The sequence below is a fragment of the Gilliamella sp. A7 genome (assembly GCF_002142015.1).
GTDB lineage: Bacteria > Pseudomonadota > Gammaproteobacteria > Enterobacterales > Orbaceae > Gilliamella > Gilliamella apis_A.
On the sequence record NZ_NASN01000009.1, the window covers coordinates 1 to 57,671 of the forward strand.

At 34.4% G+C, this 57,671-nt stretch carries 47 protein-coding genes, 1 tRNA gene and 1 pseudogene (1 of these 49 running past the window's edge); 16 read left to right on the top strand and 33 right to left on the bottom strand.

Annotated features, from left to right (window positions below):
- On the bottom strand, window positions 1-181 hold a 181-nt coding region (locus tag B6D18_RS12745), incomplete at its 3' end, for a hypothetical protein (RefSeq protein ID WP_216818835.1).
- A gap of 506 nt (window positions 182-687) precedes the next feature.
- Here B6D18_RS12745 and rsfS point away from each other — a divergent pair.
- From rsfS to B6D18_RS04040, 9 genes are all read left to right on the top strand, one after another.
- Window positions 688-1,005, top strand: a complete 318-nt coding sequence (rsfS, locus tag B6D18_RS04000) for a ribosome silencing factor (protein ID WP_034902136.1) — start codon at window positions 688-690, stop codon at window positions 1,003-1,005.
- A gap of 4 nt (window positions 1,006-1,009) precedes the next feature.
- Window positions 1,010-1,480, top strand: a complete 471-nt coding sequence (gene rlmH / locus B6D18_RS04005; protein ID WP_086363256.1) for a 23S rRNA (pseudouridine(1915)-N(3))-methyltransferase RlmH — start codon at window positions 1,010-1,012, stop codon at window positions 1,478-1,480.
- 13 nt (window positions 1,481-1,493) lie between these two features.
- Window positions 1,494-1,958, top strand: coding sequence for an rRNA maturation RNase YbeY (gene ybeY, locus B6D18_RS04010; RefSeq protein ID WP_086363257.1), 465 nt, complete (start codon window positions 1,494-1,496; stop codon window positions 1,956-1,958).
- Window positions 1,959-2,045: 87 nt separating this feature from the next.
- A complete protein-coding gene (gene corC, locus B6D18_RS04015) occupies window positions 2,046-2,918 on the top strand; it encodes a CNNM family magnesium/cobalt transport protein CorC (RefSeq protein ID WP_086363258.1) in 873 nt (290 codons plus the stop codon).
- A 10-nt stretch (window positions 2,919-2,928) separates the two neighbouring features.
- Window positions 2,929-4,449, top strand: coding sequence for an apolipoprotein N-acyltransferase (gene lnt, locus B6D18_RS04020; RefSeq protein ID WP_158092514.1), 1,521 nt, complete (start codon window positions 2,929-2,931; stop codon window positions 4,447-4,449).
- Window positions 4,450-4,675: 226 nt separating this feature from the next.
- The gene (locus B6D18_RS04025) at window positions 4,676-5,584 is read left to right on the top strand and encodes a glutamate/aspartate ABC transporter substrate-binding protein (RefSeq protein WP_086363260.1); all 909 of its coding nucleotides are present in this window, start codon (window positions 4,676-4,678) and stop codon (window positions 5,582-5,584) included.
- Window positions 5,585-5,660: 76 nt separating this feature from the next.
- Window positions 5,661-6,398 carry an amino acid ABC transporter permease gene (locus B6D18_RS04030; protein ID WP_086363261.1) on the top strand — a complete coding sequence of 246 codons (738 nt, stop codon included), beginning with the start codon at window positions 5,661-5,663 and terminating at the stop codon, window positions 6,396-6,398.
- A gap of 2 nt (window positions 6,399-6,400) precedes the next feature.
- Window positions 6,401-7,129, top strand: a complete 729-nt coding sequence (locus B6D18_RS04035) for an ABC transporter permease subunit (protein WP_086363262.1) — start codon at window positions 6,401-6,403, stop codon at window positions 7,127-7,129.
- 2 nt (window positions 7,130-7,131) lie between these two features.
- A complete protein-coding gene (locus B6D18_RS04040; protein WP_086363263.1) occupies window positions 7,132-7,857 on the top strand; it encodes an amino acid ABC transporter ATP-binding protein in 726 nt (241 codons plus the stop codon).
- A gap of 58 nt (window positions 7,858-7,915) precedes the next feature.
- Here the strand turns inward: B6D18_RS04040 and recD are convergent, their stop codons facing one another.
- Complete coding sequence (gene recD / locus B6D18_RS04045; RefSeq protein ID WP_086363264.1) at window positions 7,916-9,772, bottom strand: exodeoxyribonuclease V subunit alpha; 1,857 nt, start codon at window positions 9,770-9,772, stop codon at window positions 7,916-7,918.
- 511 nt (window positions 9,773-10,283) lie between these two features.
- Here recD and nadR point away from each other — a divergent pair.
- Both nadR and pnuC read left to right on the top strand, forming a co-directional pair.
- Window positions 10,284-11,516, top strand: a complete 1,233-nt coding sequence (gene nadR / locus B6D18_RS04050; RefSeq protein WP_065614557.1) for a multifunctional transcriptional regulator/nicotinamide-nucleotide adenylyltransferase/ribosylnicotinamide kinase NadR — start codon at window positions 10,284-10,286, stop codon at window positions 11,514-11,516.
- A gap of 5 nt (window positions 11,517-11,521) precedes the next feature.
- On the top strand, window positions 11,522-12,226 hold the full coding sequence (gene pnuC, locus B6D18_RS04055; protein WP_086363265.1) for a nicotinamide riboside transporter PnuC: 705 nt from the start codon (window positions 11,522-11,524) through the stop codon (window positions 12,224-12,226).
- Window positions 12,227-12,297: 71 nt separating this feature from the next.
- On the opposite strand, the gene B6D18_RS04060 is transcribed toward pnuC, so the two are convergent.
- Genes B6D18_RS04060 through B6D18_RS04085 form a run of 6 tightly spaced genes read right to left on the bottom strand, consistent with a single transcriptional unit; the run spans window position 12,298 to window position 15,801 of the window.
- A complete protein-coding gene (locus B6D18_RS04060) occupies window positions 12,298-12,924 on the bottom strand; it encodes a protein-L-isoaspartate(D-aspartate) O-methyltransferase (RefSeq protein ID WP_086363266.1) in 627 nt (208 codons plus the stop codon).
- A gap of 5 nt (window positions 12,925-12,929) precedes the next feature.
- The gene (truD, locus tag B6D18_RS04065; protein WP_086363267.1) at window positions 12,930-13,952 is read right to left on the bottom strand and encodes a tRNA pseudouridine(13) synthase TruD; all 1,023 of its coding nucleotides are present in this window, start codon (window positions 13,950-13,952) and stop codon (window positions 12,930-12,932) included.
- Window positions 13,953-13,978: 26 nt separating this feature from the next.
- Complete coding sequence (gene ispF, locus B6D18_RS04070; RefSeq protein ID WP_086363268.1) at window positions 13,979-14,452, bottom strand: 2-C-methyl-D-erythritol 2,4-cyclodiphosphate synthase; 474 nt, start codon at window positions 14,450-14,452, stop codon at window positions 13,979-13,981.
- 12 nt (window positions 14,453-14,464) lie between these two features.
- The gene (gene ispD / locus B6D18_RS04075; protein ID WP_173795304.1) at window positions 14,465-15,160 is read right to left on the bottom strand and encodes a 2-C-methyl-D-erythritol 4-phosphate cytidylyltransferase; all 696 of its coding nucleotides are present in this window, start codon (window positions 15,158-15,160) and stop codon (window positions 14,465-14,467) included.
- An 8-nt stretch (window positions 15,161-15,168) separates the two neighbouring features.
- The gene (gene ftsB, locus B6D18_RS04080; protein ID WP_086363270.1) at window positions 15,169-15,462 is read right to left on the bottom strand and encodes a cell division protein FtsB; all 294 of its coding nucleotides are present in this window, start codon (window positions 15,460-15,462) and stop codon (window positions 15,169-15,171) included.
- 21 nt (window positions 15,463-15,483) lie between these two features.
- The gene (locus tag B6D18_RS04085) at window positions 15,484-15,801 is read right to left on the bottom strand and encodes a TusE/DsrC/DsvC family sulfur relay protein (RefSeq protein WP_086363271.1); all 318 of its coding nucleotides are present in this window, start codon (window positions 15,799-15,801) and stop codon (window positions 15,484-15,486) included.
- 193 nt (window positions 15,802-15,994) lie between these two features.
- Between B6D18_RS04085 and B6D18_RS04090 the strand changes: the two genes are divergently transcribed.
- Window positions 15,995-16,082 (top strand) — tRNA-Ser (locus B6D18_RS04090).
- A 613-nt stretch (window positions 16,083-16,695) separates the two neighbouring features.
- Here B6D18_RS04090 and B6D18_RS04095 read toward each other — a convergent pair.
- On the bottom strand, window positions 16,696-17,634 hold the full coding sequence (locus B6D18_RS04095; RefSeq protein WP_144063948.1) for an MBL fold metallo-hydrolase: 939 nt from the start codon (window positions 17,632-17,634) through the stop codon (window positions 16,696-16,698).
- A gap of 914 nt (window positions 17,635-18,548) precedes the next feature.
- On the opposite strand from B6D18_RS04095, the gene B6D18_RS04100 reads away from it, so the two are divergent.
- Both B6D18_RS04100 and B6D18_RS04105 read left to right on the top strand, forming a co-directional pair.
- Entirely contained in the window at window positions 18,549-19,724 is a 1,176-nt protein-coding gene (locus tag B6D18_RS04100) for an efflux RND transporter periplasmic adaptor subunit (RefSeq protein ID WP_086363273.1), read from the top strand.
- An 8-nt stretch (window positions 19,725-19,732) separates the two neighbouring features.
- The gene (locus tag B6D18_RS04105) at window positions 19,733-21,262 is read left to right on the top strand and encodes a DHA2 family efflux MFS transporter permease subunit (protein WP_086363274.1); all 1,530 of its coding nucleotides are present in this window, start codon (window positions 19,733-19,735) and stop codon (window positions 21,260-21,262) included.
- Between the two features lie 4 nt (window positions 21,263-21,266).
- Here the strand turns inward: B6D18_RS04105 and B6D18_RS04110 are convergent, their stop codons facing one another.
- Window positions 21,267-21,875: a 4'-phosphopantetheinyl transferase gene (locus B6D18_RS04110; RefSeq protein WP_086363275.1), complete on the bottom strand. Its 609-nt coding sequence runs from the start codon at window positions 21,873-21,875 to the stop codon at window positions 21,267-21,269.
- A gap of 224 nt (window positions 21,876-22,099) precedes the next feature.
- Between B6D18_RS04110 and B6D18_RS04115 the strand changes: the two genes are divergently transcribed.
- Window positions 22,100-22,918 (top strand): helix-turn-helix domain-containing protein, encoded by an 819-nt coding sequence (locus tag B6D18_RS04115; protein WP_086363276.1) that lies wholly within the window; start codon window positions 22,100-22,102, stop codon window positions 22,916-22,918.
- A gap of 28 nt (window positions 22,919-22,946) precedes the next feature.
- Here B6D18_RS04115 and B6D18_RS12980 read toward each other — a convergent pair.
- The 3 genes and pseudogenes from B6D18_RS12980 to malX form a co-directional block, all read right to left on the bottom strand.
- Window positions 22,947-23,754: pseudogene (locus B6D18_RS12980) on the bottom strand (KilA-N domain-containing protein).
- A gap of 539 nt (window positions 23,755-24,293) precedes the next feature.
- Entirely contained in the window at window positions 24,294-25,478 is a 1,185-nt protein-coding gene (locus B6D18_RS04125) for a MalY/PatB family protein (protein WP_086363277.1), read from the bottom strand.
- A 68-nt stretch (window positions 25,479-25,546) separates the two neighbouring features.
- On the bottom strand, window positions 25,547-27,127 hold the full coding sequence (gene malX / locus B6D18_RS04130; RefSeq protein WP_086363278.1) for a maltose/glucose-specific PTS transporter subunit IIBC: 1,581 nt from the start codon (window positions 27,125-27,127) through the stop codon (window positions 25,547-25,549).
- A 182-nt stretch (window positions 27,128-27,309) separates the two neighbouring features.
- Here malX and malI point away from each other — a divergent pair, with 182 nt between their 5' ends.
- Window positions 27,310-28,308, top strand: a complete 999-nt coding sequence (malI, locus tag B6D18_RS04135; RefSeq protein ID WP_086363279.1) for a Mal regulon transcriptional regulator MalI — start codon at window positions 27,310-27,312, stop codon at window positions 28,306-28,308.
- Window positions 28,309-29,111: 803 nt separating this feature from the next.
- Here malI and tssE read toward each other — a convergent pair.
- From tssE to B6D18_RS04235, 20 genes are all read right to left on the bottom strand, one after another.
- A complete protein-coding gene (tssE, locus tag B6D18_RS04140) occupies window positions 29,112-29,540 on the bottom strand; it encodes a type VI secretion system baseplate subunit TssE (RefSeq protein WP_086363280.1) in 429 nt (142 codons plus the stop codon).
- Entirely contained in the window at window positions 29,537-30,055 is a 519-nt protein-coding gene (gene tssJ, locus B6D18_RS04145) for a type VI secretion system lipoprotein TssJ (protein WP_086363281.1), read from the bottom strand. Before tssJ ends, tssE begins: the two co-directional genes overlap by 4 nt.
- Before the next feature lie 15 nt (window positions 30,056-30,070).
- Window positions 30,071-31,111, bottom strand: coding sequence for a type VI secretion system baseplate subunit TssG (gene tssG / locus B6D18_RS04150; protein WP_086363282.1), 1,041 nt, complete (start codon window positions 31,109-31,111; stop codon window positions 30,071-30,073).
- Window positions 31,075-32,838 (bottom strand): type VI secretion system baseplate subunit TssF, encoded by a 1,764-nt coding sequence (tssF, locus tag B6D18_RS04155; protein ID WP_086363283.1) that lies wholly within the window; start codon window positions 32,836-32,838, stop codon window positions 31,075-31,077. The genes tssG and tssF overlap by 37 nt, the downstream gene beginning before the upstream one ends.
- A gap of 55 nt (window positions 32,839-32,893) precedes the next feature.
- Window positions 32,894-34,501, bottom strand: coding sequence for a type VI secretion system protein TssA (gene tssA / locus B6D18_RS04160; RefSeq protein WP_086363284.1), 1,608 nt, complete (start codon window positions 34,499-34,501; stop codon window positions 32,894-32,896).
- A 33-nt stretch (window positions 34,502-34,534) separates the two neighbouring features.
- On the bottom strand, window positions 34,535-37,864 hold the full coding sequence (locus B6D18_RS04165) for an ImcF-related family protein (protein WP_086363285.1): 3,330 nt from the start codon (window positions 37,862-37,864) through the stop codon (window positions 34,535-34,537).
- The gene (locus B6D18_RS04170; protein WP_086363286.1) at window positions 37,865-38,998 is read right to left on the bottom strand and encodes a hypothetical protein; all 1,134 of its coding nucleotides are present in this window, start codon (window positions 38,996-38,998) and stop codon (window positions 37,865-37,867) included.
- A 4-nt stretch (window positions 38,999-39,002) separates the two neighbouring features.
- Window positions 39,003-39,269 carry a PAAR domain-containing protein gene (locus B6D18_RS04175; RefSeq protein ID WP_086363287.1) on the bottom strand — a complete coding sequence of 89 codons (267 nt, stop codon included), beginning with the start codon at window positions 39,267-39,269 and terminating at the stop codon, window positions 39,003-39,005.
- 97 nt (window positions 39,270-39,366) lie between these two features.
- The gene (locus B6D18_RS04180; RefSeq protein WP_086363288.1) at window positions 39,367-40,212 is read right to left on the bottom strand and encodes a hypothetical protein; all 846 of its coding nucleotides are present in this window, start codon (window positions 40,210-40,212) and stop codon (window positions 39,367-39,369) included.
- Window positions 40,205-40,507 carry a hypothetical protein gene (locus tag B6D18_RS04185; protein ID WP_086363289.1) on the bottom strand — a complete coding sequence of 101 codons (303 nt, stop codon included), beginning with the start codon at window positions 40,505-40,507 and terminating at the stop codon, window positions 40,205-40,207. The genes B6D18_RS04180 and B6D18_RS04185 overlap by 8 nt, the downstream gene beginning before the upstream one ends.
- A gap of 14 nt (window positions 40,508-40,521) precedes the next feature.
- Window positions 40,522-43,332 (bottom strand): type VI secretion system ATPase TssH, encoded by a 2,811-nt coding sequence (tssH, locus tag B6D18_RS04190; RefSeq protein WP_086363290.1) that lies wholly within the window; start codon window positions 43,330-43,332, stop codon window positions 40,522-40,524.
- A 77-nt stretch (window positions 43,333-43,409) separates the two neighbouring features.
- Window positions 43,410-43,898 (bottom strand): Hcp family type VI secretion system effector, encoded by a 489-nt coding sequence (locus B6D18_RS04195; RefSeq protein WP_086363291.1) that lies wholly within the window; start codon window positions 43,896-43,898, stop codon window positions 43,410-43,412.
- Window positions 43,899-43,924: 26 nt separating this feature from the next.
- Window positions 43,925-45,694, bottom strand: coding sequence for an OmpA family protein (locus B6D18_RS04200; protein WP_086363292.1), 1,770 nt, complete (start codon window positions 45,692-45,694; stop codon window positions 43,925-43,927).
- An 11-nt stretch (window positions 45,695-45,705) separates the two neighbouring features.
- Entirely contained in the window at window positions 45,706-46,371 is a 666-nt protein-coding gene (tssL, locus tag B6D18_RS04205) for a type VI secretion system protein TssL, short form (protein WP_158092515.1), read from the bottom strand.
- 10 nt (window positions 46,372-46,381) lie between these two features.
- Entirely contained in the window at window positions 46,382-47,734 is a 1,353-nt protein-coding gene (gene tssK / locus B6D18_RS04210; RefSeq protein ID WP_086363294.1) for a type VI secretion system baseplate subunit TssK, read from the bottom strand.
- A 35-nt stretch (window positions 47,735-47,769) separates the two neighbouring features.
- The gene (gene tssC / locus B6D18_RS04215) at window positions 47,770-49,302 is read right to left on the bottom strand and encodes a type VI secretion system contractile sheath large subunit (protein WP_086363295.1); all 1,533 of its coding nucleotides are present in this window, start codon (window positions 49,300-49,302) and stop codon (window positions 47,770-47,772) included.
- 73 nt (window positions 49,303-49,375) lie between these two features.
- Entirely contained in the window at window positions 49,376-49,876 is a 501-nt protein-coding gene (gene tssB, locus B6D18_RS04220; protein WP_086363296.1) for a type VI secretion system contractile sheath small subunit, read from the bottom strand.
- A gap of 966 nt (window positions 49,877-50,842) precedes the next feature.
- The gene (locus B6D18_RS04225; protein ID WP_086363297.1) at window positions 50,843-54,238 is read right to left on the bottom strand and encodes a hypothetical protein; all 3,396 of its coding nucleotides are present in this window, start codon (window positions 54,236-54,238) and stop codon (window positions 50,843-50,845) included.
- Window positions 54,228-55,583 carry an SWIM zinc finger family protein gene (locus B6D18_RS04230; protein WP_086363298.1) on the bottom strand — a complete coding sequence of 452 codons (1,356 nt, stop codon included), beginning with the start codon at window positions 55,581-55,583 and terminating at the stop codon, window positions 54,228-54,230. Before B6D18_RS04230 ends, B6D18_RS04225 begins: the two co-directional genes overlap by 11 nt.
- Window positions 55,584-56,000: 417 nt before the next feature.
- Window positions 56,001-57,671 carry the 3' portion of a TonB-dependent siderophore receptor gene (locus B6D18_RS04235; protein WP_086363299.1) on the bottom strand. Its footprint extends 366 nt past the window's final position, so only the last 1,671 of its 2,037 coding nucleotides appear in the window; its start codon lies off the right edge, out of view; it ends in the stop codon at window positions 56,001-56,003.

The window sequence follows — 57,671 nt, forward strand, 5'->3', positions numbered from 1 at the left end:
GACCATCCGGAAAATTCAAGCCTATTATTTGACGTAAATCAGTTAAAGGGTTAAAACCATCGCCCAATATAACATAGGGCGCATTACCATGAATGACATTGGTTGTATGCGCCGATAATGCATGACTGTTAAATGAAAATAATAAAACTAAAGTGACGGCGAAAACTCTAAAAAACGACAAAAATAAAAAAGACCGCAAAAATTGGCGAAAATATAAATTATCAGAAAAGACTAAACCTTGATTGCAATAATGAGATAAATTTAAATTATAAGTTAGGCAGGTTGGGTGTTGGGTGTTGGGTGTTGAATATTATAGTTCATGATGACGTTCCTGTCAATTAATTCCATGTTTTATTTAACTTTTTTAAGTCTGTTCGACTAAATCCCAGTCGATTATTGTACTTAAAATCTGCTAAAAGTATAGTGACTGAAAATAACCAATGCAACTGCTTTTTAGAAGTTAAATTGTTAACTTTTGTAAATATCATTAGTGAAATAAGCGTTTAAATAACATTTACCCCCTTTAAAAACCCCGCCCCTCAACTTTTTTGGATTAAAATAGCACTCAATAAAATTAATTTTGAGACTTTTTAGATTTAGAGCGTTATTGCAGAGAAACGCTATTTTCAAGGCGTTTTTTAAAAAATATGCTATACTAGTCCTTTATTTAAGAATAGTAGAGAGATTATTTTGCAACAATCATTACAAGATTTTATTATTGATAAAATTGATGACCTTAAAGGCAAGGATATTGTTACCCTTGATGTTCGTGGTAAATCAAGTATTACCGATTATATGATTATCTGTACAGGCACATCTAATCGTCATGTTGCCTCAATAGCAGGACACTTACTTGATGAAGCGAAGAAACAAGGCCATCTTGTATTAGGTAGTGAAGGCCAAAATGATGCTGATTGGGTAGTGGTTGATATGGATTCTGTCATTGTACATATCATGCAAGAACAGAGCCGACAACTTTACGAACTTGAGAAACTTTGGAGTTAGTGACGTGAAAATACAGCTAATTGCTGTTGGCAATAAAATGCCCAATTGGGTAACCACTGCTTTTAATGATTACCAATCCCGTTTCCCCAAAGATATGCCTATAGAACTTATTGAAATACCGGCTGGAAAACGGACTAAAAATGCCGACATTGTGCGGATATTAGATAAAGAAGGTGAATTAATGCTAGCCGCATGTGGAAAAGGTAACCGTATTGTCACACTAGACATTCCAGGTAATCCTTACACTACTCACGATTTAGCAAAACAACTTGAACGTTGGAAAACCGATGGTCGTGATGTCAGTTTGTTAATTGGCGGTCCTGAAGGTTTGTCGCCAGCATGTAAAGCGGCAGCTGAACAAAGTTGGTCATTATCGCCTTTAACATTGCCTCATCCATTAGTACGAGTCATTGTTTCTGAAAGCCTTTATCGTGCATGGAGTTTAACAGCTAATCATCCTTATCATCGTGAATAGATCGGATAATAAAATGAGTACTATTATTTTAGATTTGCAAATTGCCAGCGAGCATCATGAAAATCTTCCAACAGAACAACAAATTATGCAATGGCTAGAGGTGATCTTACCACAGTTTATGGATAATGCCGAACTCACTATACGTATTGTCGACGAAGAAGAGAGCCAACATCTTAATTACACTTATCGTAATAAAGATAAACCTACAAATGTCTTATCATTTCCATTTGAATCACCAATTGAAATTGATGTGCCATTACTCGGTGATTTAGTGATTTGTAAGCAAGTGGTTGAAATCGAAGCTAGCGAGCAACATAAATCACTATCATCACATTGGGCACATATGATTGTCCATGGATGTTTGCATTTATTAGGATATGATCATATCCTTGACGAAGAAGCAGAAGAAATGGAAAATATCGAAATCGACATCATGGCACAATTAGGTTTTGATAATCCTTACCAACTAATTGATTAAATCAATGTAACTAATAATCTATTTAGATATTAGAACAATAACAATTAATCCAACTATATTTGATTTTACAAAAAGGAAAAGAGCAAAATGAGTGATGATAATCACCGGAGACCCAAAAAAGGGTTTACATTATGGTTAAGTCAATTATTCAATTCAGAACCAAAAGATAAAGAAGAACTGATCGAAGTTATTCGTGAAGCTGAAGAAAACCAACTCATTGATCCAGATACCCTTGATATGATCGAAGGTGTAATGGATATAGCCGATCAACGCGTTCGTGATATCATGATACCCCGCTCTCAAATTGTAACAATCAAAGATAATTTCACCCTTGATGAATGTTTAGATATCATCTCTGAGCATGGTCATTCACGTTATCCGGTAATTAGTGAAGATAGGGACCATATTGAAGGGGTGCTATTAGCCAAAGATTTACTCATTTATATTCGACAAGGTGTCAATAATTTTGATTTAAAAAAAATCCTAAGACCAACAGTTGTCGTTCCTGAAAGTAAACGCGTTGACCATATGTTAAAAGAATTTCGCATGCAACGCTATCATATGGCGATGGCGATTGACGAGTTTGGTGGTGTTTCGGGTTTAGTCACTATTGAGGATATATTGGAACTTATTGTTGGAGATATCGAAGATGAATATGATGAAGTTGAAGATCGCGATATTCGCCGTTTATCGCCGTCAGTTTATTCCGTTCGTGCCCTTACACCTGTAGAAGAATTTAATGAAATTTTTGCTACCACGTTTAGTGATGACGAAATGGATACTATTGGCGGATTAGTTATGCAGCATTTTGGCCGTTTACCAATCCGTGGCGAAACGGTTACTATTAATGATTATCAATTTAAAGTAACTATTGCTGACCGAAGGCGTATTATTCAACTGCATGTCACGATCCCTGAAAATGCAACTATACCTAATTTAGATCAATCAGAAAATGCTTAAGCAGATTTTATTGAGCTTTATCTTTGGTGCAATTGCGGTATTTAGTTATGCACCCTTTCATATCTGGCCACTCGCTTTTTTAGCATTTGTCGGCCTTTTGTGGTTAATTGCTGATAAACAGAAAAAGAAAGCAATGATTATAGGTTTTAGCTGGGGAATTGGTTATTTTTTAGCTGGCACGCACTGGGTTTATATAAGCATTAAACAATATGGTGAAGTACCAACACCGATAGCGGTAATTATTTTAGGATTACTAATCACATACTTAGCATTTTATCCTATGTTATTTGCATTATTGTTAAGAGTATGTGACAGCTTTGCACCAAAATTCTCAATAAAACAACTAGTTTTTCTCGCCCCTATTTTGTGGCAGTTTACTGAATTTTTACGCGGCTATATCTTAACAGGTTTTGCTTGGTTAGAACTAGGATATAGTCAACTAGACAGTCCATTGAGAGGCTACTTCCCAATAGTTGGAATAAACGGTGTCACATTAATATTGACTATCTGCTGTGGTTTAATCATATATTGTTTAAATATGTTGAATCGCCCACCCAAAAAGCACACTATTGGTGCAATATTTGCACTATTAACGATCTTTATTGCACCAATATCATTCAATTTAATTAATTGGACAACAATTGACTACAGTCGCTCTGCTAATTTTAGCTTAATTCAAGGCAATATTTCACAATCTCTCCGTTGGACTAGAGAGCAACTAAATAATACTCTGCAAACTTATGCCTCATTAACCAAACAAAATCTTGCTAAAGATAAAATTATCATTTGGTCTGAGGCAAGTATTACTGATTACGAAATCAATCAGCAATCTTTCCTTCAATTTTTAGACAACGAAGCAAGGGCAAAGAATAGTGAAATAGCTGTTGGTATTATTGATTATCGTTTAGGGAATTACGGTTATCAAGAAAATCCTTATATTTACAACACTTTGCTAGTGTTAGGCGGAAAAACACCATATCAATACCCTAATACCAACCGTTATCAAAAACATCATTTAGTGCCATTTGGTGAATTTACTCCTTTTGAATCATTACTCGATCCTATTGCTCAAATGCTTGATATACCAATGTCATCCATGCAGGCTGGTGCTGAAAAACAACCACAACTTGAGATGAAAGGATTTAAATTTACTACTGCTATTTGCTATGAAGTTATTTTATCCAACTTAATATTAAAGAACTTTACCGCAGACACGGATTTTTTACTAACTGTATCTAATGATGCTTGGTTTGGTAACAGTATTGGCCCGAAACAACATTTACAAATGGCACAAGCAAGAGCCTTAGAATTTGGCAGACCAATGATTCGTAGTACCAATACTGGCATTACAGCAATTATTGATCAGCATGGTCAAATAGTTGAACAATTACCACAATTTCAAACTCAGGTTTTAAATCACAAATTATCCCCTACAACTGGTTTAACCCCTTATGCGAGGTTTGGAAATTTTTCCTATTATCTAATTATTTCAATACTATTTATTTTGATTTTTGTAAAAAAACGTCACTAAGTAATATCTTGGCATAAATATTGCTTCTATAATATTGAATTTCAAGAAATTGGACACGTTAAGAATTCGTAAAGATCATGGAATTTCTTGATTGTAGCTTATCCCTTTAAACGATAAATAAACAGTAAAAAGTACTTTTATGCTAAAAAATAAGTTATAATATACGCCCTTTGTAAAAATATTAAATTTATTTAATATGATACAAATTAAACAGTTGGAGATGAGTATGAACAAAAAGACAAAACTAACCAAATTAGTGTTATCATTAGCAATGCTTGGCCTAATGAGTGGTGCCGCTGTTGCTGAAGAATTAAGTGGTACATTAGCCAAAATAAAAAATAGTGGTGTGATTGTTGTTGGTCATCGTGAATCTTCAATTCCATTTTCCTACTATAATGAAAAACAAGAAGTTATTGGTTATTCACAAGATTATTCTAATTTAATAGTAGATGCTGTTAAAAAAGAATTAAATATGCCAGATCTTAAAGTTAAATATTTACCGGTCACTTCTAAGACACGTATACAATTACTTAATAACAATACTTATGATTTTGAATGTGGTTCAACAACAAACAATCTAGAACGTCAAAAAGTTGTTGATTTTTCAGATACCATTTTTATTATCGGTACTCGATTCTTAGTTAAAGCGGATAGCAATATCAATAGTATTGACGATTTAAAAGGTAAAAATGTGGTGACAACTGCTGGTACAACATCTGAAGTACGATTAAATCAAATTAATAATCGTGATAAATTAAAAATTCGGATTATAGCGCCTACTGATCATGGTAATGCTTTTAAAGCTCTTGAAACTGGTCGTGCTTTAGCATTCCTTATGGATGATGCATTATTAGCGGGAGAACGTTCTAGAGCAATTAATCCAGCAGAATGGAAAATTATTGGCGAACCTTTATCTTATGAATCTTATGGTTGCATGTTAAGAAAAGGTGACTCTCAATTTAAACAATTAATGGATAAAACCATTGCTAATGCACAAACATCAGGTAAAGCATTAGAATCATATAATCGTTGGTTCACACAACCTGTTCCACCTAGTGGGGCAAACCTAGAACTTGAAATTTCACCGAAAATGGTCGAGCTTTTCGCTAATCCTAATGACAAAGCTTTAGATTAATAATCTATTAACTTACTAATCAATATACTGAATGTTAAATACATTCAGTATAAACCAAATAAAAAATACATAAATTATGACTTTTAATTGGACTTTATTTTTTCAATCAACACCTTACGATGATGGTATTTACTTTAATTGGCTATTTAATAGTGCAATGGTTACGATTTCATTGGCTGCTACTGCTTGGATTATTGCTTTTATTCTAGGTTCAATAGTTGGCATAATGAGAACTGTCGATAGCAAAATTTTGAATAGATTAGCTATTGGTTACATTGAACTTTTTCGTAATATACCATTATTTATTCAAATATTCATTTGGTATACAATCATGCCACTGTTTCTAACGGGCAGCTTTAAGAAATGGTTTATACAAGATCTAGATCCTGATATTCAAACTTTCATATTGGTTTCTATTGCTTTAGGTCTATTTACTTCTGCACGAATTGCAGAGCAAGTTAGAACTGGAATTCAAACTTTACCAATAGGTCAAAAATATGCGGCTACTGCATTAGGATTATCTAAATTTCAAACTTATAGATATATTCTTTTACCTAATGCTTATCGAAAAATAGTGCCTACCTTAACATCTGAAATGACCAATATTATAAAAAATTCATCTATTGCCTCTCAATTCGGAGGATTAAGAGAACTTGTAGGATTAATTGCATCAATGAATGATCGAACAAATAGTATTATTGAAATATTATGTGTTATAACAATAACTTATATGATCATCAACTATTCAGTTATTACGATTATGCGTTTTGTAGAAAAGAAAACACGTTTACCTAATATGATGAGTGGAGGTTAATTATGCAACTATTTCAATGGATTGCTGATATACCTACACTTGTAATGAATAATTATCCTATATTATTACAAGGATTATGGTTAACAGTTCGAATCACATTTACCGCTATTGTAGTTGGAATTATATGGGGTACATTCTTAGCTTTGATGCGCTTATCCAATAGTAAAGTATTGAATAGTTTCGCAAAAATATATGTAACTACATTCCGTTCAATACCTTTATTATTGGTATTGATGTGGTTTTACTTTGCATTCCCACAAATCATCAAATATCTATTACCTGATGCAGATGTAGGAACAAGCTGTGCAATAATTGCTTTTACATTGTTTGAAGCAGCTTATTATTCAGAAATTATTCGAGCAGGGATTAACGCTGTTAGTAAAGGACAATATCATGCAGCCTCTGCATTGGGAATGACAAAAAGCCAGTCTATGCGTCTGATTATTTTACCTCAGGCGTTTAGAGCCATGGTTCCATTATTGCTAACTCAAGGCATTATTTTATTCCAAGATACTGCATTAGTTTCAACTATTGGTTTAGTTGATTTACTAGGTGCAGCAGTTAAAAGAATTGGTGAGAACATGGGCTCAACAGCTGAATACTCGATGATAATTTTCGTGGCTATAACCTATTTCATTATCTGTTTTGGAACGCCACGTGTAATTCGTTTCATTATCGGTTTTGGAACGCCACGTATAATTCGTAAAATAAGTTTTTTTAAGAAGGGCTAAAAATGATTACCTTAGAAAATGTATCAAAATGGTACGGAAAATTTCAAGTGTTAAAAAACTGTACTACCAAAGTAGGAAAAGGTGAAGTTGTTGTTGTATGTGGTCCTTCTGGCTCAGGTAAATCAACACTAATTAAAACTGTGAATGGTCTAGAACCTATTCAACAAGGTAAAATTATTATTGATGGTACTGAGATTACAAATCCATCGACTAATTTAGCAAAATTGCGTTCAAAAGTAGGGATGGTGTTTCAACATTTTGAACTTTTTCCTCATTTAACAATTTTAAAAAATTTGACACTTGCTCAAATTAAAGTACTAGGCCGATCAAATGAAGAAGCGCGTGAAAAAGCACTTTCTCTTTTAGATCGTGTTGGTTTGTTAGCACATGCTGATAAATACCCAGCTCAACTTTCTGGTGGTCAACAACAGCGTGTGGCGATTGCTCGTGCGCTATGTATGGATCCTATCGTTATGCTATTTGATGAACCAACCTCAGCTCTTGATCCAGAAATGGTTAATGAAGTACTGGATGTTATGGTTGAATTAGCTTACGAAGGTATGACAATGATGGTTGTTACCCACGAAATGGGGTTTGCACGTAAAGTTGCACACCGAGTGATCTTCATGGATGCAGGTGAAATCATTGAAGATACCTCAAAAGAACAGTTCTTCACTAATCCACAATCTGATCGTGCTAAAGACTTTTTAGCGAAGATCATCCATTAATAAATAATAAAGCACCAGCTGTTATCAGTTGGTGCTTGCTTAATCCTCTCGTTATATTCTATTTTGAATAATTTTTTAGTTGATCAACCAATCCACTTTCTCTATGTATTTGACTTTTCACTACACGATCTAAAATTTTAGCATCAGCATAAATTGAGACTGTTTTTTTAGCCCTTGTTATTGCAGTATAGAGCAATGATCGATTAAGTAATGGTGAAAATTCTGTTGGTAAAATAATATTGACATGATCAAATTCAGAACCTTGAGATTTGTGAATCGTCATTGCGTAGGCTGTTTCATGTTCTGGTAATCGATAGGGAGAAAAACCTTTAATAGAACCATCAGAAAAAGGAAAATAGACCCGTAGTTTTGAGTGATCATGTTCAGCCGTAAGAGTGATACCAATATCACCATTATATAAACCTAATGCGGTACTATTACGTAAGATCATAATTGGCCGACCAATATACCATTGATCACGATTATTTAATTTAATTAATTTATGTTTGGCTAATAATGACTCAATTTGTTTATTTAACCCACCTACCCCAAACTTACCTTCACGTACAGCACACAGTAAACGACACTCAGTAAATTTGCTTAAAACATTGGCAATATCATTATTTTGATGATGTTTAATAGCATTTAGATAATTTTTATAATGTGCTACGCAATCATCTAAAACAGCTTGGTAAGTTTGACTTGAAGATAATTCATAATAACAAGCATCTGGTAAAGATTTATTGGCTAGCAGTTTTTTAACCGTTTGTAATTGACCTTCTTTAACGGCATTAGCCAACAAGCCTATTCCAGAAGACTCATTAAAACGATAACTTTTTTTCAGTAAACAGATATTATCGGTGATCATGCTTGCAGGTTGATCTGCGATTGGAATTGCATAGCCAGTTAATTGACTTAGTTCATCTGCCCTAGATTGACTATATCCATTTGAGATAAAGTCACATAAGTCACCAAATACCGCACCTGCTTCAACAGAAGATAACTGATCTTTATCACCCAATAAGATTAAGCGAGCACAATCAGGCAGAGCTTCAATAATTCTTGCCATCATATTCAGATCAACCATTGAAGCTTCGTCAACCACAAGAACATCAATATGTAATTGATTGTGTTTGTTATAATTAAATGAGCGATTATCGGTTTTCGCACCTAATAAACGGTGCAGAGTCACTGCTTCGGTTTTAATATTTAATGATTCAAAAGATAACTGTTCAATTGCTCGACTGAGAGATTCGGTTAACCTTGATGCAGCTTTGCCTGTTGGTGCTGCAGCCACTATTCGCGTGGTAGGATCATTTAACACTATTCCTGCCAATATTTTAGCTACTGTGGTTGTTTTACCTGTACCAGGGCCACCAGAAATAATGGCAACTTTACGAGTTAGAGCCACTGCAACCGCAATTTTTTGCCAATCAATAGTTGTATTATCATGAACAAATAGTTGGTCAAGAATATTTTTTAAATCGATGGATTTACTTGATATAACATTCAATTGTGGTTGATTAAAATACTGAGCAACATAACGTTCATCCAGCCACATACGTTGAAAATAAAGTTTATTTTCAATAAAAATAAGTGGCGCAAGTTGTTTTCCATCACTGACTACCTGTTTCTTTGAAGCTACACTGAGTACATTAATCCAATCTTCAACTGTTGGAGTATTGAGTTCCTGCCAAAGTTGCGGCTCAATAAATTGTTGATTCAGGCGAGTAATATCAAGACAAACATGACCTGCCCTGACTTCCTGACTTAATGATATAATTAAAAAGGCAAAACGTTTACTAATAATTTCATCGTTGCCATCAACTTTATTGACCAAAAATAGGGCCAAATGAAGATCGAGTAAACTGATCTGACTGTTTTGCTTAAATTGCTCGAACCAATTAGTTAACATAGTTTATACTTTGTTTATAAGGTATATCATCCATAAAGATTTTTCTTTATCATTTGGAAAAGTGAGTTTAAAGCTTAAATTAAGATCTTTAGTTTCACTTAGGTTAAAGTAAATGGCCAAGTTAATAATTTAGTTTGTTTATCATATTAAACACCATCATATTTGTCATCATCTAGTATTACGATTTTATTTAAAATTACCGATAGCTGATCATTAATTACAATATCAATTAGCAATGTTTTGTTATTTTAACATCACTAGTATAAGCATACTTTTGTGAAATATCATTACTAAATAACGAAGTAGTTGAAGTTTCTTTAACATTATAGTTGCAGATGATTAAATTAATTTTATAAAAAATAGTTAGTTACAGTTTTTATGATAAATCATTATTCATTCAGTATAAGATTTAAACTGCAAATCAAAATTATTTATTTTTTGTTTAGCATATTGAACATTTATAAAAAATGATATAAATTTTGTTACAGATAAAAAACAAAAAGGAGGCGGTATGGATGGTTTCAATTATTTAAAAGCAGCCATAAAACGCAAAAACTTATCATTACAGACTGTTGCTGATGCTTGTCAAATGACCAAAGGTTATTTGAGCCAATTGATTAATGATAAAATCAAAAATCCAAGCGCACAGAAATTACAATCACTTCATCATTATTTACAAATAGACTTAGCTAGCAAAAATAAAAAAGTTGGGGTGATTTTTGGAAAATTTTATCCGCTGCATACTGGCCATATCTATCTCATCCAACGTGCAATTAGCCAAGTTGATGAACTTTATATTATTCTATGTTCCGACACCATCCGGGATATGGCGTTATTTGAAGAAAGTGCTATGTCACGCCAGCCAACGATCAATGATAGGATTCGTTGGTTGTTACAAACATTCAAATATCAAAAAAATATCCATATTGAACTTTTAGAAGAAGATGGTATTCCAGCTTATCCAAATGGTTGGAATGAATGGAGTGATAGAGTCAAAAAATTATTTAAAGAAAAAGGCATTAATCCTAGTTGCGTCTATTCAAGTGAACCACAAGATGTAGCCATGTATAAGGATTTATTCGATTTAGACACAGTACTTATCGATCCTACTCGGCAATTTATGCAAGTCAGTGGTACTCAAATTCGTCAAGCCCCATTAAAAAATTGGCAATATATACCAACAGAAGTGAGACCATTTTTTGTGAGAACGGTGGCTATTCTAGGTGGTGAATCAAGCGGTAAATCGACATTAGTTAATAAATTAGCCAATATGTTTAATACCACTAGTGCTTGGGAATATGGCCGTGATTATGTTTTTTCCCATCTTGGTGGCGATGAACGTGCATTGCAATATGCTGACTATGATAAAATTGCATTAGGGCATGCTCAATATATTGATTTTGCTATCAAACATGCTAATAAAGTGTCATTTATTGATACTGATTTTATTACCACTCAAGCATTTTGTAAAAAATATGAAGGTAAAGAACATCCTTTTTTACAAGCTATGATCAATAATTATCGATTCGATTTAGTTATCTTATTAGGTAATAACACACCGTGGGTTGCTGACGGATTAAGAAGTTTAGGCAGTCCAAAACAACGAAAAGATTTTCAACAATTACTGATCTCATTGTTAGAAAAAAATCATATCAAATACATCCAAATTGATTCACCTGATTATGAAGAGCGTTATTTGCGAAGTATCGAACTAGTCAATCAACTTATTAATGATGAAGAGTAATAATTATGAATAAATTAAGCCATTTTGCCATAGCTATTGGCCGCAATAAATTTTATCCATTGTTTTGTATTATCTGTGTCACCGGAGCATATATATATACGGATCCAATTAATGATTTTGATTTACGCTATGCAGTATCATACGCTGGTGCATTTTTAGGGTTACTATGTGTGATCTTATTAGCTAAACGAAAAAATTTAGGTAATGTGCTTGGTATGCTAGCGGTAATTGCTGAATGTTGTGCAAATTTCCTTGGTGGCAACATTGGGGCGGGTTTGCCAACGTTTTACTATTTTGGCTCACATATTTATGGCATATTAACTTGGCAAAAAAATCTAGACAATAATAAAAGTGTTAAAGTTCGTACTTTAAATGAAAATGCCTTTCTATATGCGTTAATATTCCTCATTTCGGCTGCTTTTTTCAATATTTACTTAACGAATGAAATCGGCGCAATAAATACCTCCTACCAACTTATTACTAACTGCTTTATATTCGGCCTAGGCGTAGTTGCCCAACTTTTATTAATGATGAGATATGCTTTCAATTGGTATTTATGGGTCTTATTAAATGTATTAGTTATCAGTTTAAATATTTATACTGACAATATTGTTATCGCAACCCAGTATTTAATTTATCTGTTTAATGCAATATACGGTATTTGTGAGTGGAAACTTTCCGAACAAAAAGAAAAAGAGAAGAAAAATTAATTTTCGATAAGTGAAAGATAATAGTTAAATTGAAAAAGAAGCAAATAATCAAATTATTTGCTCCTTTTTCATTATTCTATATCGCCATCAACAAGCGGTACAAATTTCACTTCACCGATATTCCGGGTAATAAAATTATCACCATCGCGTTCAATTAATTGTAACACTTGATTATTTTTACCTACAGGTAATACTAACCGCCCTTTATCAGCTAGTTGTGTCAACAGACTTGAGGGCACTTCCGATGCAGCTGCAGTTACAATTATACCATCAAATGGTCCACGTTCTGGCCAACCTTGCCAACCATTACCATGACGAGTTGAAATATTATGGATATCTAATAATTTTAATCGTCGTTTGGTATTCCATTGTAAAACTTTAATTCTTTCTATTGAGCATACATGATTTACTAACTTGGCTAAAACTGCGGTTTGATATCCTGAACCAGTACCAATTTCAAGTACCTTTGCATTAGGTGTTAACTTTAGTAACTCCGTCATTTTAGCAACAATATAAGGTTGAGAAATAGTTTGGCCATTACCAATAGGTAATGAACGATCATCATAAGCTTGATGAGAAAGTGCTTCATCAACGAAATTTTCACGAGGTATTGAAGCTATAGCATCTAAAACACGATCATCTTTTATGCCCTGCTGGCGTAATAAGTCAATCAACCCCTGCCTTTTTAAACTTTGCATCTAAATTACTCATTTCCAATAATCAATTCACGTAATACGCTTGTTGCATAACAACCCGAAGATAAATAAAAACTAATATCCAAGTTGTTTTCATCTCGCCATTGCCACTCTAGTTGCTCAGGGCGCAATAATATTGAACGTCGCATAGTTTCGACTCGTTCTTTCCTAAATAACTCAATAAAACAAGCCCAATTTTCTAAACAACTCTGTTCAAATGTTAAAGCAATAGATTCAGTACCTAATCCTGAATCACCCACCAAAGGAGCGGTAATATTAATCTCACCATTTTGTAAACGTTGTTGTAAAAGCGATAATTCCTCTGTTTTAGACAAAAACCAACTATTACTTTTTGATAATTGTAATATATCCCCATCAACAACTGTTTGCTGAATCTGACGTTGAATCCTTTGACTGACTATATCATTAAAAATAGCGCTACGTGCGGCAGAAAGATAAAAGCTTCTTTTTTTACGGTCTTTAACTGAAATTTCACCATTAGCCCACTTTATTGCTTGATTAATATTATTTTGCTCACGTCCAAATCGTTGTTCCCCAAAATAATTAGGAACACCATGCTGTTTAATTAAGTCCAATTTTGCTTCGACTGCTTGTTTATCAGTCAAATTTCTTAAAACAATTTTAAATCGATTACCTTTTAGAGCCCCTATTTTTAATTTTTTATTATGGCGAGTAACCTGCAATATTTGACAGCCAGTTAAATCAAATTGTGAAAAATCTGGAGTATCTTGGCCAGGCATATGTAGACTAAACCATTGTTGGGTGACTGCTTGGCGATCTTTAAGGCCTGCATAACTGACATTTTTCGCTGAAATGCCAACATATTTAGCTAACTGTTCAGCCACAAAGACTGTATTACAATCTTTCTTTTCGAGATAAACTAAAACATGTTCACCTTCACCAGTTAAATCAAAACCTAGTTCTTCGATAACAATAAAATCTTCATATTGTTGCTTATATAAACCATAGCTTGTTGGTTTACCATAAAAATAATTGAGTTCTGCTAACACTTAATCGCCTATTGTCTAATTTGTCTCTATTTCTTTGCTAATAACACTACGGCTTCACAAGCTATACCTTCTTTACGGCCAGTAAAACCCAATTGTTCAGTCGTCGTTGCTTTAACACTAATCTGATCAAAATGTACTTGCAAATCTTCAGCAATATTAACCCGCATTTGATCTACATGAGGTCTCATTTTAGGTTCTTGTGCAATAATGGTCGTATCTAAATTAATTAATTTATAACCTTTAGATTGGATAATATTATACACTTCTTTCAATAATAATCGGCTATCTATACCTTTGTATTTAGGATCTGTATCTGGAAATAATTTACCAATGTCACCTAAGGCCAATGCACCAATTAATGCATCAGTAATAGCATGTAATACCACATCACCATCAGAATGAGCAACAAGACCAAACTGATAAGGGATTTTCACTCCAGCTAATATAATTGGTCCTTCACCACCAAATTTATGGACATCAAACCCATGACCGATTCGCATAATCTACCTATATTAATTTTGATTAGTTAAATAAAATGATGCTAAGTTTAAATCTTCTGGTCGAGTAATTTTTATATTATCTCGACGACATTCCACCAATAATGGATGACCACCACAATACTCTATAGCCGATGCTTCATCAGTAATTGCAATGTTATTTTTTAATGCTTTATTTAAACATGTTTTAAGTTCACCAGCATTAAATAATTGCGGCGTAGCAGCGCCCCATAAATAAGTTCGATCGATAGAGTGATCAATAACAGTTTGATTATCTCTATAAGCTTGCTTAATCGTATCACTTAGTGGTGTTGCTAATATTCCACCCTTATTTTCTTGTAATACTCGATTAATTAATTTAGTAATGTCTTCATGAGTCACACATGGTCTTGCAGCATCATGAACTAAGGCCCATTGGTTATCATTAACTAAATTCAAACCAGCTAATACAGAATCAGCTCGAGTTTCACCGCCATAAGCAACTTTAACATTGTCTTGCAAAGCAAGCCCAAGTGTATTAAAAAACTTATCTTCAGGACTGATGACCACCACCACACAGGAAATATTGGGATGAGTTAATAACTTTTGTATAGTATGTTCCAATATTGTCATTGGACCAATTTTTAAATACTGTTTAGGTAATTGGCTTTTCATGCGACAACCCACTCCTGCAGCAGGAACGATTGCGATAATATCACTATTATTTGTCACGTAATACCTTATTGTTTTGCTTTAGAATCAATAATTATTCGATAAAAATACTCATCGGCTTTAACCATACCTAAATGGCTGCGTGCTCTTTCTTCAATCGCTTCATAGCCTTTCTGCAAATCGTCAACTTCCGCAAACATCTGTTCATTGCGAGCTTTCAACATATCATTCTCTCGATGCAGATTCTGTAACAGTTGCACATTCTCTTGATAATCATAAATGTTATTCTTTCCATACCACAATGAATACTGTAAATAACTCAGTACTAGTAGTAGTAAAAATGGAATTTTCCATCTAATCATAAGTATAATTTATCTCTCAACTTAAATACATTTAACAGGTTTCGGTAAGCCTGCAAGTTTAGTTGCTTGTTTAGCTGGGCCATCAGGAAATAACTTATATAAATAGCGACTATTGCCCTTTTCTGGACCAAATTTTTTTTCCATTGCTTTAACCAATGCACGAATTGCCGGAGAAGTTTTATACTCTAAATAAAAATCACGAACAAATAAAATCACTTCCCAGTGAGCATCAGTTAACTCTATAGATTCTGTAGTAGCTAATTCAGGTACTAAATCAACAGTCCAATCCTGCCAATTTTTTAAATAACCTTTATCATCAGTTTCTATTTGATTTAACATTTTTCAAAACACAACTTAATATTTGCTGCGTATTATACTCGATTAATGAGATTGCAACACTAGTTTTGGCGAGTAAACAATCTAGTTTTGCTTAATTCCACCCGAATTTGGCGAAAATTAAAGCAGTCGATAAAAAATATTAAATTTACTATTTACAAACAAGTCCTTCTCCTTTAATATTCACAGCCATTGCGGAAGTGTGGCTGAGCGGTTGAAAGCACCGGTCTTGAAAACCGGCGAGGGGCGACCCTCCCAGAGTTCGAATCTCTGCGCTTCCGCCATTTATTTTTATGGCAGAATCCACTGCAATGTAATAGAATCCACTAAAATCTTGGTAGTCATAAGGTTATGTGGATTTTTTTATTTCCACTTTTTTATTAATCTTATACTCACCCAAAGCAATCCATTTCAATCCACGCTTAGAACGTCTAACAAAACATCCACCGAAAAATACTCGAACTGCCTTGTATTTTTTTATTAAATTCAGTTATCTCCCTTTGCATAATTCAACGCATTAAAAAATGTTGAGGAATTATTCATGGCAAGATTTATTGAAAAACAGACAACTTTATCTGTGAAAAAAATAAATACAGCTGATTGTTATGGCGATGGAGGTTGACTTTGCGCTAGAGAATCAGGAGCAAAATCTTAGATATTTCGTTTTAATTTTAAAAAGAGCGCATTGAATCAGACTTGGCGCTACACATACTGTTTCTTTGTCGGAAGTAAGAGAAGAAGCGCGCAACTGTCGAAAGTTGTTAAGAGAAAAAAACAGTTGAAGAGAACAAAGATGGCTATATTTGTTTGGACTTAAAGTGATTGGTCGACAAACAAGCCATCACATATTTAAAGTTTTTAACATAACAGCACTATCATTAAGACAAAAAAAATAGATTATATAAACTCTAATATATCACCAGTAGACATTTTTTTTGAATTTAATATTTTTTCTGCAATTTTACCTGTACAATGACATGTATAAAAATTAGTCGTATTTGTTTTTTTTAAAATTCTAAGCACGAATGGTAATTTTAATACAGAAAGCCCATTAAAATGTAATCCACCAACTATTGCATAAACTCTTTTATCCCCAGTTATTCTGATAGCTTTATTTATATGTTTCTTCAAACCAGCATGATTGCATCCGGTAATAATGACTAATCCCTTTTCTGAACAATAAACTAAACTAGAATCATCATTAATATAGTCTAACCTTATTTTATTATCAGTTTTAATAATTCCTGTGGGTAATTTGCATCCACCAACATCACCAAGAAATACCATTTTTTTTGTTAACCAAATAGCTTCTGTTGTTAACTTTATATCAAATTTTGTTTTCAATTTTTCCAAGGATAACCTGCCATCCGATCGAATTTTTAGTGGATTGATGGCATATCTTTTTTCTAATGCATCAGGATGCGCTACCAGCGTTATTTTTTCTAATGCATCCTGATTTATATTTACATGTTTTATTCCACCAGAATGATCATAATGACCGTGTGATAAAACTATATAAGTTATGTTATTTAGAGTTAAATTCTCACTCCATTCAGATCCACAATCCATTAGAATTTTTGTATTATCATCTTCAATATAAAAACTAACACCCTTGTTGGGGCTTAATTTGAAGCCTCTAATATCATTAATTAACAATTTTATTTTCATATACAACTCAAAACATGATTTTCCAAAAAAAACTAACAAGCATGGTAAATTGAGATTTCCATAGAAAGAAGTAGCAGCTCTATACCCATTTAATACATTATCCAATGAACAAAGAGGGAAAACTCCAATATGAGATATATAATTATCAAAAATTTTATTTGATGTCACTAAATATCTTATTGCTCAAAATGTTGCTGCATTTCCAGCTGCACATGTAGGCTTATTATTTTTAATAACCATAAAATTCTCCTCACCGGCTTCCATAAAAACGTCTTGGTTTGATTGTCTGAAAGCAGGATTGGATTGGATGTTATTTTGCTTTTTATATGTCTTTTAAATCTATCGGCCATATTTTTTCACTAACATAGAATGATTTTATATCTACTTCGGAATCTTTTTTTATTTTTCTTATTAATTTATTCACATATATAGGCATAACGTAAGGCGATACAGCTTGTTTTCTATAGTGATTAGAGCCAGCAATTTCTTCTCCGTCACTTTTTCCATTTAAAAATCATGTATTTACATTTATAATATAAGAACAGTGATATTTTTTTAGTCAGAAATGATGCTAAACACAGTCTAACTTGTCCAGCACCAATGATTACACAGTCGTAAGTCATGAATTTTATCCTCTAATTAATATATGTTGGGTGAACATATATCAATTCAAAGGTTATTTAATTGAATAAACTAGCTATATTAGATCTCTCGTTCTTTTTTTTAAATGAAAATAATTGTCAAAGAATAAGTAACTATTTGAAATATATAGAGTTAAATAAATCAATGATTTTATTTTATAAAATGAAGTCAGCTTATTTGTTCAAGACAATATTACTCACCCATTTATATAATATCGTTAACTTTTCACAATCTAATAACCAAACAAGAGATGGAGTAACATAATAAAAAATAATATGGAAGTGGCTATGTCTGTGAATTTTTTACTCGATTGTGGGGGTAATTATATTACGGGTCAAACTCTAGTTATTGATGGTGGAATGTCTGCTTAATGAAACAGCATTTTGTGATGCTGTTCATAGAAGCAATGATTAAAATAAAAGATGTAAATGGAGTGTACTATGGAAAACAACCCAGATGGCCGACAATTCAATGGTTTAACACGATATAAAAAATTGATTATTTTATCTGTTATTTTCCTAGTTTCAGGGATAGGATACTTCATTTTTTGGTACATGTTTTCTCGGTTTACAGAATCTACAGATAATGCGTATGTTATGGGAAATCAAATTCCAATTCATACTCAAATAAGCGGAGGAATCTCCTCCATTTACGTTGATGATAATGACTTTGTAAGAAAAAAAGATGTTATCGCTCAATTAGAATCAATTGATGCTGAAAATAATTTTAGTTATGCAAAAAATGAATTAGCCAAGGTAATAAGAGAAACTCAACAGATCAAACTGACAACTGAAAAATTGTTAGCAAGTATTCAATTAAAACAAGCAACATTAGATAAATTAGAAAAAGATTTAGCTCGGAGAGAAGGCCTTTGGTCTCGTAATGCTATTTCAAAAGAAGAAATAGATCATGCTAGGCAAGATGTGTTAATTGCGTCAAATGACTTAAATATTTCCAAGCAAGAGTTAGAAATTAATAATGCCCTATTAATGCAGAATTCATTATTAGAACAGCCACGTATTCAGCAAGCTATTTCTAAACTAAAGGAAGCTTGGCTTAACTTAAAACGAGTAACAATTGTTTCCCCTGTCACTGGATATGTTTCGAGGCGCCAAGTCCAAGTTGGAACACAGGTTAATAGAGGAGAACGATTATTAGTTATTGTTCCTTTGGATCAAGTTTGGGTAGAAGCTAACTTTAAAGAAGTTCAACTAAAACACATTCGAATAGGACAAAAAGTTAAGTTAACTAGTGATTTTTATGGAGATGATATTAAATTCGACGGGGTGATTACAGGAATTGCTATGGGAACGGGAAGTGCATTTTCGTTATTACCAGCACAAAATGCAACAGGAAATTGGATTAAAGTAGTTCAGCGTTTACCTGTTCGTATTGAATTGAATAAAGAGCAAATTAAGGAATATCCATTACGGGTAGGGTTATCTATGTATGTAACAGTGGATACCAGTGATGTAAGTGGAAAATTACTTACTGATATTTCACCTCAAGAAATTAAATATCAAACAGATGTACTTGCTTACGACTTAGATGAATTCGAGCAACTAGTACGAGAAATTATGCAAAATAACTTAATTTTAGAGAGTAATATTCAGTGAATCATAAAATGTCACCATTATATCTATCAGGTGCAAAATTAATTGGGCTTATTGTTGCATTGGCAACAGTGGCCTTCTTACAAATTTTAGATTTAACAATTGCCAATGTAGCTCTCTCTACTATTGCTGGAAACCTAGGAACATCAAGTAGTCAAGCAACATGGGTAATTACATCATTTGCCGTATCCAATGCCATTTCAATTCCTTTATCTGGATGGCTAGCTAAGTACTTTGGGGAAGTTAAATTATTTTTGTTTTCAATTTTGTTGTTTGTATTTGCTTCTTGGTTATGTGGTGTGTCCAACAGCCTTGAAATGTTAATTATTTCACGAGTATTACAAGGTGCGGTTTCTGGACCAATTATTCCTCTTTCTCAAAGCTTATTATTAGCTAACTCTCCAGATTCCAAAAAAAATATGTCTTTAGCAATATGGTCGATGACTATTATTATTGCTCCCGTCTGCGGACCTATTTTGGGTGGATGGATAAGTGACAATTTATTTTGGGGCTGGATTTTTTTACTAAATGTGCCAATTGGTCTAATAGCATGGATAAGTATTAGAATATTATTAAAAGGACGAGAAACAGAAATAAGTAAATCTCGAATAGATACTATAGGGCTTGCTTTATTAATATTTGGTGTTGGTAGTTTACAGCTTATTTTAGATAGAGGGAAAGAACTGGATTGGTTTAATTCATCTGAAATTATTATTTTATCTGTGATAGCATTAGTAACACTTTCTTTTTTTGTTCTTTGGGAAATGACATCGAATCATCCTATTGTTGATCTATCTTTATTTAGATCAAGAAATTTTACAGTAGGGACGATTTGCATAAGTTTGGCATTTTTGCTACATATAGGGACATTAGTTATGCAACCACAGCTATTACAACGAGTTTTTGGTTATACTGCAACGTGGGCAGGATTAGCATTGTCTCCCATCGGTTTAGTTCCTATCGTTCTTGCTCCAATTGTCGGTCGTTTGGTTCCTTATTTAGATATGAGGAAGCTTGTGACTTTTGGTTTCATTGTTTTTGCTTTGTGCTTTTTTTGGAGAGCTTACTCGTTTGAGCCTAATATGGATTTTTCGAGTTCAGCATGGCCCCAATTCTTTCAAGGATTTGCGATAGCTTGCTTTGTTATGCCTTTGAATATAATAATTTTAACTGATATACCTTCTCACAAGTTAGCGGCAGCAGGAAGTTTATTTAATTTTTTTAGAACATTATCTACTTCCATTGGTACTTCTTTAACAAATTCATTATGGGAACATCGTGAAGCAATTCATCACAACCAACTAACTGATCTAATGAATCAAAATACACAAACGCTAGAATACACATATCAGCAGTTTCAGTTGCAAGGTTTTTCTGAAACTCAAGCTTCGGCCAAACTAGCACAAAATATTACTAATCAAGGGCTGGTAATCGCAACCAACGAAATTTTTTGGCTATATGGAATTATTTTTCTACTATTAATCATAGTTGTTTGGTTTGCAAAATCAACCATTACATCAAAGAATGAAATAGAAAAATAGTTGGTTAGATAAGTACGTAAGTCATAACAAGATTATGATATTTTGAAAAATAAAAATGAACTTCAAAAACTTTATTGATCGGATTATCTACATGCAATGTACATGTTTTTTCTTTGTTTATACCTATGCAAAAAATATCTTCATATGAAAGTATAATACCAATTGAGCTAAACGCCTTATATAAACTCTCTTGGGCTGAAAATACTAAAGTAATGTAATGTGTTATGTCCATTATGATATCACTGGGAGTAGGACATTTTAGGATCGTTTGACTTAAATCAATTGCTTTTTGAATGGACATTATTTTTTCTATATCAACTCCTATGCTTTCAACCTCATTTGAGTGTTTTATTGTAACCACAGTTACAAAATTATTAGATTGAGATATTGAACCAGCTATGTTTTTAGGCCATAAAACGGCTCCGTTGGAACTTTTTAGTCTCAAGTAATATTCTCCATCACGCAATAAGTTTTCTAATGCCGTAGCTGAACACATTCTACTAGCTAAGAACTCTATTTTTCTCCTTACTGGAATGTATTGAATATCTTTTTTTAATTTTAATGGTAAATCATCAAAATTATTAATATTAAAATTATCTACTGAAAATGGCAAAAAGATTGCGAAATATTTTGAGATCCTATAATAAAGTTTTTGGTGATAGGTTTAAAATAGCCAAAAATACGTTTGTATTGTTCTTGATTAACTTTATACATGATATGTGTTATCCTTTAGTTAGTTTAAGTTAATCGAATTACGTATATATGTATAGTCTTTACATATTGTTTATGTTACAGTTTTTAATGGCAAGGATGTTTATTTAGCAAGGATAAAATATCATGTTAGACAATGATCTGTTAGTTAAAGTGCACCGACAAAATTTATCTACATTGCTTTTTATAAACAATATCACGACGGATTGGCATCGTCACCCTTCTCTTCAATTGACAATATCATTGCACAATATGTCTTTTGAGCTAGAAACACCAGATGAAAAAAAAGAGGTGTTTGGTTTTATTATTCAATCAAATGTTCCTCATAAACTGAGCGCACCAGATGTCTGTTGTATTAATTTGCTTATTGACCCAGAAAATCCCTATTATCACTTATTATCGCATTTTACTGAAACTAATCCTGTTTATTTTCTAACTAAAGAAGAAGCATTAAAAATTGCCAGTTATTTTATGAAATCTGTTACGATTAGCCAACCATTTGATCTTTATCACGTCTATAAGTTATTACGTGAGTCAGATCCTAATTGTTCATGTGATCAAGATAACCGCATTAATAAAGCAGTCTCTATTATTTCATCATTACCCATAAAGCAAATTTCATCGAGGGAAATCGCCGAAAAAATACACCTTTCTGAAAGTCGCTTTCTTCATCTTTTTCGTTCTGAGTTGGGTATTAATTTCAGGGGTTATCTATTGTGGAAAAGATTACAGGATGTAATTGATACACTCGACTCCCCTACAACACTGACAAAATTAGCCAATGATATGGGATTTTCTGATTCGGCTCATTTTAGCAGAACATGTTTATCTAGTTTGGGGCTGAGACCATCACAACTGAAACGAGCTTTAATAATTGATAATAAAGACACTATATGCGGAAAACATTACTGTTTGTACAGCGTATTTCAGGCATTACATACCTAAAATACACTATATTATCGTTTATATACTACTAACTGAATATAAGATTCTTCATTTCAGAAATATTGACCAAAGATTGCATTTGATTAATCGCAATACCATTGAGCTGTATCAAGCGTTCGCAAGCACTTATACCTTGATGAATTAAGACTGAGTTAATACTTTCCAAATTAGATAAAATGACTAATTGCTCTAATGTAGCAACATCACGTATGCTTCTTTTTTGATCAGGATTGGCTTGTCGCCATTGTGCTGCTATCATACCAAACAAAGCCATATTCAGTAAGTCTGCTTCACTGGCATACACTTTCCCTGTCTGTGCATTTGCTAGTTGTATCGGAATCAAGTGTTCTTTAATAGCATCTGTATGTATGCGGTTGTTGACCTTTGCCAAAGTACGTTGGAAATTCCATTCCAGTAACATTGCTTTGGCTTCTTCATCTTTAAATCTTTGAAATTATTTAATTAGATAAAGCTTGAATTCAGGACTAAGCCATGAGCCGAACTCAAAAGCAATATCTTTATGGGCATAAGAGCCACCGTAACGACCTGCCTTGGCTTGTAGGTCAATAGCTCCGGTGAGATCACTCCATTTCTTAGCAGAGAGGTAGAAACTGTTTCGACCTGTTTCATTTTTAAATCTCTTGAATTCGAGGGAATTAAAAACAGGAGTTATTAATTTTTCCTATACACCTAAAAATAGTACTGTGTCTTTATTTTTCAGCCATTGCTCAATTAAAGCACTACCACCTTCAAAATTTTTCACCATATCAGTCAGTGAAATGTAATCCTTGTTCATGATTGTTTGTAATCGTAATAGGCGGTCCTTGCACCACAATATTACAGTTTTTCGTGGTGTTTCCAATTGGCAGATCAAAAACGCCTAATGGGTTTGATTGGTTCAACTTTATCAGTATATTTAACAAACTCAACAAAGAAAAGCTAAAATAGTTAGTCAATAAATAATTTGATACACTCAAAATTTAGGTTTAACTTTGATTAAAAATAATATTATTTTACTCAAAATAAGTTCTATATTTGAACGCCCAACGAAACGTCCAATGGGATTGTATAAAAATTTATTAATGCATAAATATTATTATAAATCAATATTATAGATTTGATGACAGGTGTTTTTTTATTTCCACTTTTTCATTAATACTACACTCATCCAGAGTAATCCATTTCAATCTACGCTTTGAATATCTACCAAAAAATACTTGAACTGTTTTGTATTTTTATTGAATTCGATTATCCCCCCTTTGCATAATTCAACTCATTATAAAAATTTGGACCTTGCTAATTTTCCCCTAAATTTTTTATGCTAGGGGAACAATCTTTGATTGATGATTCTTTATTAGATAAAAATGATTTTGTATTACTGTAATGCCTTAATTGCATTGATAATTGCATTCACACCAGTTTCGACCTTACTACGCGGACAACCAATATTTAATCGTAAAAATTGATTTCCCTCAGGCCCATAGGTATAACCGGGCATAATAGCAACACCTTGTTCATGGATAAGGTTTTCTTGTAATTTTATATCATCTATGTTGAGCTTTCTTAAATCAATCCAAGCCAGATAAGTTGAATCAGGTATTGCATAATCTAGTTGTGGAAAAGCATGATTCAATTGTTTGGCGACAAAATCTAAATTGTTATAAAGATAGTTTTTTAATTCATGGAGCCAGATTTGCCCTTCTTTATAAGCTGCAATGGTGGCAACGAGTGAAAGCACTGCAGGAGAGGAAACACCATCACAGGCCTTAATTTGATTTAGATAATTTTCTCTGGTTTTTTCGCATTGTATTAAACCATAAGCACCTGTTAAAGCCGGAATATTAAAGCTTTTCGATGCTGATGATAAGACCGCCCAACTATTTTTTCCATATTCACACCATGGATTATGAGAGCCTTTCCATACCATATCCATATGGATTTCATCACTAATAACATTGACGTGGTATTTTTCACATAATGCCGCGATAATCTCTAATTCTTGTTTTGACCAAACTTTACCTGTTGGATTATGAGGATTGCATAACAATAAAATTTTAACTTCTTTTTTCGCCAGTAATGTTTCAAGGTAATTCATATCACAATACCAGCTATTGTCTCTTTTAATTAAAGGGCAGGATTCTATTTTACGTTTATTACCAATAATTGTTTTATAAAATGCGTCATAAGCAGGAGTATGAACGACAATACTATCATTTTGTTGACTCCATAAGTTGATTAATTTTGCAACCATATAAATTACGGACGGGCCATATACAATCATATTAGTATCAATTTTTGCATTAAATTGTGATGAGTACCAATATTTAATTGCATCAAGGTATTCTTCATTTTGCCAACGACTATACCCCAATACTCCATGGGTAATTCGTCGATGTAATGCCTCTTCAATACATGGTGCAATTTTAAAATCCATATCAGAGATGGTAAAAGGGACTAAATTAGCAATACCGAAACGATCTTGCACATAGTCCCATTGTGTACACCATGTACCTTTACGATCTGTCGGGGTGTTAAAATCAAATAAGTTTGACAAAACCATTATGGTATTCCTTTGTGATCTTGAAAATCGTAGTGATAAATTGACATTACCACCACCTAATTTCACTATTATCGAATCAAATATTGTTGCAATTCATCTTTAACTAACTGAACTTGTGGACCTATCACGACTTGCAAGTTATGTTCATTAAGACGAACAACCCCAATGGCTTTATTGGCTTTCAACTTCTGATCATCAACAATGTTAATATCTTTGACTGATAAACGCAGCCGAGTAATACAGTTGTCTAAAGAAACGATGTTATCTGCACCGCCTAATGCTTCTAATATTTGAGCCACATTATAGCCAGATTTGTTTGTGTTTGTTTGAACATTGGTATTATTATCGTTTTTTCCTTCCACTTCTCGACCCGGTGTTTTGATATTAAAGTGCAAAATGAAGAATTTAAATACAAAGAAGTAAATCACAAACCAAACAGCTGCAATAACAGGGACCCAGTACCATTTTGTACTTGTACCATGTAAAATACCGAATACGACAAAATCGATAATATTACCATCAGTATTACCAATGGTAACATCAAGTAACGACATTACCATAAAGCCGATTCCAGTTAATAAAGCATGAATCACGTATAAAATTGGAGCAACAAACAGAAACAAAAATTCTAATGGTTCAGTGATACCACCGATAGTACATGCAACAACACCAGAAATGAGGAGTCCTTTAATTTTGCTTCTATTCTCAGGTTTAGCACAAACATACATTGCCAATGCAGCGCCAGGTAACCCACCTAGGAATGATGGCATTTTTCCTTGTGATAAAAATCGCGTTGCACTTTCAGAAAACCCAGCCGTTGTTGGGCATGATAATTGAGCTTGGAAAATAGTTAGTGCGCCACTTACTGTCTCATTACAGACCTCCATAGTACCGCCTGCATCAGTAAAACGAATCAACGCAACAAGAATATGATGCAAACCAAAAGGTAATAACAAACGTTCGCCAGTACCAAAGATAAATGGACCAAATGCACCAGCACTATTAACAACATAACCTAAACCACTAATTGCTTTTGCAAAAAAAGGCCAAACGATAGGAACAAATAAACCTAATACGCCAAAAGTTAACATGGTAATAATTGGGACAAAACGATTACCACCAAAAAAAGCTAATGCATCGGGCAGACGAATTTTTCTAAAACGTTCATGTAAAAAATACACTAAAATACCAACAAAAATAGCACCTAAAATACCCGTATTAATTGATTGAATACCAAGTACAGACTGAATATCGTTGGTTCTTAATATAGTAGGATCGGCTTGAGGTAAAATACCAACTATAGTAAGGTAAAAGTTAATACTTAAGTTTAGTACGGTATAACCAACAAAACCTGAAAATGCAGCAACCCCCTTATCTTCTCTAGCGAGCCCTAAAGGAATTGCAATGGCAAACATTGCAGGAAGAAAACTAAATGAGAATGATCCTATTTTGCTCATCCAAGTAAAAATAGCTATACATACGTGATTATCTAAAAAAGGTAATAGTTCTCGAACATCTTGGCTAGCAAGTGAACTTCCTATACCTAGCATAATTCCAGAGAAAGAAAGTAAAGCGACAGGTAACATAAATGTTTTACCTAGGCTTTGAAAAAATTCCCAAAAAGTGACTTTTGTTGCTTTATTCGTCATGATTTTACCTAAAAGTTGATTGACCTTGCTTAAATTAACATTTTCTTTGCATTTTGGTAAAACGTTTTACCCAATATAAATGAGACACATATCACAAAACGAGAAAAAAATATAACTATGGGAAATTTAAATTAAAATGACTAAAATAATAATCAGATCTGAACTTATATGAATTTAATACGATGCGAAAACCCACAATTAATGATGTAGCCAAACATGCGAATGTTTCTGTTACTACTGTTTCACTCGCATTGAGTGGAAAAGGGCGAATATCTGATGTGACTGTTCAAAAAATTAATCAAGTAATAGAACAGCTCGGTTATGTTCGTAATAAAAATGCAGCAAGGTTACGCAGTGGTCAATCGGCAATTATCGGTGTTATTGTTCGTGATATTAGAGACGCTTTTTATGCGAGCATTATTACCGGTATCAATGAGGTTTTTTCAAAGCAAGATTATATTCTTTTTTTGTTGCAATCAGATATGACTAAAGAAGGATTATTAAAAAGCGTCAATTCACTCATAGAGCAAGATGTATCAGGCATTATTTTAGGATATAACGGAATACAGACCTATGATATTAAGACAATAACTGATAAGCACAAAATCCCCTTAGTCATTGTTGCTCAATCAAGTAGCTTGAGTAATATCTCTCAAATTTGCTCTGATAATCGATTAGGCGCAGAGTTGGCAACGGAATACCTTATTGGCAAAGGATATCGTCAGATAGCTTACTTAGGAGGAAAAACGAATTCATTAACGCGAGCAGAACGTTTAGCCGGATTTGGTCATATTCTTTCAAAACATGGATTAAAATTTAGATCAGAATGGATAGTACCTAATGAACGGCCAGAATTATTGGATGATGTTAGCTTTTTGCTAAAACAACATCCCAACGTTACCGCTTTTTTGTGTCATGATACGTCTGCAACGCTATCTTTAATTTTGAGTGCATCTAAATTTGGTCGAACAATTGGTAAAGGGGGATTGGTGAGCTATTTGGAACCACAAGTAGAAATAATGAGTTTTGGTACACAAGCCGAAATACAGATGGCAAAAAATTTAATCAGTTACGTCGACAACAAACCGATTGAAATTGGTCGTCAAGCCGCCTATACGTTACTGCAAAAACAATCCTCTATTAAGCAAATTATTATCTCACCTGAATTAGTTATTGATTAGCGATTATTTTTATTCGTCGTGCTTTTTATTAATGTCTATTTTCTGTTTAATAACCTTTGCCTGAAAGTATAATCTTTTAATGTAAGATTAGTTCGCGTAATTTACAGTATTAGGAAAAAAACTGTAATAAATATGAATAAAAAAAACGAGATCTAATTTGGATTAAATCTTTAATTATCATGAGTATTAGTCAAATTATTCAAGAATGGCAAGCACTCATTGAGTACATCTTGCTTATTAACTGAGCATAATCAGTGAAAACAAAATTAGAGACATTCTGGTGAGTCAGTGTCATCGTAAGACAATGATTGAGAGCCGGAACATAAAAGCTTTTAACCCAACGGAAAAGGTACTTTCTTCCGTGAAAATAATTCCTATTTTTAATTAACTGAAATGGAGAAACTGTATGTCAAACCAACTAAAAAGGCTGATATTAAAGATTTAAAGCAATATAACGGTATTGCCAATATCTGTTTTACATCATGATATTCAATATTATTGAGCCTTGACCTTTGGGCAACATCGCAGGACAGATTGTTTTACTACCCTATTTCCCCGATTCGATGGAAACACTTAGTAAATCCCCCAACATCAATGTTTATCTGTTATTGACATGAGTAATGAAATAATCATAGCGTTTTCTGCCAATTTAGGTTAAACGATAATAGAGCCAAACCCAATGACTAATAATAGCGACTGGATAACGATGACGTTAATAGATTTTACTTGTTTTCATCTGTATGATTATACAAAAGATGAGTTAACTTGAAGTACTCTAAAAACGCTTAAGAATGCCACTAATATTAGTGGGTATTTATTCCCTTACGTGTATATTTTAAAAAGGCTTTGCCATCAGGCATAAAGTAAGTCCCATACTTCACTAGTCCACCTTCTTTTAAATGACAAATAAGTTCATAAGCCAATACCATGGTGTCATTGTTTTTTTCTTCAAAATTGATATCAACTGAAGAAATTCTTGGTTCATACGTTAATAGTGTTTGTTCTATTGCTCTCATTAGAATATAAGCTGATGAAGGCAAGGCTTGAAAGATTGTTGACATATCAGGCAAACCATAGTTAGGCATATGTTTTATTGCACCAGCCCGACTATTTAAGATACGTTCAATATTATCCATAACACTTATAATGGTTTGTTCATTTTCGGCAACATCATCAATGGGGATACCTGATTCAAAATAACCATAAAGAATATCGTATAATGACGCACTCATTTACTTTCATCCTGTAGTGTAATTGTATATTGACTTGCAATAATCTCACGCGGCTTAATGATATTCAAATCACTACGTTTTAACACAAGTCGCCAACTATTTTCTTTCAAATTCGGGGCTTTATAAAGTGCGGCAATACCGACTACGTCAGCTTTTTTATCAAAAGGAATATCAACAGAAAGTGACGTGTTTGGTTTTAAAATCAGTTCTTTACTTTCGAGTAATGATTCCTTTAATGCATCACTATCTTGATTAACTAGATCTTCATAAAACACTGAATTAAACATATCGGCATTTTTTAACTGATATATGCGAATGACGACTGGCGAAGAAAGATTATCATCATCCATATTTAATTCGGCTCTCGCAGTAATATCTAAATGTATTGTCCTAATATCCCATGAAAAAACAGAATTACTTAAGTCAACTGTACCTTCATATGCGCTTTGTACAATTCCACATCCAGTTAACGCAATGGATAATACACTAATCATAAATGTATAAATTAATCTCATACTTATTCCTTTTTATTATGCAACGTAATCAATTCCAGAGTAATACCCAATATTTACAGCAATTTCATCTTGAGTAAGTCCACCATTTTTAGAGGTCTTAGTAAATGATGCTGTTTGGCCTAATCGGCTATTTTTCGATGTAAGCCTGCAACGTGGTAAAAAATGACGTTGAATATAAAGTGTCATTTTTGCATCAACTTGGTAACCTAAATAAGCTCGTAACAAAGCCAAAAGATCATAATGTAATTGCCCACCTGGTAATAAATCAGCAATTTGCTCTTTATGTTGTGGAGTTATCGCGATATGAATAGTTTGATTACACTCTCTTAAACGAGAGCCTAAAACCGCACTTCCATTTAGAGTTAATTGTTCCTTACTACCTAATTTAGCTGGGTTATCAATTGATTGCCAAATAGGATAAAATTCATTGACAACAACTTTTGCATCATTTACCAAAACACGTACTAACCCAACAATTCCATCCGCTGTCCGCGTTTTTTGTGTGATCAAACCTAATAATGCAAAAAAACGAGATGATGGGGTACCAATTTGTTCAGCTGTCCCTTTTATACCCAACCCCGTCAATCCTAGCAAACATTGTGATAATGGATCTTTACCTCCACTTAAAAAACTTGCCGGATAATGATATTTTAACCAGATTCGATAAAACTGTGTAATGATTCTATGATTAAACATATCTAAAAAATCGGTCATCGCTTGATAATTTTCTTCACGACGGATGATATTATCAAGTAAACCAAGAGGTAGCACGGAGTCAACCCCATACAATCCTAAAAATCGAGTTCTTACAGTAGTTGGCCGATTTATATAAGGTGCTCTTTCGATATATTTCAGTTCACCAGCAGGAAAAGACATATCAATGGACGGAGCAAAACGCAAAGGATCTGCTGCTGGAGTTTCATACCTACCAAGTACCGGCTCATCTGCATACATCTGTTCAAGCAGCTGACAAAAACGATAGAAATTCATTTTTGGCAACACATTTTCAAGTGTTTGCATTAAAGGGCTGTTTTCGATATTTTGCTGTGGTTCCATACAATTTTTTGTCCTGTTGGTAAAAGAATAATAACCAATTTGGTAAATAAGTTAACATCGGCATACAATGCAAAAAATTGATGCAACAACTCCCCAAAAAGCATCACATCGCCTTCACCAGCAAATTGATAACTATTAAGCGTAATTTCTATTTCTATACCTCGTTGTAACATCCCTTTTTCGATACGCTTAATCATTCGATGAGATACATCAACAATGCCGTCTAACCGCCTGCGATTAAGTTCGCTATCAGTCCAATCATATAATGCCAAAGTTCCACGCAATACTTCGGCATTCATTAATGAGAGATAGTTAGGTGCTAAGTGAGACAAAACTCTCCAGTAAAAGCGATCTTCTACTGGCGGATAACAAGGTAATGTTGGAGAACACAAATTTCGAACATGGGCTATACTGCTTTGAGCTTGAAAAAGCTCATCAATACGTGCATTTCGTAATGCTTTACGAGGCAACATACCATTTGTTCCGGTTATTTGTAATGATAATGTTTCAGTTTCAAATATTTCATCTTTATCCCAAATTTTACCACCTAGAATTAACCAAGTTTCATGTAATCCTGATGCACCCTTACGAACTCGGGTATGATAGTATCTTTCTGGAGCATCATGCCTTAACATACCACCTCGATGTTTAAAGCTGGTGAAGGGTACATAACGATAACGCCCATTACGGGTAATGGCTTCAACATGCTCAACAGAATAAACCTCCACATGCCCATCTTGACGCAATAATGGGCGCAGTAAATATTCACTCTCTAATTGGTTGACAATAATCGGATCTGCTTCCATATCAAATAGATTAATAATAGGAACACAATGCAAACGAATATTATCATGATCAAACGGCATATCACTTGGCCAACTTTGATTCAAAACTAGCTCAATATCAATGTAGCTACAATGTTCAGGTACTTCATTAATATTTAATCCATGCAGATCAACAAACATAAATTTTTCGCGAAAAGCAAAATATTCTAATAAAAGCTGATACCCGGCAAAAGCATTATCTGGTTTTAGCCATAATCGATCATCATCAGAAAAACCAACTGATGTTATTTTCCCTTGCACTGCTATCCGATTTTCAGGATCAGTTGAATAGCGTAAATGCATCGACGCAACCTGTTGGGTTAATGCATAATGCAGTGTTGATGCAATAGGCCCATCTGCATTTAAATATAGTCGTAACTTAGACAAATCAAGCTGTTCAAAATCAGCTAACTCACCAAAACTTAAACGCAAGGTGATGATACTTCGTCCATCATGATGGACACCCAATTTAGCTTGGCTAATTTTGATGGGTTGCAAAATTACGTCTTGGGTTGTTCGATAAAGACACTTAGTGCCTACCTGACCAAGTGGTTCACTTTGCACTTTCAACCCTTTAGAAATGACTTCAAGCCGTGACAACGTTGCATAATCAGGCGTAAGCTCAACAATCGATAATGAAGGAATTAAGCGTAAATAATGTGGCCAAAGCAGGCTAACTAAACTTTCAGTAAGTTCAGGTAAATCATCATCAATTTTTTGACGTAATCGTCCAGTCAAAAAAGCAAAACCTTCAAATAAGCGTTCGACATAAGGATCGCGGTCACCCACACGATCTAAATTCAATTGGCTTGCTCGATCAGGATGAATCTTCGCAAATTCTTTTCCTGCTTCTCGCAAATAGCGCATCTCTGATTCGTAATAGCGTAGAATTAAATCATCCATTATTCATCTCTTTTATTATCATGTTGTTATTCCCCTGCAAATACAATCAATGACACTACATCAAACTCAATGCTCTTGCTGGATCAAGTTGCATTAATTCATGTTGCAGTAGTTCAATTTGATTAGAGACATCAAGTTTTTTACTGTCTTTAACTTGATTTTTTTGTTTAACTAATCGCAATAAACATCGTTTTACATCGAATAACAATTCCGGTTCCCATTGTAGTAATGTAATACATTGCTGTTGTTCATTTAACCCACTTAAAAGTTTAAGTGCAGTATCATGCTCACCAAATTGTTCTGCAACTCGTGCTTGCGTATATTGCAAAAAGTATCGTTGTTTGGGAGAACGTAGCGACGGTAAATTTTGTAACCATTGAAACGCTTTCTCTAAATTTTCGGTCTGGGCGAGTTCTAACGCTTGTTTTTCAATCTCATTCCAATCATTTTCGCCCGAAATGGCAATTGGGGCCATACTGTCACCATCATCTAAATGATGGATACGTGCATTGTTAGCGATCCAACTTAATGTTTCATCGTCAGCAAACGGCATCCCATTTTCAAAACAAAGATGTTCAATACCATTTAAACGTTCAAGCATCAAACCGATATCGGTCAGATAGATATCAGCCCAGGATTGATAAGGTTCGCCCATTTTTTTTAGAGCCATTATCGTCGCTCGCTGTAAATCTAACCAGAAGTGGTTAGCATTTTCCATAAAAGCGCCTTCGACTCGTTCAAAAAGCTGTAGCCATTGTTGTTGAATAATTAAACGACTGATTTGTTGTTTAAGCTCGGTTCTTGGTGCGGGTAATCGTGTTTTACCTCGATAATCAGCTGGCGGTAAATCAACAATAGTATCCCAACGAACAACTCGTAAAAAGCGTCCTGCGGCTAAGTAGCCTTCTGGTTTTTCACGTAAAAAAGATGCCATTTTTCGTGCTTGCTCAAGTAAGTCTCTTTGAGAGCTAATTTTTACCTCACCTTCAACACTATTTGGTACAGATAATGGAGATGGCGTTGATAAGGGGATATTTTCTTCAGACTTATTTACATTGACAGGTTGTTTTAGTCCATTAGTAAAAAAATTAACCAATGCGGTCAAATCAGGAGAACTAATCGGATGATTAAGATCCTCACTAACAAACAACCCTTTGCAACAGGTATCAATCCAATTTAATGTAACAATAATGCGCGTTAAACACGTCTCTGGAATCGGCTGTAATTTATTGAGTTCATCAATAAATTTGCTACTAGCAAGCCACTCTATGGCATTTTTACGAATATTGTGACGTGAAGGGTAAATCGACGAGCCGAATTTATCCAATAATCCGGCAAGCAACTCAAGACCATCAGCAAATCCTTCGGAACCATCGAGATGTAAACGAGCCAAACAATAATAAGTAGCAACACGAATATCTTTACTGTTTTGTTTCAATATTATTTCGCTTTCCGTTGTAATCAACGTGTAATTAACACCTGACAGTTTGGTAATTTCTTCTTTGATTTCTTGAAAAGAATCATAATACGTTAAATCTTCACCAGCCGGTTTGTCCGGACTAATTGGTTGTAACCAATCTACCCAATGTTGATTTAATTGCAGAGTCATTGATTCTTTAGAATCTTGCTGTCCCAAAAAACGACTCAATAGTTGACTAAACATAAAAATAACCCATTATTTTATTTAAATTAATTATCATTCAAATACGGTTTGTGGTAACGTAAAATTACGTAATTTCAGTAAGGTCAATGGACCACCCCCTAGCTGTGTTCGTAAAATGAACCTTAATTTACGTTCATCCGGTGCTTTCCAAACTAGTTCATAGCGACTTGAATCTAAAGGCTTTACTGATGCTGATTCGAGTAGACGTACCCATGCCCAATCACCACTATAATAACCATAAAGCCGTAGCCCAGATGTGTCACTGCTCCAACTAAGATGTGAATAAGGTGAATATCCATCACCAGGCCAATTAAAACTTTGCCATACAGGGATTTGATTGAAGTATTCCAATTTCTGTTTATTAATCACTAATTGGGTTCGAGTAATATTGTTGCCACTTCGAGGCATTAAATCGAATGAAAAAGAGACATCCCCCGATGGTAATAATTCTGCCGAAATTTCATTAAAGAGTGTCAGTGTCTCAATAAACTTTGGAGAAAAATTAAGTCCTTGAGCATTTGCGGTATTAATAACCCAGCTCCCACCTTTTTTTTCTAATACACCATTTAATTCATTAGCGATAAAACGATCAATAATTCCAGTATCAGTGCGCAAAAAGCGAGCCAATTCAGCTAATGATGCTTCATTTTCACTATCTTTAAACGGGTAACGGCCGGCAAAAGATTTTTCCCATTGACTCACAATATGATCTTGCCAAGTATTATTGAAACTCATTGCGGCTGGTGCCAATACAACTTGCCATGATTGTTCTAACGGCTGCTTAAATAGGCTGTAGCCAAAACCAGACCATTCTTCACCAAGATTTGCCGCGATTAAGTTGCCATAATCTCGCGTTTCAGTTAAATCGACAGAAGTACCTTTAAAAACACTTTTTGCCAATTCTTGCATTCTTGATTGAGGATCGGCACTATTTGTGACATTTTGCAATTTTAATCGAGCCTGAGTAACTCGTAATAGGTATGTTTGCAAAGAAAGCTCATTCGTATTGTCATTTTGAAGCAAACTAGTTATGGGTAAAAATATAGCCGTTAATGGTTTAGAGGCATCGTTATTTTTTGGTAACCCAGTTTGTGATTTATTGCCTATTAACTCTTGAGCAGACCGTAGTAAATTATCTGACAAGCTACCTCCGTTATAAGCCACTTCTGATTGGTATTTAACAACATTCATTAACGCAATTAAAGGCGATTGCCGAGTATCTGCCAGTAGAGTTAGCTGTTCTATCACATCTGAAACATTATTAGTTTGATTCCACTGAATAGTATTTAAAAAATGTAACCATGCCATACCATATTCACTAAAATATCGTTCTGTGAGCTGTTTTTTTAGTGTTTCGGGTGATATGGATTCTGTTAATCTGCTTTCACCATCACTTAACACCCAATCGATTTGCTCTTGCCGTGATTTAGCAACATCTTCAATTTCATCTTTTATTGTCTCTTCCCATGCTTTTCTAGTATATACACCTGGTATGTCAACATCACTGGAAAATAGTAACCGGCTATCTAATCCTTCGAGTAATTGATTCAGATTTTGATTTGCATGATGTTGACTGGCTCGTTGAATTATCTCTTGATAAAGCGTGTTAACGGCATTTTTAACACCAATTCGGTTAATTAAAATTTGCCTAACATCTTTGACTAAACGAGGATCGTTTTGTTGTGCCCAATCAGGATGTAAATTGAGTGTTTGTCCCCAAAACCGAACTAATTCTGGCATTAATCGCTGCCAATCGCCATCACTGATGCCTTTAGGCGCTCGCCATATTTTTGTGGCAAATTGACTCAAATATACTCCATCACTTTTGTCAGGATGGTTAATCATTAAATAGGCTTTTAATACATCATAGGCCGAATCGACTAATTTTATGCGATTTGGATCATCTGGAGGTAACCCTGTGAGCACAGTTAGGTAGTCGGTCATATGATTATAAAATGGTGTAGCAATATTACGCGAATTGGTTACTTGATAGCTAAGCCATAATTTATTTAACAAAGCATCATTATGATTCAATCCAAATCGATAAGATAACGGCGCTCCTTGTTCCTGACGATAAAGTAGTTGTTCTAATCGTTGTTGCAACTCATATTGTGTTTGTAGTTGAATGACATAATCTTGTGTAACAGAATCATCGACTTTTTTAACAAGTTCAAAGCTATCATCAATTAGGGCAGCATTACGGTAATATGACGTGAGTAATGCCACGCCAGTCACTGCCATGGACACAAGTAAAGCATAACAAGACACCGTTCCCCATTGAATGCCCATTCGTCGCCCTAATTGTAATTGAGCATCATCGCTAATTGACTGCAATGTTGGTGTCATTGACAAATAATGTTCAAAAAGCGGTTGTTCTTCTTTTGGAGATAACTGATAAGGTGTAAAAAAAAGTCCGCGAACACGTGGTGAATAAGGGAATGAAATAAGCGACGTTAAATAGCGTGTAATGTTATTAATATCACATTTCTCTAAATCCTGACTCAGTTTAAGCAAAAAAGAGTAATGGGTATTTTTTTTAATCTGCTGCACACCACGTTGGCAACATTCTTTAGCCAATTGATTCAGTGATACCACAACAGATTCCATCGTCTCTTTCTTTAATGATGGAAAAAGCAGACCAACACTTTGCTCCATACGTCCAACCTGTGACCATTCGCAACTTTGCCCCGCAACTAAATAAACTGGCGCGGACCAATTTAAGGCTTTATTACGAGCTTGCAGTTGTAGTATGCCCTTTTCAAGTGCTAATTGTTGTTGTCGGGTATTGTCAAGATAATGCTTAGGTAGAACTAAAATTAATGCATCAAGAGGTTTTTGGAAAAAAGGAATACAACGCGAAAACTGTTTTTTTAACGCTTGTAACCATGAAGTATTCAATTCATCTTGAATATCACCACCATAAATCATTAAAGTATTATCGCATAATTGCCAGAGTTCAGTAGTCAAATTAGGTAATAATTGTTGAATATCAGAAGAAGAACCCAATACTAAACATTTACGAATTTTATAACGCCAAAACAATCCTGAACGATATCGACACTGCTTTTTTATATCTAAAAATTCGGAAAATGGCAGTGTTTTTTCTGATTTTTTGTGTTCAATTGGATTTAATGATTCACGCTTGGATTTATCTTTTGCCCATATTTTACGACTGTTTGTAATAATAATCGGTGTCAATAATAAACCCAATAACAATAGCATCGCTTGTAACCAGATGGCAATTTTTTGTCCTACTGTCGGGTAACCTAACCAAGTTCCCCAAAAAAAGAGACCAACAGCGAATAATAAGGCGCCCAATAATATAATGAAAATTAATCCAATTTTTTTCCATTTATTTTTCATTTATGATTCCCCACTCACTGTTGTCACCACTGAAAATAGCCATTGATTATGGCTTACTGCAGCAATTAAATTATTTTGTTTTGTTTTAGTTACCATCTCGCACCCTAGCGCCAATGAAAGCCAATAAGAAAGTTCTGTTTGATTACCTACGAGGCTTTCTAATTTATATATCTGTTCTGGAGAAATGTTCAATTCAGCTAACTGTTTTGCAATATTGACTTCTTGTTTATGATCCAAGTTGGCAAACCATAGTTGATTTATTTGATGTGTTGCAGGTTGCATTTCAACCATCTGATTAACACCGATAAACAGATCGTCAGTTACCATAGGTCGTAATATTTCACTTTGTGCTATATCAATTGCTAAATCAAGATAATGTTGTTTATCCATCAATAAAAAAGCACATAAGAAAGCAGTACCTGATGAAATAGTGTTATTGATAATCACTAGCTGTAAGCCAGTTTGAGTCGAATCAATCCATTCTGTCAATTTGTCGGGATTAGCAGAAGGCATAATCTGATGAGTGAGTGTATAAGGTTGTACTATTTTTACTGCTTTATAGGCACGATGGATATCATCATCGACATAATTGTAAGCGTCATTAGATGAATACACAGTGATATTGATGGTCTCAGTCACAGGGATAATAGATAATTGATGATGGATAGAAAAAAACAGATCTTCAATGTGCTGATGGAGTTCTACTGTATCATCAAATGTTAATGATTTATTGATTTGAATCTCTAAATTAGCACTATCGGTTAATAGTTGTTGTATTGTTATTTGATTAGGTAAATGATAATAACTATCAAGAACCACTAATGATTTCATTGCCCATGCTTGCCAATTTTGTGCGATATGTTTCTGCTCATGTTGCCATATTTCATATTCTTCTTGTGCTAGGCCATAAAGATAAAAACGAATACCAATCGCAATACCCCCAATCATTGATGATATAAATATTGTACCAGCCCAAAATGTCCATTGTTTGCTGTAATTATTATTTGGCCACATCAAAGCAAGTATCATGCCAGTAATAAATATCAATATTATAAAAAATAAAAACCATCGCCCAGAATGTAACTTTACCGGTGGTTTTAATGTATCAATCGCTTTAGGTTTAGGCCAAGACATAATATTACTCCATAACCACACTATTAATGGTAGAAAGTACTTTACAACCACACTCACACAAACACTGGTCGATTACCACAAGTTTACCATCGGAGAAGCAAGTTTGAGATCCTTCAATAATTTTGTTAACACCATGCCCTTTTTTAGGACAACTCACTAGATCTCCAACCAACGCAACAGGTTTGCCTTCAGCAATCATTGTTGATGAAACCGAAATTACCGCTCCACCATGTGTTGTTGGATCACCTAATCTAACCACATTTTTTCCCATTTTTGCTACTCCATGTTACTTATCTTATTTATTATCGATAACCTTTGTTTTTATAAACGTGAATGAAATGGCTCATCCTATTATTCAACTATTGTAGCTATGTCTCATCTCGTATAATAACAACATCATTTTTAGGGTGTTTACCTCTTTCATCTAACACAGTTACCCAATCTGGTAAAATTGGCGTCCGACAATAATAATCGGCATAAGGACTATATTTGATTAGCTTTTTAAAATCTGGAGTTTGCGGGTCATCAAATAATATTGGATCGCCATCACGGTTCATTTTTTTAAATTGAAGATTTTCCTTGACACTATTAAATAGCCACGGTTTAGGATAACCCCAAATGGCGTATATTTTATTACTTAGAAAAGAGTAATGACCACCGAACATAAAAAAGAATATAAAAATAAGCAGAATAAATACAAATATAAAAAACCAAAATAAATCACACGGATAATTCAAGAAATCTCTTGAAAAAAATTCTATCAATAAACCGATAGATAAAATTACGACACTAAAGCCGCCAGAAAAAATAGAGCAATATTTCAAAAAATGTAAAGTAGTAGTACCAACAGAACGGGGAAAAAAGTAAGCATGTTGCTGCGGTACTCGTACGGCATAGGTTTTATAGGTATTATCTTTTTGTGGTTCGACAATGGCTTCAATATAATCACCGTCTTTAAAACCGATACCAACCAGTTTACTTTCCCCCCATTTGCTACCAATATAACAACAAAAACCTTGCCCAGCTATTTTTATACTGCCACAGGTTAATGAACCAAGTGCGGATGCTGTTGAGACGATTACTTCAAAGAAGCTGAGTATAATAATTCCAATAAGGTTTATTAAACCGATATGATCTGAACGCATCTCTTCTTCGTCATCGTATACGATTAATTGACTTACCGTGCCTTTTAATACTTGATAATGACTAGACATATAATAGTACTCGTTCGTCGATATCTTGCTCCACTAATGCTAACGCTTCTGAGAGCGTTATAGTATCATTAGATTCACTCTCTTTTTGATCTAAGGTATCTGTTTGTTCTTGAGCACTATGCAAGCTCAACGCCTCAGTTAATGAATTGGAGCTAATCGGTTTAAAGGCAAACGAAGCGAGCTGATTTAACACGACATCAACCATTAATATATAGCGATTATGACTTACGGTCGATAATCCGTCAGCCAATCTCTTACCTAACTGACTGGTCAGTTGATTAAATGTCTGTGCCATATTGCTCTCTCTATTTAATCTTGTTTTTTTGGTTTATTACTATTTTTGATGGTTTTCACGGAAACCGCTTTTGTCGGTTTAGTTGTCTGTGTTTTTTTCGATTTTGCCTTCTGATTTGACTGTTTTGCCCACTCAAGTACAATGCCATCACTTTCATCAAAATCGAGAATTAATGTTTGTGTTGTATCAGCATGATGACTATCTCTTTGCAAGAGAAGGCTTGATACCACTGGTAAAATTTGTTGATTCAGAATACTATCGATATTTCTTGCGCCAGTATCTGGCAATAAACATGCAGAAACCAATTGATCGTAGAGTTGTTCGCCCACATTAAAATCGATTTTATAATGTTTTTGTAACCGTGAAGCCACTTTGTTTAATTTCATTTCCACAATATGTCGTAATGAATCGTTTGCTAGCGGTGTGAAAATAACAGTTTGAAAACGAGCAAGCAGTGCTGGTTGAAAGTGTTCTCGAATAATTGGACGTAATAATTCTTGCTGAGTAGATACATCTGCATCAGGCATTTGTTCAAAAAGAGCGATAAGTTCATCGCTGCCCAAATTCGACGTCATAAGAATTAATGTGTTGCGAAAATCAATTTCCCGACCTTCTCCATCTCGCATAAACCCACGGTCAAAAACTTGATAAAATAAATTAAGCACGTCGCGATGAGCTTTTTCAACTTCATCTAATAAAACCACGCTATAAGGTCGTTTTCTGACAGCTTCAGTCAAAACACCACCTTGCCCATATCCGACATAGCCAGGAGGCGATCCTTTGAGTTGGGAGACAGTATGTGCTTCTTGGTACTCAGACATATTGATTGTAATCAGCGATTGTTGCCCCCCGAATAAGGTATCAGCCAGAGCCAAAGCTGTTTCAGTTTTACCTACACCTGAAGGCCCAACGAGCAAAAATACCCCCATCGGCGCTTCTTCTGAAGTGAGTCCTGTTTTAGCAGCTCGAATCCGTTTGGCAATTTCAAACAACGCATTATCTTGCCCTACTACGCGTAAACGAAGATCGTCCTCAAGTGTCAATAAATGGCTTTGTTCATCTTTTAATAAACTTTCTAATGGAACACCCGTCCAGTCTGCAATGACAGAAGATATCGTTCGGCTATCCACGTCTAACGACAATAAAGGTGCAGTACCTTGCAGTTTAGTTAATGTTTTCTGAACTTCGACCAATTGTTTGCGTATTTTTTTATCGGCAGTAGGTGTTAGTTTTTTTCGCAACTCAATTAAAGTTTCAACCTGTTTTTTTTCTTTTTCGAATTGAGTTTGCACAGATGTTAATTTTTGATGTAATTGGCTTAATTGACTATCAATATCAATTAGACGCGTTGTTGAGGCAGTTTCGCCAAGGGAAACATCAACTTCAATGGCTTCTTTTTCAATAATGAGTGCATCAATTTTAGCTTCAATTTTTGTAATTGATTCAGGAATCGTATCCAGCCCCATTCTGACACGGGCAGATGCTGTATCTAATAAATCAACGGCTTTGTCGGGTAATTGACGACCACTAATATAACGTCGAGATAATGAAACTGCGGTTTTGACTGCTTCATCAAGAATATGAACGCCATGATGCAGCGCATATCGTGATTTTAATCCGCGTAACATAAGACTAGCTTTTTCATCATCCGGTTCATCGACTTTAACCATTTGAAAACGTCGTTCAAGTGCGGCATCTTTCTCAAAATATTGTTTATATTCCGACCATGTTGTGGCAGCAATAGTTCGCAACTCTCCCCTTGCTAAAGCTGGTTTTAACAAATTGGCAGCGTCTGCACCTCCGGCAGAATTACCCGTACCAATGATTGTATGAGCTTCATCAATGAACAATAATATCGGTACTTGAGATTGCTGAACTGCGTCAATAACATTTTTCAGCCTTTGTTCGAATTCACCTTTAACGCCAGCTCCCGCTTGGAGCAAACCAAGATCAAGCGTAAGTATACTAACACCTTTAAGATTGGTTGGTACATTACCTTCAGCGATACGCAATGCTAATCCTTCAACTAGTGCGGTTTTCCCTACTCCTGGTTCTCCTACCAAAATGGGGTTATTTTTACGACGACGGGATAAAATATCCACCATCTGCCGAATCTCATCATCCCGACCAAATACTGGATCAATTTTTCCACTTTTGGCTTTTTCAGTGACATCTTCAGTGAAGCGATTCAGTGCTGCTTGATGATGATTCTGCTTAGAACGTGTATTTAAAACGGTCGATTGCGACATTTTGGATTGTATTTCATTTACACGAGTATTCGTTTGGGAATCTTTATCTATTTGATCTGGAGATCCGGTGATCTCATCTGTTGAATAACTATATTGATTACTCGGATTTTCATCAGACATTTCATCTAACATTGAACGCATTTTTTGTAATGAGATAACGGATAAACTCAACAATGGCCATGCTTGTTGTGCTTTTAAGCAATGAGGCATTTTTTGCAGTACCTGTAAAACATGCACAGAGCGAATCATGTCTTCATTATCTTCTAATGAGGCTTTTAACCATGCTGACTGTAATATAGCAATCAACGATGATGATAAACTGGGTTTTTTATTAATCGTATGCGGTAATGAATCCAAATAGCTGAGTAATCCTTGCCAAACATTATCCATATCAAGCTGATAGTGCCTTGCAATAACCGTAATATCGCCAGATCCTTGTTCTAATAATTTTAATAACCAATGCTCAAGTGTGATTTCGGTATGTGCGCGTGTATGGCACAATCCAGCCGCAGACTCAAGTGCTTTTGCACAATAGGGATTTAGTCTTCTTAATAACACAGAGGGATCCGCAATCATTACTATTCCTTTTATTATTTCATTGTTAAACCAATAATGGTTGAACCTGTTTTTCAACAGGTTCAACCGATGCGACATTAGCCGCGGCTTTCAACCCAACTGTCTGAGTGAATAATATTGCCATCTTTGTAAGTCCACGTTATTTTTTCATAACGCAGTTCAATACGTTCTAAATGATTATATTGTTCTTTGGTTGGATCTTTAATGTTATGCATTTCAGGTTTAATCGAGACTACTTTCACGCCATCCATTAAAGTATTGAAATATTCAACTTCTTGACCTGCATCATTAATTTTGTACCATTTAATTTCAACAGATTTTAAGTTTTGACCAGTTGTCACTGCTTTATAGAGATAAGGCGATGAAGCATCTACTTCTTTAACAAATTCAAGTGCTTTATGGACACGAGTTCCTGTTAGTTTACCTGTATTACCATCTGTCGGTATGTAGACTTTATGGTCAAACTCAACCACTTCAACACTACCTTCACGACCGACTACGGTTACAGAACCTTTAATATCTGCACCGCCGTCATCTTTTAAAAACATATATGCTGGAACTGCCATGGTATTAACTCCTTTTGTTGTTGTTTTTACACATTTTCATTTTCATTTGCCAAAATACAATTTGATATTTGAGGAATTAAACTAATTTCTACTCGTCTATTTTTCGCTCTATTTTCTAATGTATCATTATCTACTAGCGGTTTTTTAGCTCCATATCCTTGTATTGCAAAACAGGTTTCAGGAATATCACTTGTTTTTATGATCCAGTTTCTTACTGCGACCGCCCGCTCTAATGATAATTGTATATTTTTGCTTTCATCACCCGTTGAATCAGTATGACCTGTAATTAAAATAAGCAATCCTGTTCCTTGATTGGCATTGATCTGCTTTTTCATTTCCACTAAAGCATTAATTAATACTTTACTTGATTCTGGTTTTAAATTTGACTGGCCACTTTCAAAAAGTGATAAACTATCCAAACGTATAATGGGAGGAGGATCTTTGACCACTACTTCGGTTTCTTTGACAATGATTTTTTCAGGCTCTGGTGGTTTTGCCATATAATCACTCATTGCAATATTTAATTGTTTAACCAACTGTTGCCCTCGATAAAGTCCCATTCCTAAACGAACCGGCTCACCTTGCGCTAGATATTGATTTAATATGAAACTATCATCTTTTAATTGTTCAAGCGCTTGCCGTTTTTCTTCATAAGATTCCATTGAAATGAGCTTGTAATGGTGAATATCATTTTGTATCTGATAAGCAAATTTAAGATTATTCCAAAACGACGCACCCAAACAACCGATTACAAAAACAGATGTGATCATGATTAAACCACAGATCATCGTACAAATTGGCGATAATGGGTATGCTATAGGCATAGATTTTACTAATGCATCAGGTGGGCTGATGGCTTCTTGTATTTTATGTGTATTTGGGAGAGGCAATGTGGTCAAGCCTTTCCATAATTTCTGCATCACATTATCGTCGGTGACGGATTGATTAGTGGGATAAATCGCCATAGCAGTTGGTTCACATTTAGCGATAGGTTGTTTTGAATCGACTAACGTCGCTAATACAATACGTTCAATCCAAGACTGCGTTTCATTCAAAAAAGGGCGTAATCTCAAACGTCGCTCTCGTTCATCTGAAGCAATTTTGATGTCATTTACCCAGTTATTAATAGGTGATAAATAACGATCAAGTAAGTATAGGCGTTTATTGACCAGTTGAAACCAGTAAATCGGCAATGGATCTTGTTCATCATAAATTAAATCGTTAAAACCAATATGTGCTGATAAATAGACGGGCACTTGGTATTTTGCTATGCGACATGTGTCAGCCCAAGATTGACGAAATGCTTGTAATTTAGCGATCAATAATCCTTGTTTATCTTCTAATTCGGGAGCAAAAGCAAGAAATATGCCTACTCGCCCTAACATGTCCGGCCATTTAGCGATTAATGAATCATAAACAATGGGAAGATGTGAATACTCATCAACATAGATCCAAACCGCTTCAGATGAGACCAACACATTCGATTCTGCCAATGATAAATCGTGAGGGAAAAAATCTTTTGCCGCACTCCCAGTTACCAATAAAATTGGTAAACGATAACGTTGTCTTGCTGGCAATAAATCAAGTTTTTGTGTCAAAAACTGAATGTTTTCTGTTGATGAAGCAAGTACTCGTCGGTAGTGCTGCATTCGCCATAATAATCCGCTGGCAATTGCTACAACTAGAATGGAGCCAATAATCTTCCAACCAATTGTTATCGGTAAGAAAACAAACAGTAGCAATAAGCTCAATATGACCGCGTAGATAATTTGGATACGCTTAGGGTAATCGCTCATAAAACTCCTTCTTATCCGACAATTTGTTGAATCAATGTATCAAGTTGATCATTTAATATGAAATAGAGTGCAACAACAGCAACAACCGATAATGCAGTACAAGATAATAAGAGGGTTTTTCGCCCCCAATACCGATAAGTTTGTGTCTGCTCAATTATTGGGTGTGATTGTTCTGGTTCATATTCGCGAACAGCTTCGCGCAATGCTAAAATGAGGTGCTCTCGTTCCATTTGAGGTTTATCAAGATAACAACCTTGAAATCCTAATCCTAATACTCGGTCAAAACAACTCAACACTAACATCTCTTTTATATCCGCTTTCAAACGTGCTCGAATTTTTTCAAATAAATCATTACCAGCATTATGAGTATTAAAAAAAATAACTTGTAATGGTGCACCTAACCATTCATCGTAGTCTTGGTTTTTAGGGTTATCTCGATGGCAAAGCAAGACCGTTTCATCTAATAATGCACATAAAGCGTAACTGATATCATCAATTACATCATGGCTATATTGAGCGTTATACAATTTGTCACGAACCGTTATTACTTGCTGTTTACAAAGCTCATATAATTTATGCCCAGAAGGAATATCTGCTTTGACTTTTAGTTGCACTACAACTAAGATTGAATCTCTTAGCAACTCATCAATAACCAGTTTTTGGGTTTCTATACTCATAATGTTTATCCTATGATCGCAACACCGCGAATAATTCCAATGAAATATCAGGCATTGCCCTCGGTACATAAAATTCACAACATCGCGTTAGCAACATATTTTTTGCCGCATTATGTGAAAGATCTAATGCAAAATATTGATTTTCTAAGCGCATCGGTATAGCAGCGGGCACATGACTCAGCGCTTTTAATGGGATTCCCGATAAAGCTGAATGTATAATCTGCCTTACATCATCAGGTGCTCCAGCTTTACATAAAATTGGAAATTGTGACTGTAATTGATGTCCCGGCATACTTGAACGAACAGAGAGATAAAAATCTGCATCTTCAACCAATCGAGAATCGTTTAATCTTCCTGTCCACAACGTATCTTTGTCATGAACCAAATCAATTTTGATCACGCGAGATGGTAAACTTTCTTCTAATAAATTGCGTACTAATTCAAAAAGGGGAGGGAACACATCATTAAGTGTAGTATGCTGATAAGTTGGGATACCATCAACATCATTCGCCAATGAAAATGTGAGTAAAGCCCCTGTTAATGCGGTTAGCGTTTGATAAAGATTTTCTGGATGAATAGTCGGATTATCCCGCAAGAATTTAAGTTGCGGTTCAAATGTGTTTAGTGCATTTAAAAGCCAAAATAAAGAAACATCAGCGATCGCAAATTCAGCCATTTGTTGATTGCGTTCATGACGCATACCCATCAATCGTTGACGTTTTGCTTGTATTTGAACACAAAGAAGCTCTAACTCTTTTAATAATGCTCCACTTTGAGTAAATAGATTCATTAATGGTGGAATGTAGTCAAAATCAAGAACAAATTGGCCATTAAGATCTCGTTTCAATTTTGCAATCGGGCAGGTTAAATAATCGCTATGGTCTTCAAAGTCGAATAAAAATGTCAAGGCATAACGTTCAACAGCAATGGTTTCAGAATTTTGACCAAACAGATCGGTCACTTCAATCCATTCTTGTCGATAACGCAAGGGGCTCTCAAGACGTTGATTATCTTGCAAGCAATTTCCACCATTAGCCAACAATAACGGAATGCCCACAAAAACAGTAACTTCTTCAAGTTCAACTGGTATATCGGTATTAAGTGCTCTGATTTCCGGTAACTTATCGGCAACATCGGTATTAATGAAAACACCATCAGGAAAACGAATACTGATTGATTCGACTTTAAGACGATCTACCGTCAGTGCTTGTGTATCAATTATCAGTTTTTCAATGCCCCACGGATTAGCCACCGACATAGCGGCTAATTTTTGTGAGGAAAATTGGTTCCACAGTATTTGTTGTTGGAATTGTTGAGGCGTCAAAAAGACGCCTTCGTTCCATAAAGGACGAAAAATTTTCATGTGTCCTAACACTCCCAGTTTTTATATAAATGATATTACGCTTTGGCTTTTGGCATCTGTGATACCATCGACAAATTAATATCCATTCCTTCAATCTGGAAATGAGGGATTAAAAAAGTTTTAACACGGAAAAAGCCCGGATTGTCCTCAATATCTTCAACCATCACTTTGGCTTCTCGTAATGGATGTGAGGCTTGAACTTCATCACTAGGATCAGTCATTTCTGTAACGAGGTTACTAATCCATTTGTTTAATTCAAGTTCTAATACTCGGCGATCTTTTGTTGCACCAATATTTTCGCGTTGAATAACCTTCAAATAGTGTGCAATACGTGATAATAAGAAAATGTAAGGTAAACGTGCATTAATACGACTATTAGCTGTAGCTTCTTTTGTGTCATAAAGCGCTGGTTTTTGTGTTGAATTAGCAGAGAAGAAGCATGCATAGTCTCTATTTTTATAAAAAGAGAGAGGAATAAAGCCTAAATTTGCAAATTCAAATTCTCGTGTTTCTGGGATAAGTATCTCTGTTGGAATCTTAACTTGGTTACCCGTTCCCAAATCGTAAAGGTGTATTGGTAGATCTTCAACTAATCCACCCGCTTGCGGTCCTCGAATCTGAACACACCAGCCGTTGCGAATAAAGCTTTGTACCATATTAGCAGCAAAAGCAAATGAAGCATTAGCCCATAAATAACGGTTGTGATCAAGGCCTTTAACATCCTCAATATAGTTAAAGCTACGCACTGGCACAGTATCAGGACCATAAGGTAAACGCGCTAATACTCTTGGTAATGTAAGCCCCACATAACGAGAGTCGTCTGTATCACGGAAACTATTCCATTTTGTATACTCTGCACGATCGAAATAGTTAGCAATATCTTTTATTGCAGCTACTTCTTCCATAGTTTCTTTACCAAAGAATTTAGGGCCTACTGAACCTACAAATGGCATATGTGCTGCAGCTGAAACTTTTGAGATATTGCGTAATAAAGCAATATCTTGTGGACCACGATCAAATTCATAATTTGAAATTGTTACACCGATTGGTTCTCCACCTGGAGTGTCATATTCTTGAATATAAGTGTGTCGATAAAAACCTGTTTGGATAATTTCTGGCGCATCCTCAAAATCTTGACGAAGCTCTTCTTTTGATACATCTAATAATTCAATTTTTACGTTCCTACGAAAATCAGTCCGGTTGACGAGAAACTTCAACCCACGCCATGTTGCTTCAATTTCTTGAAATGTTTCATTGTGCATAATAGCATCAAGCTGACGACTTAATTTCTGATCTATTTGGCTAATATGATAATCTAATAAATGTTTATCCAATTTTTCAATTTTTTGAGAGGAATTTTGAATCAATTTGAGCAAAATGTTAACAGCCATCGTAACACGCTCATCTTGTGAAGATTCTGACAAGACGTCATTGTCTTCATATTTATCTATTTCACCTACTTTTTCAATCGGATTTAAGTTGATTTTATTAAATAAAGACTGATAAACACTACCATTATCGTCTAACTCTATTTTACTCGTATTTTGGTGTTCCTTTTGTATTGTCATAACTTTTCTCTTATATTGCCATCAAAACAGCTATCCTGTTTTGAAAGTTGCTAAACTGATTTATTAAAAATGTTTATTTAGTACTTTGGGATACAATTGATTCTAATTCAGCACGAAGTTCATCAGATAGTTGTTCATCTTTGACGATTTTTTCTAGTTCATACCGAAATGTAGCGTTATCCAACAAATTTGACTTTAAATCTCTTAATAAATTACGCATAGCCAGTAACGATCGAAGTTGTGGGACTTTTTTAGCAATTTGTTCGGGGGAAAAATCACTCATTGATTCAAATGCTAGATTGATACTAATATCACTACCATCATCAGCTAGGGTATTAGGAACACTAATTGTTGCTTCAGGTCGAAAATCTTTTAAGACGGCGTCAAAATTATTCTTATTGATTGATACTTTTTCTTTTTCAGATAATGGGCGTTTATCTTTGCCACGACCATAATCACCAATCGATAAAATTTTTAGAGGTAATTCAATTTTCTTTTTAGCACCACCAGTATGGAGATCTAAATGAATATTGACACGAGCAGGAGGAACTTCATTTTGATAGCTGTTCGACATATTCTTTCCTTATTAAATTTAATATTTATTAAAGCAAAATAAATAATTTTTTTATGTAAAATTATTTTTTATTCTATGGTCTACATTCCGCTATTGTGTAAAATTATCCTGTTCCGATGGATAGACTAATTTAGTTAATACAATACAAATTCCTTTTCAATTTCACAAATTTTTAGTTTTCAACACGCTTTATGTTAAACCGCATAAAATAATTTGCCAAGATGTTTTTTTAATTTATTTCGATTACTGGTACCGTTAAATTAATCTTTAACAATGTATTTTAATTTAGCTGTTAATCTATAGTTTTGAATTTTAGGTACAAATTGATTAATAGTATTCCATTCATTAAATCTACGTTTAGCTAAAATTCGAAAGGTTTTAGCTGAGCATAATTACCTTGCACTGTTAAAATAATCGTAAATATTAGCAAAGCAAGATAGAAACTCGGGTACTTATTTTAACGATTTCAATTTATTCTAAGTCTTGTTGCTTGGTGTGAGTTTTCTGCTCTATTATTGGTATATTAATGCGTATATGAGGAGTAGTTGAAAGTAATGTTTTTACTGATTTAATGTAACTTTTAAGCCTAGATTAAATAGTTATATTTAACCTGCCAATATTCTTTAAATTTCTTAAAATATTAAACTTGCTGATTTCAGGATAAGTCGTTTTCATTGTTATGTTAGTTATTCTTCTTCCCTGTAGTATCACTTTACCATTTATTTGTAAAAATAATTGAGGAGTGTATACCATCACATTAATATTTGGGGGATTAATAAACTGTTCTCGTTTGGATGATTATAGATAAAGGAGTTAGCTATGCTTAAGGTTCATTCTATTAAAAAACAATTATCTAAATAGACATACTACTTCAAAAATATAACATCTTACTTAGGCATTAAAGTTGATAATGCACTATAAATAACTAAATAAATATAGAATTAATAGTGCTGAAACAATCTTTGATTAAAGGTTAATATTTAAATCTTCTTGCAACTGTTTTGCTTTCACCACCGCTGTTGACTTTAATTTTGATGAAGCTATTTCATGCAGACCTTCCCATTTAGCATCTTTGTTTGTTATGTAACCACGCAATGCAGCTTCTTTCAAATAAGCAGCATACTGTAACGATATATCTAAAATACGATTTGTCCAGACTGGTATTTTTTCCCCTCGACTAACGAGATTACCAACAAAACGAACACATTCAATTAAAATAGGCCAAAGTAGCGGTAAAAATTTAATTTCTTTTTCTAATGACCTAATAAGTTTTGCAGGACTTATAATGGGATTTTTTAAAAATAGTAAAATTGCTCTACGAACAGTTCCTTCATCAATGCGACCCGTTAAAACATAATTTTCAGCAAAATAGGCACCCTCGCCATCTTGAGCAAGAAGCCCAATAACAACCATTAATAAAGTATTCGATAATGCGGGTATTTCTGTACTAGATAACGGTTCATATTTATTACTTAGCCAATTTAGAAATAATGAAACATTTGATAATGCTGGTATTTTTGTACTAGACAATGGGCCATCTTCATTTTTTAACCAATTTCGATATTTGCTGACCAGTAAGGCTTTTTTATCATTATCCCAATGCAAATAAACACTTTTCTGGCTATCCGTTGTAAATTTAGGGTGTTCTATGGGGGCTGGATATGCTTGGCATTGCCCTTCTTCTAAATCATAAAACCAATTTGTTTTCACTATATGAAAAACTCGGTCATTAATATCTGGTAGTTTCAATGTAAAAATGAAAGCGGAATTAGATTTGCTCTGCTCAAATAAATCAATTGATATAATAGCGCCATCATCAAGTACCGGAATGTTTTTTTCTTTTTTAGGCCAAATTTTATCAAAATCAGTTATATTAACTTTATTAGATTTTTTTGATTTAACAAATTTAATGTCTGGTAATTGAGTAATAATATATTTTGCTACATTGATTACCCGTGAACTGCCTGTTTTTTCAGCTAAAGTTCTCAATCCTAAAAGATCCAGTTGATTTGGCGACGCAAGTCCATTGGTAACTGCAAACTGAACTTCAGGTAAAAATTCTGCCATAGCATTTACAATTTCATCAGTTCCCACTAGTAATCTCGGCGCTTTTAAAGAGGCTAAAATTAATTCGTCTAAAATTGGCCATACAACTGATAAAAGCCCTTGCTGAGCAATATTTGACAGCGTTGCAACTAAGCTCACTAATTTAGAAGGAGTGCTATTTATCCAATCTAGTAAGAAAACATCAGCAATTCCTGGTATAAGTAAACCTCTTTCCCATGCCTCATTCACGGCTAAGGCTATATCAGCTATAGCACGAGGTGATGCTGAACGCTGTGCAGCGAGAATATTCATTGCAACACCAGCAGTTAACGGTATTTGCCGTTTTGCAATTTGCCTAAAAATGAGTCCTTTGGCATGCTCCATTTCATTGAATGAGGAAACACTCAGTCGTATAGCCGCATCACCCCAGAGCGGAAACACAGAAAATGCACTAGTAGTCAAATCAGCTAAAGAATCAAACCGTTTAGGAAAGTATTGTAATGATGGGGTGGTTGGAATTTTTATATCCCCAAAATATTCCTCATTATAATCTAATAAAACTTCTTTTACAGGGCAATCAAGATAGGCTAAAACTATGTCACCAGCGTTAACAGGCATTTTTTTACCTGATTGTAAAATGACATCAACCTTTAACGTTTTTAATAAGTTTAAATTTTTACTACTTTGTGTTTTGGTATCCAAACGAGTTAAAGCTAAAAATATATCTGCTTCAAGTGCATCAATATTATTTTTCTGATATTTTTCTAATCGCTTACAAAGATCATCTACTGTAATTGAAAGATCACTCTTACAGGGAGTTGATAAAATACAAGGTAATTGATCTAAATTTTTACAAACTACATAATTACGAGCATGCAATACTTCATGTACCATATCTTTCTGATCAGCTCCCCAATAGCCTTCAGGTTCGATTCCTTTCACCCAACAAGCAATTAAATAAAATAGCACATCAAAAGATATTGTTTTCAATCCAGCCAAACTTGTTTTAGCCGATTGAGGATCGGTATAAGCGATCTTATTTGCAACAGCTAAAAATCTTTCAGCAACAGTATCACAAACAAACTCTCTTCGATTAACCAGTTCACTGGCAAGCTCTGTTAGTGCTTGAGGTGTAACTTCTCCCCAATCAAATTGAGGACATATCCATAAAGAGGGTGTTTTTTGCCAAAGATGTTTAATGTCCTGTGTATGACTTTCTTCAATTTGTGCATAATTGAGTTGCCAATGGTTAGCCAATTGACGAGCTAACTTTGCAATAGATTTATCTTTATCGTCACACCATATCGCCAGCCATGGTGTGAGTTGCGCTACATAATTAGGGGCTACTCTTGTCATTGCTGTTTTTAAAACTAACTGTTTTGTTGATTTAACCTTTGCTGAAAATGAGGCTATCATTACCTCATTAAAAAGTTCATCATCAACATTCTCAATCAATATAGGCGCAATTTTTGCAATTACACTTGATTCACCTTTGGCAAGTAAAGGAATCAAAATTGCTGCTCTTTCATGTAACGTTGTAGTACTTATCCCCAACTCATCTATAGCACTAACCCAAACCTTTCTATCCCCAGGTCGAATAGCATTATCTAACGCAAAAAAGATAAACTCTATTGCATCGTGTTTTGAGAGCCAACCTTGTTTAACACCTTCGATAAATACAGAAAAGAATGGTCCGGTTGCAGGTACATTGACGGCAATCCCTATTTTAATATGCTCAGAAAACCTGCGTTTTATTTGTTCTTGTGTTGGTAACTCTTGTGTCGATACTGCTCTAGAATAGTCTTCAGCAGGTAATCCCATGGACAAAGCAGCATAAACGGCCCAATCTTTCATATATTCGTAGCTTTCAGGAATAGCTAAATTTAACTGATCAACAAGTTGAACTGCAATATCACCAAATACGCTTGAAGAGTGTTCAAATACTCTTCTTCTGGATACGCAAGCTTTGCTGATAAAGTTAGTCGCATATTTTTCACCCTTATCCTTAATAATAGGCAGTAATAATGGCCTATCAGCAAAATAAGCGAACTCTAGAGCACGGGTGATAGAAACTCCAATCCTAATAGCATACAATGTAATATGTTTGAGATTGCATTCAATATATCCTTCATTGGTGTAAGTACTGTTCGCTTCTCTTTTAATAAGACGCTCCCAGTCTCCATTTTTTAGACCATTCAGCGCAATTTTTTGTTGTTCTTTTGTTCCTAGTGGTTGCTGTAATATGGTATCTATAGTTACTTTTTCCCATCCCAAAGAGTTAAAAATAGCGACGGCTTCTTCAAGCTTAGCGTTCATAAATACCTTCCTTGATTTGTACAGCTAAAACGTGCTTACAGGGACCTTTTTTCTGTTGATTCTTAAGATACCAACTACATGTACATTGAGGATTGCAATTCAATTGATTTGTAGGAATAGACACTCGATAACTATCATCTGTAGAATTGACTATCCATGTCATCTCATCAATTTTTTCGATCCGATCAACTAATTTATGCGCACCAATAAGCCGTGGGTTATCTTTTAAAACTCGGTTCGGATCTTCTGGTAACTCGCGATGAAAATAAGAACCTTCATATGCATCAAACCCAAGTTTTCCACAAACGGCAAGATAAGCAAGTGCCCGCTCAATGCGATAATCCTCTAATGCTGAAGCATTTGACAATTGTTCTTTATTAATAAGCGCATCAAACTGTAAAAGATCATTCACTATTTTTGAATCTTTTTGTTCTGCTGATGAAACTAAAGAGGTTAACAATGCTCCTTCACCAGAATATCCTTGCCATGCTTCAGCTGTTAAGCTGAGTGTTAAACGAGCGCCCAAAAGGCTTACTTCAATCATGCATGGCCCCTGCTCGTTATTTTGCAAACAGTAAAAGGTTAAACTTATAATATTAGTAATTAGACGTTTAAGTGCATTGAGACGATGCAAGCCAGATATATAAACACTATGCGTATCGCTTCTAGACATTAATTTAATACCTGAACGCGATAGTACAAGCCAACCAGATTGATTTTTACTCGTTACATTAGGTAGAGTACTCACAAACATTTGTGCTTGAGGTCCTTTTATTGTAAAAACTGGCTTCATGTTTTTATGGATTTCAGCGATATTGCCTAAAGCTCTTATCCACCGATTAGGCATTTGAACAGGCCGTTGTAAAATGATTTTATCTAACCCTTTGAGATGATTGCCTTTATCCTCTATATACCGTGTTACTAACCCTTGATCACCTATATTTAAATGAAGTCTGTCTTTACTATTAACCTTAGCAAGAGCTTGTCTTAAACCAATACCAATATCAACATTAGTAGTACCTCGATAAATCTCTCCATCAAGGCCTTCTCTTAATAAATCTAAACGTGCATATACCCCATTACAGGCAGAAAAACACTCTGCTCTTACACGATCACCTTGCGCTGAAAGTACCGGATCTTTTTGAAACTCAGGCTTATACTGGAAATAGTTCGTAGAAGTAATGTCTGCTAATACAAGCAATCCTCTTGCAATAATTTGAGGGTAAAGAGCAAAACCTGAAAAAAATACCGGATGATTAACAATACCTGTTGGCGTCAATGCAGGAGAAAGCGCTAAAGCTAGTGCTCCATCAGTAAAATTTGATTGCTGAAAAAAAGCTCGCACGTTTTTTCCTAAATAAAAAAATTAAAACCAATACTACATATTATATCTGTTACGATTATATAGTTTATTGATAATTAGTTTATCAATAAACACCAAAAAAGTGAGTTTTTTTAAAGGGAAACATTGCTTTTAGCATTTATTTACTAAAAGATTATTTATATTCGGGTTTCTATGAAAAATATCTGTTTTTTACTCTTATCTGTCCATTTTGTTGGCAATATTGAGCGCCAAACATTTCTACAATAACCAAATTGAAATGCAATAAATGGCGGTCTTTACTGAAATGCATATTTAGATTATTTGTTGCAACCAAAAATAAAGGATGAACTTTCTAACTGTCTTATTTTAATGATACCTTTTTAAATAGTATAAAAAATGCAAACAATTGTTTGCATTTTATTAGTTTAAAGTTGATAGCTACCATTTATAGCTAAGCGTTCCAACCACACTGCGTTCCGCACCGTAATAACACCAATAACTACAACCTGATATATATTTTTTGTCGGTTAAGTTAGTTGCATTAACTTGTACTGACCATGATTTATTAAACTGATATTTAACCATTGCATCCCATAAGGTATAACTAGGTACACTTTCATTTGGATAATAGACTTCATCAACAGTTTTACCAATATAACGAAGCCCTGATCCAACAGTTACCCCATCAAACTGACCATCAAATTTATAATTTACCCAAGCTGAAGCTGCATGTTTTGGAATTAATGAACTACGTGTTGTCAATGAAACTGTTTGATCTGTTTTAGCATGAGTGTAAGTATAAGCAAAATCCATATCTATACTTTTAGTAATATCAGCCTTTATTTGTAACTCTACACCTTTACTGCGTGTTTCTAATGTTTGTGATGCTTGCCCTGTCCCATTAGAAACAAATGAATTCTGAGATTTAATATCAAAATAGGCCAGAGTGAATGTACCATTAAACCAATCAGGCTCATACTTCCCCCCTACTTCCCACTGTTTTGCTTCATAAGGTCGATACATTGTTTTGTTGACACTATCATAACCATACACTGGCAAAAATGATTCTGAATAATTTATATAAGGTGCGATATTACTATCAAAAATATACATTAAACCTGCATTGTAGGCATTGTGGTTATAATCACGATTAAAATCAGAACCACTCCAGTATCCATCATTTTTTATTTTGCTATGACGCATACCTTGATTGAAAATCAGTTTATTATCAAAAGTCAGTTGATTTTGTACATATGCACCTAATTCTTGTGCTTTTAATTTAAAAGGCGAATAACTACCTGTAATATTTGAATGGGTTAATCTTGGTTTAAAACGATTCACTGTACTAGCGCTGCCACTAAAATTATTTCCACTCATATTGGTATTTAAATAATCAATTCCAATTAATAATGTGTCTCGCCAATTTCCATATTCAAAATCTTTAGAAAGGCGATTATCAATTGTATGAGTATTGTTAATACCTATTTGAGAATATGCAAAACGTGAATAATTTTTTCCATCAACTGTTGGTGTGAAATCCATACCATAAACACCTGATAAATCTAAATCTTGATGAGCATATTTATAGTTTTGTGTAAAAACAAATCCATTATTAAATTGATGTCTAAATTCATAACCGACTGTTTCTGATTTACGATTAAAATTATCAAAATCTTTATCACCATAATAAGTATCCCTTGCTACTTTCCCATATTTAGAATGAAATAGCGTGCCATAAGCAGGGAAAAATCCATTTTCAGGAATGCCAAAATCACGTTGAAAACTTGATAATAAAGTTAAAGAAGTTAGTTCATTTATGTCCCATGTTAAACTCGGCGCAAAATAATAATGCTTTAATCCAGTTTTAGTTTGTTGTCCATTTTCATCTCGATAGGCACCCACTACTCGATATCGTATATCATCAGTTAATATGCCACTATAATCTCCATTTATTCCTACTTGTGCATGTGTTCCATAAAACACATTAACTTCACCAGCTGGAGCCTTTTTGGGGCGTTTGGTTATCATATTGACAGTACCACCAGGTTTAGATGAACCATATAGTTGAGAACTTGCGCCCTTTAATATTTCTATTTTTTCCAGTCCGAA

Coding starts and splice junctions, on each gene's coding strand:
- B6D18_RS04060 (WP_086363266.1), bottom strand. CDS start 12,924: ATGCAAAGTTTAAAAAGGCAGGGGTTGATTGACTTATTACGCCAGCAG.
- ybeY (WP_086363257.1), top strand. CDS start 1,494: ATGAGTACTATTATTTTAGATTTGCAAATTGCCAGCGAGCATCATGAA.
- B6D18_RS04180 (WP_086363288.1), bottom strand. CDS start 40,212: ATGTCTAGTCATTATCAAGTATTAAAAGGCACGGTAAGTCAATTAATC.
- B6D18_RS04035 (WP_086363262.1), top strand. CDS start 6,401: ATGCAACTATTTCAATGGATTGCTGATATACCTACACTTGTAATGAAT.
- recD (WP_086363264.1), bottom strand. CDS start 9,772: ATGTTAACTAATTGGTTCGAGCAATTTAAGCAAAACAGTCAGATCAGT.
- tssF (WP_086363283.1), bottom strand. CDS start 32,838: ATGGATGATTTAATTCTACGCTATTACGAATCAGAGATGCGCTATTTG.
- tssJ (WP_086363281.1), bottom strand. CDS start 30,055: ATGAGATTAATTTATACATTTATGATTAGTGTATTATCCATTGCGTTA.
- pnuC (WP_086363265.1), top strand. CDS start 11,522: ATGAATAAATTAAGCCATTTTGCCATAGCTATTGGCCGCAATAAATTT.
- tssH (WP_086363290.1), bottom strand. CDS start 43,332: ATGATTGCGGATCCCTCTGTGTTATTAAGAAGACTAAATCCCTATTGT.
- B6D18_RS04225 (WP_086363297.1), bottom strand. CDS start 54,238: ATGAACGCTAAGCTTGAAGAAGCCGTCGCTATTTTTAACTCTTTGGGA.
- ispF (WP_086363268.1), bottom strand. CDS start 14,452: ATGCGAATCGGTCATGGGTTTGATGTCCATAAATTTGGTGGTGAAGGA.
- malX (WP_086363278.1), bottom strand. CDS start 27,127: ATGACGAATAAAGCAACAAAAGTCACTTTTTGGGAATTTTTTCAAAGC.
- B6D18_RS04175 (WP_086363287.1), bottom strand. CDS start 39,269: ATGGGAAAAAATGTGGTTAGATTAGGTGATCCAACAACACATGGTGGA.
- malI (WP_086363279.1), top strand. CDS start 27,310: ATGCGAAAACCCACAATTAATGATGTAGCCAAACATGCGAATGTTTCT.
- nadR (WP_065614557.1), top strand. CDS start 10,284: ATGGATGGTTTCAATTATTTAAAAGCAGCCATAAAACGCAAAAACTTA.
- tssE (WP_086363280.1), bottom strand. CDS start 29,540: ATGAGTGCGTCATTATACGATATTCTTTATGGTTATTTTGAATCAGGT.
- ftsB (WP_086363270.1), bottom strand. CDS start 15,462: ATGATTAGATGGAAAATTCCATTTTTACTACTACTAGTACTGAGTTAT.
- B6D18_RS04170 (WP_086363286.1), bottom strand. CDS start 38,998: ATGTCTTGGCCTAAACCTAAAGCGATTGATACATTAAAACCACCGGTA.
- B6D18_RS04165 (WP_086363285.1), bottom strand. CDS start 37,864: ATGAAAAATAAATGGAAAAAAATTGGATTAATTTTCATTATATTATTG.
- B6D18_RS04115 (WP_086363276.1), top strand. CDS start 22,100: ATGTTAGACAATGATCTGTTAGTTAAAGTGCACCGACAAAATTTATCT.
- B6D18_RS04085 (WP_086363271.1), bottom strand. CDS start 15,801: ATGTTAAATCAAATAGAAACTGATGATAAAGGTTATTTAAAAAATTGG.
- B6D18_RS04125 (WP_086363277.1), bottom strand. CDS start 25,478: ATGGTTTTGTCAAACTTATTTGATTTTAACACCCCGACAGATCGTAAA.
- B6D18_RS04195 (WP_086363291.1), bottom strand. CDS start 43,898: ATGGCAGTTCCAGCATATATGTTTTTAAAAGATGACGGCGGTGCAGAT.
- tssA (WP_086363284.1), bottom strand. CDS start 34,501: ATGTTTAGTCAACTATTGAGTCGTTTTTTGGGACAGCAAGATTCTAAA.
- tssL (WP_158092515.1), bottom strand. CDS start 46,371: ATGAGTATAGAAACCCAAAAACTGGTTATTGATGAGTTGCTAAGAGAT.
- B6D18_RS04185 (WP_086363289.1), bottom strand. CDS start 40,507: ATGGCACAGACATTTAATCAACTGACCAGTCAGTTAGGTAAGAGATTG.
- B6D18_RS04100 (WP_086363273.1), top strand. CDS start 18,549: ATGGAAAACAACCCAGATGGCCGACAATTCAATGGTTTAACACGATAT.
- B6D18_RS04030 (WP_086363261.1), top strand. CDS start 5,661: ATGACTTTTAATTGGACTTTATTTTTTCAATCAACACCTTACGATGAT.
- B6D18_RS04025 (WP_086363260.1), top strand. CDS start 4,676: ATGAACAAAAAGACAAAACTAACCAAATTAGTGTTATCATTAGCAATG.
- B6D18_RS04040 (WP_086363263.1), top strand. CDS start 7,132: ATGATTACCTTAGAAAATGTATCAAAATGGTACGGAAAATTTCAAGTG.
- tssC (WP_086363295.1), bottom strand. CDS start 49,302: ATGACAATACAAAAGGAACACCAAAATACGAGTAAAATAGAGTTAGAC.
- B6D18_RS04105 (WP_086363274.1), top strand. CDS start 19,733: ATGTCACCATTATATCTATCAGGTGCAAAATTAATTGGGCTTATTGTT.
- corC (WP_086363258.1), top strand. CDS start 2,046: ATGAGTGATGATAATCACCGGAGACCCAAAAAAGGGTTTACATTATGG.
- B6D18_RS04200 (WP_086363292.1), bottom strand. CDS start 45,694: ATGAGCGATTACCCTAAGCGTATCCAAATTATCTACGCGGTCATATTG.
- tssB (WP_086363296.1), bottom strand. CDS start 49,876: ATGTCGAACAGCTATCAAAATGAAGTTCCTCCTGCTCGTGTCAATATT.
- tssK (WP_086363294.1), bottom strand. CDS start 47,734: ATGAAAATTTTTCGTCCTTTATGGAACGAAGGCGTCTTTTTGACGCCT.
- tssG (WP_086363282.1), bottom strand. CDS start 31,111: ATGGAACCACAGCAAAATATCGAAAACAGCCCTTTAATGCAAACACTT.